Source organism: Ruegeria sp. BF6 (assembly GCF_056538665.1).
The window spans coordinates 1-53,662 of record NZ_JBQFTN010000011.1; the positions used below are offsets into that span (position 1 = coordinate 1).

Genomic DNA, 53,662 nt, shown 5'->3' on the forward strand with positions numbered 1-53,662 from the left:
TCTCATCTCCACTCCTTGGCGGTTACGATGAGCCAGAAACCCTCTCTTATCAAATCGACCTAAACTGTCCCATTGGCGCTGACGTCAGACAATCAGTAGGGTAAAATCCACGTCATGAGCAAATCTTGCTTCAAGTGTCTGCAGGTCCATTCCTTTTCGTGAATATAGGTACTGTTTTTCTATTTCTTCGCCATACACAACTTTAACGTTTTGCATTTTTTCGAGCTCTTGCCGGGCTAAGTGCCGAATGTCGACCCGTCCTGAGGTTAGTCCCGGACCACAGACGAAGACTTGTGACTGTACCTTTTGCGCTTTGTCATTGAGAAGGGTTGGTTGGATCAACATGCCTCACCGTAGCTGAATTTCTGCGCCGGGCTCAAGTTTAGATTGTTTTCGGACTAACTACGAAGCCGCCCAATTGCCGCAACTCTAAAAGTGAACGCAGATTGCAACTGCCAAGGGGCAAGCAAAAAACGAGGGAAAGGTTAGCGCTGTTTAAGTAGGTTTGAAAAGCCGGTTTATTTGAGCGAAAGATCAAATTAGTTAGAGCGTGCTGCAACTGCAACGTGTATCCACTTGGTGGTCCCTTCTGTGTTCTTAACTCAGTTGTTAAGGCTCACGAGTCTCTGCTCAGCTTACGATGAAGGACTGTCGGTTTTGGATCCAAGGGAAATTCCTGCTGCCAAAAAGGAAGAACTTTGGGTGGCGGATCACCAGTTAGGTTTTGGTGGAGCCTAGGGGAAACGCCGCCGAACGCCTAATGCACTGATAGTAAACACTATTGTAGTGTGTTGGTTTGCAGTGCGTCTCACCTTAGTGTCACACTTTGATGTGCGCAACCTACACCGTTTACTTGTGCTAGTCTGAATCGCAGAAGCTCTTTATCAGTTATTGCTGCGGCGTTGTTTGGTTTGGGCTTATCTTAGGTCGATGGTCTCACCAGCAGTAATAAGAGACTTTTCGGTCCAACTTGTGTTGCCCTGTTTCTTGTAAATCACCTTCCCATAGCCTGAGTCGTGAGCACCGCTACTGCAAATGGGGTACGCCTTCGACTGTCCGGAGTTTAGTGAAATTGGGAATTGACTGTTGCACACCATATCCTTCACATCAAATGTGTAATCAAAGGAAGTCGAGTTCTTGAAATTAACTGAAATTGTGTCAGCGATCGTGGGAGTGCAAAGCACGAGTAGGAATGCTGAAAGAGTAGTAGCTTTCTTCATTGAGACCTCCTGAAAAGAGTTGAATCATTTTGGGGTGGCACTAATTATCCGCACCGTTTCCAATGCTGAGCAGCAATTGACCATCCATCAGTCGCTATTTTCCCTTCCATTATCGCGTAGCACTTGCCGCAAGATGGTGTGTGACGACCGACTCCGGTTAGGCCATGGCTGGTAGAAGTTGTTTTGTACTGCGGTACTTTCTTGCAGTCTTTGTAGAATCCGACCTTCCAGCAGGTCTTTTTCCAAGCTTTCAAAGTATAGTTACCGCTGCACCTGATCGAACCTGCATGAATAGGAGTCGATGTCACTAATAAGAGTCCCACAATTGTGGTCAAATATAATATCCAGCGCATTTCAAAATGCCCCGCTATTATTGAAACAAAAAATGAGTGGCAGCTTAATACCACAAAATCGGTAAATTTGAAACACCAATAGTATTTATATGCAATCAAACATCGCCCACTCCCAGCAAGGCCGTCGAACACCTTAGTGGTCGCTTTGTGTAGCCTGCTTGCTCGTCCGAAACCTATTTTTCAGAGGATATTATTGCTCGGTGTGTGAAGCGGTCTAACAGCGGCAGTAACATCTACATTGCCCAACAGGTCTAACAATTCGCGGGTGAACCTATTTGTATTGCCTTCTGCTATTGCAAGCAGTTCACTGAACGCCAGTGAAAGTGTGCGGTGTCCCAGAGGCGTTAAAACCCACCCTTGCTGGGTATTGCATTCTGCTATCCCCATGCTGTCATAGTCCACTAGATGCTTGCGTATGGCTGCTCTCGTGTAGCCTGTGTGATACTCTAGTTTTTGGATCGGCCACGGTCGCTCATCGGTCAGGAAGGCGTTCGCCAGCATCCGGTCTAGCTCGTTTAGGTTGATAGCCCGAGATGCTCTTTGCAGTCGATAAATGCGTTCAACGCCGCGCAGTACATCTTCCGATAGAAGGTCTCTCAATTGTAGTCCCCAGTATATAGAACAAGTTGGTGTCAGCAGTGCTGTTCTGTACCCGGTGCAGTCTCTTCGATTTAATTGTTAGACTGCTTATGCTGGTGTGTCTTTAGCCGCAAAATTCAACCGGATACAAGGATAAAAAGTAATATAAAACAAATAGATAAACTGTTCTTGTTAGGTGTATATACCAAGTATACTAGTCTTCATTCTGATACTGGCTAACCATCCAGTGCACTATGCATACATGTGTATAGTATTACTATTGGTGTGATGTTTTGTGTATATACGCATACTATACTCCATAAGGTATCTACTACTGATGAATACTTAGTGCACATACACCTAGTATGTATTCTATGTAGAGCTATTAGTATATTATAGGTATATACATACCGGGGTGCTCTATCATGTCTATACTATGATCATGCTGCTATGATGATCATCTACTAGTATATGTAATCAATATACTAAGCATGGTATGGTCTTGATCTGGTTATTAATCCAACTGGGGCAAACGGATGAAGCATTCAGAAATGTGCATCCGGCCTTGATCTGGTAATAATCCAACGGGGCAAACGGATCAAATATACAAAAGCATGCATGTATCCATTTCTTCCCTCATAAGAGGAAGGGGTAAGCAAATTATCGGACTGAACCCGATCAAATTGCCGAGTTGCAAAGAAGATAGATGGCCCGGCACGAGCGCGCATCTGTTCAAGTTCAGATTGGTTTCTGTCCAGCCCGCCAACAATTGGGGTAGAAACGGTCAGCTTTGGTCCGCATTGAGTATCCGGTACACCGATGCGCGGCTGATGCCGAGGTTTTGAGCGATCTTGGTAGCGCCGATACCTTCACCTGCCTGTGCAAGCACCTCGTCCGACTTTGCCAATGCAGTCGGCTTGCGCCCTTTGTACTTTCCGGCAGCTTTGGCCTTGGCAATTCCTTCACGCTGGCGTTCCAGCATAATCTCACGCTCAAACTCGGCCACGCTTCCCAGCAGGTTCAACATCAGCTTGCCTTGGGCAGTGGAAGTGTCGAGATTTAATCCCAAGATCGTTAGGTGCGCCCCAACGGCGTCAAGCTGGCTGCGGATTTCCATCAGGTGGGCCATTGAGCGCGCCAGACGGTCAAGTTTGGTTACTACTAGGTGATCACTCTCTCGGATGAAGTTAAGCGCCTCTGTGAGCTTCTCACGCGCTTTCACATCCACTGAGGATACCTGTTCGGTGAATACCTTCTCGCACCCGGCCTTTTCTAGTTCCCGTAGTTGAGCATCAAGTCCAGCCGTTTGATCCAAAGTGGAAGTCCTAGCATAGCCAACAAGCATGATCTGTCCCGTCTCTCAAAGTTTTAGATATTGAGATACATATTGTCTCAAAAGTCAAAGTCAATATATGTGAGACGCAATTTGCGTGTGAGCCAGTTGTGTCGCTGGGGCAGGGCCTATTGAGGCAAACCCCACCATTTCAAGTCATTTGCAAGCGGGGGGTATGGGGGAGTTGAGTGGCAACGACTGTATAGATACCGGCACGAAAAAATGTGTCGGAAAATTCTGTTCGATGTGGTTCAGTCGAGATCAAGGGATTGAACAAAGGGGGAACAAATGGTACGTTGCTGCGACTAAACTGCCGTCGCTCCAACAAAAAGCTGGCCTGCCTTGTCCCATGTCTTATGATCGCCCAGAAGTTGAAGAATTTTTTATGGTGGACCAATTGGTAGACACGCAAGGAACTCTATTTGCCGACCGTTTTCTAGGTAAATATGCCGGAGCCATAATGTCAGACCCGACAACAGCTCTCGTGGAACTAGTGGCGAATTCTTGGGATGCTTACGCGACAGAAGTGAACATAGACTGGCCGGAAGTAAAAAGCGACACCGGTTTTTCCATTCGTGACAACGGTTCTGGCATGACAAAAGAAGAGTTCTCGACCCGCTGGAGAACTCTCGATTACGACCGCACCTCCCATCAAGGTAGCATTGCTAAACCGCCAGAAGACCTAACCGGCGCACGCCCAAGGCGGGTGTATGGCAACAATGGGCGGGGTAGGCATGCCGCTTTTCACTTTTCTTCGCCTTACAGAGTGACAACCACAAAAGACGGTGTGCGTTGCGTGTTCGATGTTTCGCAGGGTTTGCAGAACCCAATTGAAATTGATCTGGTCGACGAGACAGCCGGGGATTTTGAGAGCGGGACCATAATCGAAGGGTTGAGTATTAGGGGCAGCAGCCTGTCTCCCGACGATGTTCGTTCTGTCCTTAGCACGCGCTTTTTGTTGGACCCCCAATTCAAGGTCAACGTGGATGGTTTATCTGTTACTTTTCAAGATATTCCAGAAGGGCAAATTCGCGAGGTTCCGGTTCAAGTAGCAGATTACGGCGTTGCAAACATTAGAGTAATCAACTCCGCAAAAGCTGACCGAACTACCAAGCAACACGGGATCGCATGGTGGGTTAATCGTCGGCTGGTCGGCGATGCCGACTGGAACTCCTTCTCGGACAAACTGATCGACGGTCGAACCGAGGAAGCAAAAAGGTTTTCCTTCGTGGTAGAAGCCGATTTTCTTGAGACCACTGACATTCTCCCAGATTGGTCAGGTTTCAGGGAAGAAAATGAACGGTGGACTACAACTAAAGCCGTAGTGCACGAACAGATAAGGAACGAACTTGCTGATCTTCTAAGCGCCAAGCGACAGCGCACCAAGTCTGATATCACAGTTAGGCACGCAGAGAAGGTGCATTCGCTTCCACAGCTAAGCCAAGAACGATGGCACGGTATGTTGGACCAGTTGATAGAGCGTTGCCCAACGCTTGGTGAACAGCAGCTAGAACAGGTGATGGACATTCTAGCCAACCTTGAGATGGCACAGTCGCAATACAGTTTGCTCGAAAAGCTACATCAACTCTCGCCAAACGACCTTGATGAATGGAACGGGCTACTTGAAGAGTGGACCCTCAAGTCGGCTATGGAGGCGTTGGACATAGTATCGCATCGGCTCAAGCTCATAGAAGAGATCAGAGCGAAGACTAGCTCGACAGATACGAAAGAAGTACAAGAGCTACAGCCACTTTTTGGAAAAGCACTTTGGATTTTTGGTCCTCAGTTTGAGAGTGTTGAGTTCACTTCAAACAAAGGCATGACCCGAGTTATACGTGAACTCTTCGGTGGTAAGGAGCAGGGGTCTCTAAAGCGACCAGACTTTGCTGTGTTACCTGACAGCACCGTCGGGTTCTATGAACTGCCCAGCTATGATGGAGACCACAATCAAAGCGGGTGCGACACACTCATTATTGTCGAGCTAAAACGGCCCGGTGTTCCATTAGGAATAGACGAAAAGAACCAAGTTTGGGGTTACATTAGGGAACTGCGTGAAAAAGGATATGTAACCCGAGACACTAGGGTGACCGGCTTCCTTTTGGGTGACGAGATTGAACCCCAAGAAGGCGACCCGATGACACATGGGGATCGAACAGTAATTAAGCCGATACTTTACAACACGTTCATCGGTCAGGCGGAAAAGCGGATGATGAACCTCCATGAACGCCTTAGCGACGCACCTTTCATGAAGCGTATCACGGACGTATCGCCTGATGTACAGGAGACTATGGACCTAGTTCAGTCGGACCAACAAGGCTCTGGGGACGCTCATACAACTAGCTAGATCAATAGCTATGAGAAGCCCTTGATGCCTATAACCGACAAGCCTCTATGCTCCACTTTGCAAATGGCTTCGCGCAATACCGACAAAGGTACGTTCCCGTCGCCATAGCGCCCTGCCATACCCGGCAAAGCATGACCCAAGAGAATGTCATTGATGTCGGGTTGCACACCGACATGGCGGCAGGCGTCTTTGAAGTTGTGACGGAATGAATGGAAAGAAGTCTTTCCCGTCTTGGCTCCTATGGCGTCGATGTAGCGGCTAAAGTCTTTGCTTGCCTGATCCGAGTAGTAGCCCGTCGCACCTAGCTTTAGTTCAGGGAATACCCGCTCGTGACCTGCCTGCCGTTGTGCTTGCGTGAAACGTAAGAAGCCAAGGCGGACTAGCTCAGGATGAATGGGAACTAGCCTGTTCTTGCCGAATTTGACACGCTGGTCTTCGTCGCCCTCGTGGACCCGCACAAAGGGAATACCGTCTTCTTGGTCGATGTCGTTTACGCGCAACTGGCACAATTCATTTAGTCGCGCGCCTGTCCATAGGCCCAGTAGTGGAAGCCAATACCAACTGGTATCGCTCAGGTCTGTATCTCCCGGCTCACTGCGGAACCGCTTAGACTTGCATCCGGTGTACAGCGGGCTGTTGAAGATGGCTTGCAATTGCTCTTTGCTAAACGGGTCATGTTGGTTTCTGGCGTTGTTGTTGTCAGCTATCTTCATCGGTCCAAAGATGTCTGCAACTTCTTCGTCCAGCTGTTTATCTGCCCACTTCCATATACCCTGTAACCTTCCCAATGCTTTGTTGACTGTACTTACTGATAGCGTCGGCAAGCTGTGGTCTTTGGCCGCTTGTATGGCGTCACTAGGCGTTAGGCCAATCGTTTGCGGTAGTTTGTTTCTGTTGGTGGGAAGCTCAAGCAGGACATTCTTGAAGTCGCGTGCGTCAGCTTTTTTGTAGTCGAGAATTGGCCGGTCGCCTTGCAATTCTGTGAAAAGGTCTGTCCAAGCCTGATAGTCGTTCAGCAGCTTGGCCGACCATTGACCCGTCTGTTCCGCCTCAGCTTTTCTCTCGGCAAACAGGATGGACAGGAGCGGGTTAGAAAGCGCCTGTGGGGGCATCTTTGAAATTGCGGCTGGGGCAATGCTGAAACTGGCTTGAGTGCCTTCTGGGGCTCTCACAACCGCGCTGGGCTTCGTGCTGAAATCGTAGCTCTCGAACGTCTTATCGTGTTCCAGCAGAGCCTTATAAAAACTGGCTTGCGCTTTTCGGATTTCATCGAGGATTGTCCATTTGGTCTCAACTGGTTGGGTTTGTGCCACATCAGCAGCATCGCAGAATTTTTGGTATTCCCGCGTGGCGTATTCCTTACCCATCAACTGCCAGTAGTCTTCATTGTCCATCTCGTAGTATTGGAGGGTATCAATCATGCGCTCCTTCTCAGGATCGGTGAATGGGCCGAGTTCATCCCTACGCGCCTTTGCCCTTTTCAATACTCTCTTGAAATGTCCGTGCACCTTCGTGCGTAGTTCGCCGTAGTTCATGCCCGATTGTTCTATGTGCTTTGTAATTGTGTCGCCGCACACTGCAAGACGCCGTGCCAGAGTACCAGCCTCTTTAGGGCATCTTGTGCGCAAAGACACTCGAAGGGTCCTACGTGTGGTGCTTGGCCTAGTGTGGGGTTTTGGTCTTGTGTCGGGTAGGGGCCAACGGAAGTAATAAATGCCATGTCTGGACAGTGAGAGATACGCATGCAGCTTCATTTTGTGTCACACCTGTGTGTCACACCGCTCTAATGCTTGCTATCTAGTTGTATTGTTAGGTTTTGGTGGAGCCTAGGGGAGTCGAACCCCTGACCTCTTGCATGCCATGCAAGCGCTCTCCCAACTGAGCTAAGGCCCCTTCCAGGTACTGCCGAAGCAGTGGACGGACGTTTATGAGACGGTGGCTGGGAGTGCAAGTCCAAAAATGGATTTTGCCAAAAACTTTCCGTTCCGCGTCCGGGGGTGGGCATGAGGCGGCGAGAGGCCGCCCCTGACCGGTCTTAGTTTTCGTCTTCCGACGACATGTCGGTGATATCGTCCAGCGAGACGTCATCATTGTCGTCGTCATCATCGTCCAGCAGATCATCATCCAGATCAACATCGACATTGTCGTCATCATCCAGAACAAGATCTTCTTCCGAGGCGTCTTTGCGCGCTTTGGCCGAGGCTGCATCTTCCGCATCCGCAGCGATCATCCGGCTTTTGCCGGTCTCAAGCTCCACGATCTCGCCGGTGTAGGGGCTGATGATCGGGTTCTTGTTCAGGTCGTAAAACCGCTTGCCGGTTGTTGGGCAAACGCGCTTTACGCCCCATTCTTCCTTGGGCATGTCAAATCCCCTTGATATCAGGTGAGTCGTATCAACGATTCAGGTCACGTGCCACATGCAGCGGGCACTGTCAAAGCCTTTGAGCAGGAGAAACAGGCATATGGGAGATCACGCACTGCCCGGGACACCTCCGGTGCCGCTGACGTTGCGGAAATCGGCGCGGGCACGACGGATCAGCCTGCGGATTTCCCAACTGGATGGGCGGGTTACGCTAACCTATCCGCAGGGCGTGCCCGAGACCGAAGCGCTGAGCTTCGCCCGCACCAAGGAAGAGTGGATACGTCAGCATTTGCAGGATCGCCCTGACCCGGCCGTTGTTCAATTCGGCAAGACCATCCCTATCGAGGGCGTAGAGCGGCGAATCGTGCCGGCAAAGGGCCGTCGTGTTCTGTTGCAAGGTGATGAGATCGCCGTGCCCGCAGGGGCCGAGGCCCGGCGTTTGGCGCGGTTTCTCAAGGAACTGGCGCGGGATCGCCTGACAGGGGCCTGTGATGACTACGCCGCAATGCTGGGCCGTTCTTATTCCACCCTGACCATCCGCGACACCCGTTCGCGGTGGGGGTCGTGCAGCTCAGACGGAGGGCTGATGTTCTCCTGGAGGCTGATCCTCGCTCCGCCCGAGATCCTGCACTACGTCGCAGCGCATGAGGTGGCGCATCTGGTCGAGATGAATCACTCTCCGGCGTTCTGGGCACAGGTCGAACGGGTTTTCGGTGACTACAGTGACCAGAGGCGCTGGTTGCGCGACAACGGGGCCCAGTTGCACCGATACAGATTTGATGCCGCCGTGAGTTGACCTCGCGCCCGTTTGTGATCACAAATTGGGAATGTTGACCACACGCCCCTCCGACTCTCAAGGCGCGACACATGACCGGGTGTATCGCACGTTGCGCTCTCGAATCATGCATGGCGAGATGGCGCCGGGGCAGGCGCTGACCCTGCGCGGGATCGGCAAGGAATTCGGTGTCTCGATGACCCCCGCGCGTGAGGCGGTGCGGCGCTTGGCGGCTGAAGGGGCGTTGTTTCTGTCAACCTCGGGCCGTGTTTCCACGCCCGAGTTGACCAATGACCGGATCGAGGAACTGGCCGCCCTGCGCGCATTGCTTGAGGTTGAGCTGGCCAGCCGCGCCCTGCCTCGGGCGCATATGGCGCTAATCGACCGGTTGCAAAGCATCAACATGAACGTGGCTGAGATGGTGACCAAGCGTGACGCCGTTGGGTATATCCGCACCAATCTGGAGTTTCACCGCACGCTCTATCTGCGGGCACAGGCCCCGGCGATGCTGGCGATTGCTGAAACCGTGTGGTTGCAGCTTGGTCCCACCATGCGCACTCTGTACGGCAGGTTGCGGCGGACCGATCCGCCGCATAACCACAAGCTGATCATCGCGGCGTTGCAGGCCGGAGACGAGCCCGGGTTGCGACTGGCGGTCCGGACGGATGTGACACAGGGTCTGCGGTTGCTGGTCACCTAAGCGGCTTGTTGCCGAAGGCCTGAAATCGCTCCTGAGATGCTTCGTCGTTGTGGCTTGAAGATTGGGTCTGGGTTAATCTGGCCCAAATCACAACAAGAGCAGATTTCAGTCATGATCAATCGACGGACATTTTCACTGGGTCTCGGGTCGGCCCTGCTGAGCGCCTGTTCCACCGGTGCCCCGACCAACACACCCGCGTCGCGGATGCGACCGGTGCCAAATTCTGGATGGGATGCTTGGGTCGCGAGCTTCAAAGGCCGAGCGGCGGCGCAGGGGATATCGCAATCCACCCTCAACAGTGCCTTTCGGGGGGCAGGTTATTTGCCCGAGGTGATCGAACGCGACCGCAATCAGGTTGAATTCAAGCGGTCGCTCGAGGACTACCTGGCGATTGCAGCCTCGGACGAGCGGATCGCCACCGGAAAGCAGATGCTGGTGCGGCACGCCGGAACCCTGTCGCAGATCGAAGCAAAATACGGCGTCGACAAAGAGGTTGTCGTTGCTGTTTGGGGGTTGGAGAGCCGATATGGCGCGCGGCGCGGGGATGTGCCGGTGATTTCGGCAGTGTCCACGCTGGCCTATGACGGGCGGCGTGGTGCGTTCTTTGAAAAGCAATTGGTGGCGGCCCTGAAGATCATTCAGGAAGGCGACACAAACCCTACCAACATGACCGGCAGTTGGGCCGGGGCGATGGGGCATACGCAGTTTATCCCAACGTCCTACCTAGCCTATGCGGTGGATTTCACCGGTGACGGGCGGAGGGATATCTGGTCCGAGGATCCGACGGACTCACTGGCCTCTACCGCCGCCTATCTGGCGCGCGCCGGTTGGGTTCGCGGACAGCCTTGGGGTGGTGAGGCCGGTACGGTTTCGGGTGCGCCTGTTGCGGTGCTGCAGCCGCAAAAACCGGGGCCGCGCATCGCGGTGTTCCGCAATTTTCAGGTGATCAAACGCTATAACAACTCAGACAGCTATGCGATCGGTGTTGGCCATCTGTCTGACAGGATTGCGGGTGGTGCACCGTTTCAGGCCTCGTTCGGGCCGGACGCGACCGGGCTGACGCTGGAGAACCGCAAGGAACTTCAACGCCGTTTGACGTCGGCTGGGTATGACACGCAGGGCGCCGACGGGGTGATTGGCAAGAATACCGAAGCCGCGATCAGCGCGTACCAGCGGGCCAATGGATTGGCCGCTACCGGCAAACCCTCTGTCGAGTTGCTGCGGCGGTTGGGCGGTTAGGCCGCCAACCCTTTCGAGCCGATATCCAGGAACTTCTGACGGCGATCCTTGATCAGGGCCGCCGCATCCTTGCCGTCCAGTTCTTGCAGCATGGCGGCAATTGCGGCGCGAACTGATTCAACAGTCGCCTCGCGGTCCCGGTGGGCACCGCCCTTGGGCTCGGTGATGATCCGGTCGCAGACGCCCAGCTTTTGCAGGTCCTGCGCGGTCAGGCGCAGCGCCTCGGCGGCTTCGCGCATCTTCTCGGCATCCTTCCACAGGATCGAGGCGCAGCCTTCGGGCGAGATCACCGAATAAACCGAATGTTCCAGCATCGCGACGCGGTTCGCCGTGGCAAAAGCCACAGCCCCGCCAGAGCCACCTTCGCCGATGATCACCGACACCAGCGGTACACCGATCTTCAGGCACATCTCGGTCGAGCGAGCAATCGCTTCGGATTGTCCACGTTCCTCGGCGCCCTTGCCAGGGTAGGCACCCGCCGTATCAATCAGAGTGATCACGGGCAGGCCAAACCGACCGGCCATCTCCATCAGGCGCACAGCCTTGCGGTATCCTTCGGGGCGCGCCATTCCAAAGTTGCGTTCGATCCGCGATTTGGTGTCCGAACCCTTTTCGTGGCCAATCACCATCACCGGCTGATCGTTGAACCGCGCCAGACCGCCGATTACCGCCAGATCGTCAGCAAAGTTCCGGTCGCCGGCCAGTGGAGTGAATTCGGTGAACAGGGCATCGACATAATCATTGCAGTGCGGGCGCTCCGGGTGACGCGCCACCTGGCATTTCCGCCAAGGGGTCAGATCATCATAAAGCTCTTCCAGCAGCTTGGCCGCCTTGGCGTCCAGCGCAGCGGCCTCTTCGGCCACGTCCATCTCTTCGTTGGCGCGGGCCAGCGCGCGTAACTCCTCGGCTTTGCCTTCGATCTCGGCCAGGGGTTTTTCGAAATCCAGATACTGGGTCATGACGCCTCTCAACGCGGAATTTCCCCGCTATATGACCTGTGGTTGCGCGGGATGCAACTCAGCAAGATTTGTGGAAGCAGGATATGCGACCACGGATGGGCAAAGAGAAGGAAGGACACAAATGCCAACCAGCTATGAAAACCGCATTTTGCGCGTGCTGGCCTACATCCACGACCACCCCGCCGGGGACCTGTCGCTGGATGAGCTGGCCGATGTAGCGGCGATGTCCCGGTTTCACTGGCACAGAGTGTTCCGCGCTCTGACCGGTGAGACCTGCGCGCAGGCGGTGCGTCGTATCCGTCTGCACCGTGCGGCGGTTGGGCTGGTTCGGTCTGACAGGCCGGTGACGCAGATCGCAGCAGACGTGGGCTATCCCAATCTGAACTCCTTTGCGCGGGCCTTTTCCGAAGCCTACGGCAGCAGCCCCGCCGCATTTCGCAAGGCCGGGCAGTTCTTGCCCGTCCATCCACATTTCAGAACCGGAGAATATCCAATGTATCCTGTCACCACCCGAACCGAACCCGCCCGCCGCGTTGTCGGCCTGCCGCACAAAGGCGCCTATGCCGAGATCGGCAAGAGCTTTGCGGCCTTCGGTGCCTTGTGCGAATCCCGCCAGTTGTGGCCGCAGGTCGGGCCGGTGATCGGCATCTATCTCGATAGCCCTGACGCTGTGTCCGTTGACGATCTGCGCAGTTATGCCGGAGCCGAATTCCGCGGTGATGATACGCCCGAAGGCATGGAGGCTGTGCAAATCCCTGGCGGCAAGACGGCTGTTCTGACGTTCAAGGGTCCTTATTCCGGGCTTGGGGCCGCCTATCACAGTCTGTTCGGCAACTGGCTGCCAGAATCGGGCGAGGAACCTGCGGACCAACCTTGTTATGAAATCTATCTGAACGACCCGCGCGATACAGCGCCCGAAGAACTGCTGACGGAAATCTGCCTGCCGTTGAAGTGATTCAGTTCGGCCACAGGACCGGGAAAAGCGATGCGACCAGCAGCGCAGCCATGGTCCAGTTGAATACTACCAAGCGGCGCGGGTTCGTTAGGATCCGCGCCATTTGCTGTCCCAGAACGGTCCATGTGCTGACCGAAGGCAGGTTTACCGCTCCAAAGATCAGCGCCACGATCACGATAGCCTGCAGCGTATGATCCGGGGTGTAGGCGGTAGTCGCCGTCAGAGCCATGGCCCAGGCCTTGGGATTGACCCATTGAAAGGCGGCGGCCTGTAGGAAGGTCATAGGATCGCCTTTCGTGACCCCGGCCTTGGTCGGTGCTACATGCGCAATTTTCCATGCTAGGTACAGCAGGTAGACCACTGAGACGAGCTTCAAGATCGTGTAGCTGACCGGGTACCGGTCAAACACCTGTACCAGCCCGGCGCCGACCAGCAGGACCATAAGGGTGAACCCCAACCCGATTCCCAACATGTGGGGAATAGTGCGGCGAAAGCCGAAATTAGCACCAGACGCCATAAGCATCAGGTTGTTCGGTCCCGGCGTGATCGACGAGACGAAAGCAAAGGCGATCAGGGCCAGAAGAACTTCATAGGACATCGCGCACATAATCACTGATCAGCGGGCAAATGAAATTGCGTTATAGTGTGTGACTACTGTAGTTTTGCAACCAATGACGAAATTTGATCACATAAACCAACAAATATTGCGCGAATTGTCCCGCGATGGTCGCGTTAGCAACCTTGAACTGGCGGATCGCGTTGGCCTGTCGCCCTCGGCCTGTCTGCGCCGGGTGCAGGAGCTTGAGCGCGCGGGCGTGATCTCGGGCTATCGCGCGGTGTTGAACCCGGCGGCGCTGGGCTTGGGATTTGTGGCCTATATTGGTGTTGGTCTGGGAGAGCATACCAAGGCCGCGCAGGAAGGGTTCGAACGTGCCCTCCAACGCGCGCCGGAGGTGGTGGAATGCCATAACATCACGGGCACCATCGAATACCTGCTGCGCGTGGAATGCGCCGATCTTGCGACGTACAAGACCTTTCACACCGAGGTATTGGGAACCCTGCCACATGTCACGTCGATCACATCCTATGTGGTGATGGGATCCCCAAAAGACATGCGCGCCTGACCGGGGCAAACGTGATCTTTAACCGCCTTGCAGGGCAATTTCTAACCACCTAGTGTCATCCCAACGGAGCCCATAATGGGGAAACTCTGCAAAAGCGGCGCAAACTCAGGGAGGTCAAAATGAAACCACTAAGGATTGGCGTTATTGCCGTTGTGTCAGCGATGATAGCGGGTGCCGCGATTGGCGCGCCGCTTAAACTCAAACCAGCCAGCCCGCAGCCTTCGGGACTGAAAACTGGACTTGCGACTGACTATGCTTGGCTGGGAAGTCCACCTCGCAAGATTGACTCACTCACCGAAGCCAAAGCGTTGTTGAATGAAAAAGGAGCGCCAGGACAGCCGCTTCGGGGTCTTGACTACAGCGACACCAGCAAAGGCGACCCTGTAATGACCCATCCTGAACACTACAACGTTGCTGCGGATATTCGCGGGTTCATCAAGTTTGACGCGCCTGGTCTCTATGAGTTGGAGACGCATTCCAATGATGGTCTCGAAGCTTGGATTGGGGGGCAAAATGTTGGTGGCGCCAGTTTTTCGCAACCTTGTTCCGCCAATGAGCGCGTTGAAGTCGAGGTGCCTGAGGCGGGATGGTACGAACTGAAAATGATCTACTACCAAAAGTACGGAACGGCCTGCCTTATGATGAAATGGGGAAAACAGGGCGATAAGTTAAGCTGGGTTCCAAACAACGTGTTTGGCTACAAATGAAACCTAGGGGCGCTATTCTGCGCCCCCGGTTTCTTTTTGGCCTAGCCATTTGCGGCGATCAGCTCCGCCTGTGCCACAATAACTTCAGCTTGTTTGATCGAAGCGATATCAACCAGACGCCCTTTGTAGACAGTGGCACCTTCGCCATTGGCCTTGGCTTGCTCCATCGCGGCCAGGATCTCGCGTGCTTCGGATACGGCCTCGTCTGACGGGGTGAAGACCTGATTGGCCAGCGCGATCTGTTTCGGGTGGATCGCCCATTTGCCGACCATACCCAGCGTGGCCGAGCGTTTGGCCTGCGCAATGTAACCCTCATCATCCGAGAAATCACCAAATGGCCCGTCCACCGGCAGCACGCCGTGGGTGCGGCAGGCAGCGACGATGGCGGCCTGCGCCCAGTGCCACGGATCGGACCAGTTTTTTTCGCCCTCACGCAGCATATAGTAGTTTTCCTGCGTGCCGCCGATGCCGGTGGTCTGCATTCCCATCGAGGCCGCAAAGTCCGCAGCGCCCAGGCTCATCGCCTGCATACGGGGCGATGAGGCCGCGATCTCTTCGACATGGGCAATACCTGCGGCGGACTCGATGATGACCTCAAAGCTTACCGGTTTGGTGCGGCCCTTGGCGCGCTCGATAGCTGTGACCAGCGCGTCTACAGCATAGACATCCGCTGCGCAGCCGACCTTGGGAATCATGATCTGGTCCAGACGGTCACCTGCCTGTTCCATCAGATCGACCACATCGCGATACCAATAGGGCGTGTCCAGCCCGTTGATCCGCACGGACATGTACTTGTTGCCCCAATCGACCGTGTTCAGCGCCTCGATCACATTGGCGCGCGCGACGTCCTTGTCAGAAGGGGCGACCGAGTCCTCAAGGTCGAGGTTGATCACATCCGCTGCAGACGCCGCCATTTTCGGGAAAAGCTTTGTGTTCGATCCCGGCCCGAACAGTTGACAACGGTTGGGGCGCGCGGGGGCGGCGGGTTGAATGCGAAAGCTCATCTGGACCTCGTGCAAGAAAGGAAATTACGATTTTCTTGCTGTATGAGGTATTAAATTGCGCGAGGCTTCGCAAGCTTCTTTGTGCAGCTGCGGCAATGCAATCGCAGCATCTGCCGTGTGTTGGGGTCTGCGTGGTGATTAAAGATTAATCACTGTGAAAACTTGAGAGATTTTTGCGTGTTAAGTTTAAAACGTGCAAGAAATTCCCTCTCACGCAGCCGAACCCGAATGAAAACGCGAAACACTCGTAAGGCACGTCCCTTAGCCTGCGTCGGAATCAAAGGAGTGACCGCAATGATCGAGACACCGTACCTGCTGTTTTTGGGCGATGCGCCCGACCAATTGGCGGCCAAAGTGGCAGTTGGAATTAAGGACTGGCGTCCCGAAAACGCCGTGGGCCAGTACCGGATGGAGGGCTGCAAGGCCGATCTGGGACTGACAGACATGACCCTGACCGAGGCGAAAGAAGCCGGGGCCAAGACCCTTGTCATCGGTGTGGCCAACCGCGGTGGCGTTATCAGTCAGGAGTGGAAAAAGGTTCTGGTCATGGCGCTGGAGGAAGGCTTCGATCTCGCCTCGGGCCTGCACAACCTGCTGCGCAACGAACCTGATCTGGTCGCCGTTGCCGAAGCGACCGGCCAGAAACTGCACGATGTGCGCGTGCCCGAAGTCGACTATCCGATCGCCAATGGTATCAAACGCAAGGGCAAGCGGTGTCTGGCTGTGGGCACCGACTGCTCGGTTGGCAAGATGTACACGGCGCTGGCAATGGACGCAGAAATGCGTGAGCGCGGCATGAAATGCACCTTCCGCGCCACCGGTCAGACCGGCATTCTCATTACCGGTGACGGTGTGCCGCTGGACGCGGTGATTGCCGATTTCATGGCCGGTTCGGTTGAGTGGCTGACGCCCGACAATGACGACGACCACTGGGACCTGATCGAAGGGCAGGGGTCGCTGTTCCACGTGTCCTATTCGGGTGTCACCATGGCGCTGGTCCATGGCGGTCAGCCCGACGCGCTGATCCTGTGTCACGAACCGACCCGCGAGCATATGCGCGGCCTGCCGACCTATCAACTGCCGACACTGGAGACCCTGCGCGACACCGCGCTGGCACTGGCCAAGGTTGCAAACCCGGATTGTCAGGTCGTTGGCGTTTCGGTCAACACGCAGCACATGTCCGAGGAAGACGCCTCCGCATATCTGGCCAAGATCGAAGCCGATATGGGTCTGCCTGCGACCGATCCGTTCCGTTTCGGCTCGGGCAAGCTGGTGGACGCGCTGGCCGCAATGTGATCTGAACGATGCGCCGGGGCGAGGTTCCTCGCCCCGGCGTACTTTTTTGAAAAGACGAAGGAGCGTTTGCGTGCAGGTAGAGGTCTCTCGTGATGTGTTTCGATTGGCGCAGGTGTTCACCATCTCGCGCGGGTCGCGGACCGAGGCAAAGGTGCTGACCGTCCGGATTTCAGACGGAACCCATCAGGGCTGGGGCGAATGTGTTCCCTATGCGCGCTATGATGAAACGCTCGAGTCGGTTGAGGCTGAAATCGCGGGCCTGCCTGCCGAGTTCACCCGTCAGTCGCTGATGGATTTGTTGCCTGCGGGTGCCGCTCGGAATGCCGTGGATTGTGCGTTGTGGGATCTGGATTGCAAACGCGCGGGCAAGCGGGCTTGGGAATTGGCCGGTCTGCCGGTTCCGGTTCCGGAGATAACTGCATACACATTGTCTCTGGCGACACCCGGAGCGATGCAGGCGCAAGCCGCCGAAAACGCGCATCGTCCGTTGTTGAAGATAAAACTGGGCACCCCGGATGACATGCCTCGGCTGGTGGCTGTGCGTGCCGGTGCGCCAAAGTCAAAGATCATAGTGGATGCAAACGAAGGATGGTCGCCCGAAGTTTATGCCGATCTGGCTCCGCATCTGGTGCGACTTGGTGTCGAACTGGTCGAGCAGCCTCTGCCCGCAGCGGATGACGAGGCCTTGATCGGAATGGAGCGCCCGGTGCCGGTCTGCGCAGACGAATCCTGCCACGACCGTGCAAGCCTGCCTGCGTTGAAGGGCAAGTACGACGTGGTGAACATCAAGCTTGATAAAACCGGCGGCCTGACTGAGGCGCTGGCATTGCGTGAAGCCGCGTTGGCAGAGGGCTATCGTGTGATGGTCGGCTGCATGGTCGGCAGTTCTCTGGCCATGGCACCCGCGACCCTGCTGGCGCAGGGTGCGATGGTAACGGACCTTGACGGCCCGCTTCTGTTAGCCGAAGACCGCGACAACCCACTGATTTTTGATGATGCCGGAGTGCACCCGCCCAAAGCGGAACTCTGGGGCTGAGGAGATAAGACATGACCCGCACCGTTTATGTGAATGGCGAATACCTGCCCGAGACCGAGGCCAAGGTGTCCATCTTTGACCGTGGTTTCCTGTTTGCGGACGCCGTTTACGAAGTGACCAGCGTTCTGGATGGCAAGCTGATCGATTTCGAAGGCCACGCGGTGCGCCTCAAGCGGTCGCTAGACGAGCTGGAGATGGCCGAGCCCTGCACCAAGGAAGAGCTGCTGGAAATTCACCGCAAATTGGTGGAGTTGAACGGCATCGAAGAAGGTCTTGTTTATTTGCAAGTCAGCCGGGGTTCGGATGGCGACCGGGATTTCGTGTTCCCGTCCGCCAATACCAAACCCAGCCTCGTGCTGTTCACCCAGAACAAACCGGGTCTGGCCGACAGCCCCGCGGCCAAGAAAGGCGCCAAGATCATCTCGATCGAGGATATCCGCTGGGGTCGCCGCGACATCAAGACCGTGCAGTTGCTCTACCCGTCGATGGGCAAGATGATGGCCAAAAAAGCGGGTTGCGACGATGCGTGGCTGGTGGAAGACGGCTATGTGACCGAGGGCACCAGCAACAACGCCTATTTCGTCAAGAACGGCAAGATCGTCACCCGCCCGCTGTCCAACGACATTCTGCACGGAATCACCCGCAAGGCGGTGCTGCGCATGGCGGCAGAGGCTCAGATGGAAATCGAAGAGCGTCTGTTCACCATTGATGAGGCGAAAGAGGCGGATGAGGCCTTCACCACTTCGGCCAGCGCATTTGTCATGCCGGTGGTTGAGATTGACGGGGTGACGCTGAGCGAAGGCACACCGGGCCCGATTTCCAAACGCCTGCGCGAGATTTATCTGGACGAAAGCCGCAAGGCCGCAATCTAAAGCAAAGGCCCGCCGAATCGGCGGGCCTTTTTCGTATCTGGCGTCAGCCCTTTTTCGTTACGTTCTCGTCAAAGGCGACCTTGAAAGCTGCCTGCTTCTCAGGGCTGGCCTCGGTCTGGTAGTTGGCCTTCCACTCATCCATGGTCATGCCATAGAAAACCTCGCGGGCTTTGTCCTTGCCCATCTCGATCCCCTTTTCGTTGGCGGCTTCCTGATACCAGCGGGCCAGGCAGTTGCGGCAGAACCCGGCCAGATTCATCATGTCGATGTTCTGAACGTCGGTGCGATCTTCCATCAGGTGCTTTTGCAACCGGCGGAACGCGGCGGCCTGAAGTTCGGTTTCGGTTTTCTTGTCCATGGTCTGGCTCCGGATGACTGTACCGTTGTCTCTGACCTAGCGGTCCGATGGCGATGTTTCAACACGGTGTCTCAGGCCAGTTTCAAAGCCAGCCAGGGAATGATGCAGAAGATCAGGGTCAGGATTTTGTAATTCGCCAGATACCGGAAATACGCCCGCTTCACGTCCGGGCGCTCCATCTGGAACATCCGGCCATGCACACCTGCGATCCAATCCTGCAACAACACGATCATAAGTGTCGTGAACAGCAGGACCGCAATGTTGAGTGCCGCCATCCAGCCAAAGACAGAGGTCAGAAACTCCTGAGTCATGGTCGCCCCCTTTCCCATAATATATGGGGATCAGCGGCTGGTCTCACAATGAGGTGTGATCAAAGGCCGCTGTTTGCCAGAGCATCCTGTAGCACCACGGCCATGCGCTCGGCCCAGATGCGTTGTCCGGCATTATCGGCGATCAGGTCGTTGCGCAGCTCGATCAGGGCGTTCGGACGGCCATGGGCGGTGCAGTGCCGGTCGATCGCATCACCGGGCAAGACGCCAGTATAGGGTTCGTTGACGCCGACGCACAGGTCGTCCTCGGCCTCGAGCCGGTTGATCAGGGGTCGTGAGAACCGTTCGTCCGGCGTGTGCAGAACCCCCACATGCCACGGACGCGGCGCGCGACCGCGCAACTGGCGGGTAAAGGAATGCATTGACACGATCACCGCGTGCGGCAGGCCCGACATACGCTCCAGTGCCTCGTGATAGGGGCGGTAGCACATGTTCAGGCGCCGTTCGCGTTCGGTCGCGTCGGCGTGGCGGTTGCCGGGGATAATCGAACCGTCATAGAGCTTCATCAGCAGGGTTGGGTCATCTTCGCCCCGGTTCGGATCGATCACAAGACGCGAGAAATTGGCGGCGATCACCGGAGCGTTCAGGATCTCGCCCAAGTGCTTGGACACTTCATAGGCGCCGACATCATAGGCAATATGCCGTTCCATATCCTCACGCGGCAGGCCAAGCTCGCCTCCATTGATTTCGGGGGGAACCGTGTTGGTTGCGTGGTCGCATGTGATCAGCCAGCGCGAGGGGCGATCGGCACCGTGGATAAAAAACGGGGAATACGTCATAAGCCTGTCATCTAGTTTGTCGCAGGTTTAGGGCAGTTGCTTTGAAAAGGGAATTGCGCAATAAGCTGACATGTGATGTTTGCGGTAACATGATGCGAAATCCAAGAGAAGACGTTAGGAGACAAAACCAATGCGACGCCTGAGAAATGTGAAAATTGTGGCGACGCTGGGACCGGCGTCAAACGACTATGATATGATCCGCGCCCTGCATGAGGCTGGCGCAGATGTGTTTCGCCTGAACATGAGTCATGGCAGTCATGATGAAATTCGTGAACGCCACCGGATCATTCGGCAGGTCGAAAAGGATCTCGACAGTCCGATCGCAATTCTGGCTGACCTCCAGGGCCCCAAACTGCGTGTCGGAGTTTTTGCTAATGACGCAGAGGAATTGGATGAAGGCGCTGCCTTCCGTCTGGATCTGGATCCCGAACCCGGTGACATCACCCGCGTGTGTCTGCCGCATCCCGAGATTTTTGCCGCGTTGGAGCCAGGCGCGCGCCTTTTGGTCAACGATGGCAAAATTCGCCTGACCGTACAGGAGTGCGGCCAGGATTTTGCAAATTGCACGGTCGAAGTCGGCGGCACGATCTCGAACCGCAAAGGTGTAAACGTTCCTGATGTGGTGCTGCCGCTGGCCGCGCTGTCGGCCAAAGATCGTGACGATCTGGAGTTTGTCTGCCAACTGGGTGTGGATTGGCTGGCTCTCAGCTTTGTGCAGCGCGCCAAGGACGTGTTCGAAGCCCGCGCGCTGGCCGATGGCCGAGCCTCGATCCTGTCCAAGATCGAAAAGCCTGCGGCTGTTGAGGCTTTTGACGATATTCTTGATGCCTCGGACGGGATCATGGTGGCACGCGGTGATCTTGGGGTCGAACTGCCGGTTTCCGCAGTTCCACCAATTCAGAAACGATTGGTGCGGAAATGCCGGAGTGCGGCCAAGCCGGTGATCGTAGCGACCCAGATGCTGGAGAGTATGATCGAAAGCCCGATGCCCACGCGGGCCGAGGTTTCAGATGTGGCGACTGCCATCTACGAGGGCACCGACGCCATCATGCTAAGTGCTGAGTCCGCGGCGGGCTCATACCCGATCGAAGCTGTGCAAACCATGAACAAGGTCGCCATCGAGGTCGAGGCCGACCCGACCTATACGCAGATCATCTCGGCGTCGCGCACAGCCAAAGGCACGACAATTGCCGACGGGATCGTGGCCGCCGCGCGCGAGATTGCCGAAAAGACCGATATCAAGGCCATCTGCTGCTTTACCCAAAGCGGCACAACGGCACTTTTGACCGCGCGGGAGCGTCCCGGTGTGCCGATCATCGCCATGACCCCCGCCACCGGAACCGCGCGGCGCCTGTGCCTGAGTTGGGGTTGCCATTGCGTGATGACGCCCGAGCTTGAGCGTTTCAAGGGGGCCGTTGTCAATGCTGCCCGCGCTGCTCGTGCCGGCGGGTTTGCGACCGAGTCCGATCAGATTGTGGTAACGGCCGGTGTGCCGTTCAACGTGCCCGGAACCACCAATATCCTGCGTATCGCGCCCTGTGACGAACGTCTGATTTACAATACAGATCCCGGTTGAGGTACTTGTCTCAACGTTCAATCCCTCGCGTGGCCGAAATACAACCAGTCAGGAGACAGGGATTTTCACGATCTCCATTACTGTAAATGAGCTGGTCTGGTGAATTCCAGGCAGCTTGTTTATTTTCTCGCCGAGGATATCGCGGAAGTGTGAGATATCTCGAGTGCGGACGGTCAGCAGATAATCAAACGAACCCGCAACCATCAGGCAGCTTTCAATCTCTGGAATGTTGCGGACAGCGTCATTGAATCTGCTGAGAGATTGCTCAGCTGTAGCGGCGAGTGAAACCTGCACCACCGTCAGCAAGGCCAGCCCCATTCGTTCTTTATCGACGATGGCGCAATAGCCCTTGATGTACCCGTTTTTTTCTAAGCGCTTGACCCGCTCGGAACAGGGAGTATTGGTCAGATTGACGCGTGCCGCAAGATCGACAATCGACAACCTTCCGTTGATCTCCAACTCTTGCAGAATACGTTGGTCGATTTTGTCCAAATCTCTATCGATCAGTAAAAATCCCTGAAATCTTAGCGTAAGACGACATTTTTCACTGAATATAGACTAAAATAATCACCAATTCCTAGTGATTTTTCCTAATACTTGTCTGAAGGCAGCTGCGTAAATGTGTTCCAAGTTCGGCTGCCTTGTCGAGGGCACGGGCCTCGACCCAACGAAAAAAAATTGGAGAACCGACATGACAACAAAAATTGTCATAGGACTGGACGGGACAGAGACCGGGGAGCGCGCGATCGCCTTTGCCAAGGATTTGGCAGGGCGCATCGGCTCATGTGAGTTGCTGGTGGTCTACGTGATCGAATGGTCCCCATTCACTTTCCAGACACCTGAAGAAAACGCGCTGCGGCACAAACGGCGCGAGGAAGAGGTCGAACTGGCCACGACACGGATCGTCACCCCTGCGGTAGACGCGCTGAATGCAGAGGGCTTCACAGCGCATGGCATTGTTCGCCATGGCGACGTGGCCGAAACGCTGAACGCGATCACGGTTGAGAACGGCGGCACCCAGATCATCGTCGGGCGCGCCTCGGCGGACGGGTTCAAAAAACGCCTGTTCGGCAGCTCGACCCAGAATCTGGTCATGCATGCCGATGTGCCGGTCACGGTTGTGAACTGAGGGGAGTGGAGAGTATGAATATGCTTCAAAAACTGAGTCTTGGTGCATCAGCAGCTTTGATCGCCAGCCCCGCTTGGGCGCAAGACGCACCGGGCTTGGATGACAAGATCAATCAGGCGTTTGCCGATTTCACCGGACCATTCGTCAGCTTTATCTTCGCCCCGTTTCCGGGCACGGGCTTCCCTTGGATCGTCGGATGGCTGGTGATCGCGGCGACGGTTTTCTCGCTGTATTTTGCCTTTGTGCAGTTCCGCTTCTTCGGGCACGCCATCAGCTTGGTCAAAGGTGACTATTCCGATCCCAACGACGCGGGTGAGGTCAGCCACTTTCAGGCGCTGGCAACAGCGCTATCGGGCACTGTCGGCCTTGGTAACATCGCTGGTGTGGCGGTTGCCGTGGGTATCGGCGGGCCGGGCGCGACGTTCTGGATGATCACGGCGGGCCTGCTGGGCATGGCCTCGAAATTCACCGAATGTACTCTGGGTGTGAAATACCGCAACGAATACGAAGACGGCACCGTATCTGGTGGCCCGATGTATTACATGTCCAAAGGATTCAGCGAACTGGGTCTGCCGGGCGGTAAGATCCTGGCCATTTTGTTCTCGATCTTCTGTATTCTTGGCGCGCTGGGCGGGGGCAATATGTTCCAGGCCAACCAGGCACACCAGCAGATCGCAGGTATCGTGGGCGACTATCCTGGCTGGATCACCGGTCTGGTCTTTGCCGGCATCGTTTTCGCGGTAATCGTGGGCGGCCTGAAATCCATTGCACGCGTGACCGAAAAGGTCGTGCCGTTCATGGGGATCATGTATGTGTTGGCAGCTCTGGTCATCATTATCATGCACGCAGACCAGATCGGTTGGGCCTTTGGCCAGATCTTCGCGGGTGCCTTCACCGGCCTCGGTGTGGCGGGCGGCATGGTTGGCGCCCTGATCCAGGGCTTCCGCCGTGCGGCGTTCTCGAACGAAGCGGGCGTGGGCTCGGCGGCGATTGCGCACTCGGCCGTGCGGACGAGCGAGCCGATCACGGAAGGTTTTGTATCCCTGCTGGAGCCGTTCATCGATACGGTCGTGATCTGTACGATGACCGCGTTGGTGATCATCATCACCCAGCAACTGATCATCGATCCGGATACCGGCAAATATATGCTGAACGAAGCGGGTAATGCGATTGCCACTGTTGACGGCAACTCGGGCGTCAGCCTGACCTCAGCCGCCTTTGCAAGCGCTTTTGGCTGGTTCCCATATGTACTGGCCATCGCAGTGGTACTATTTGCCTTCTCGACCATGATCAGCTGGTCCTATTATGGTCTTAAGGCCTGGACCTATCTGTTCGGCGAGGGCCACACCAAGGAACTGGTGTTTAAGATCATCTTCTGCATCTTCGTCGTCATCGGCGCGGCGGCCAACCTTGGCCCGGTCATTGACTTCTCGGATGCGGCGATCTTTGCGATGGCGGTTGTGAACGTCTTTGCGCTCTACTTCCTGATGAAAGTGGTGCGGGAAGAGCTGGCGAGCTATGCGAGCCGCTTGAAAACCGGTGAAATCCGCAAATTCGAACATTAACCCAATCCACCGGGGCGGCGCCTGTCGCCCCGGTGCCTGACCACCCTGCGAAAACCGCAGTTTCTGGTCCAAACCCCCTTGCCACTATGACTGAATTTGCGTAAACGGCGCTTCTGATCGCGTGACCGGCCGAGATGGCATGCCGAGTCGCGTTTAGTACCGAACCCTGAAAGGAGACGGAAATGCCTAAGATGAAGACCAAGTCGAGCGCCAAGAAGCGCTTTAAGGTGACTGCGACCGGTAAGGTCCTTGCTGGCCAGGCCGGCAAACGGCACGGCATGATCAAGCGGACCAAGAAGTTCATCCGCGACGCCCGTGGCAACACCACCCTGTCCGCCCCCGACGCCAAGATCGTCAAGGGCTACATGCCCTACGACCGCTAAGAGGAGATTAAGAGATGTCCCGCGTTAAAGGTGGAACCGTAACTCACGCCCGTCACAAGAAGGTCATCAAGGCCGCCAAAGGTTACTATGGCCGCCGCAAGAGCACCTTCAAGGTTGCCCGTCAGGCCGTCGACAAGGCCAATCAGTACGCAACCCGCGACCGTAAGAACCGCAAGCGCAACTTCCGCGCGCTGTGGATCCAGCGTATCAACGCTGCTGTCCGTTCGCATGACGAAGCACTGACATATTCCCGCTTCATCAACGGCCTGAACCTGGCCGGTATCGAAGTGGACCGCAAAGTTCTGGCCGATCTGGCCGTGCACGAACCGGAAGCGTTCGGCGCGATCGTCGCCAAAGCTCAGGCCGCTCTGGCTGCCTGATCCTCTTTTAAAGAGACAGTGAATGAAGGCCGTTCCTTTCGGAGCGGCCTTTTTCTGTTTTCGGCCTGTCAGAGCACGCCGTTTCAGCAACAATTGACAGAGCATCTGAAAATGCGACTTCAATTTCGGGTGTCGAACGCAGGTGAACATCGACACCCTGGGCGCAATACTCTGGCTTAGACTGGCCTTGGCCGACGGCAATAGCCGTCATGCTGCGAAGATCAAAGTATGCAAGCCCAGATTCGGTTGCCAGAATTGCCAAAGACTCTGCGATCTGAGCGTTGATTTGCGCGTGTACTTCAAGGTTTATTCCAAGATCCCTAATGGCCTGAAAGGCTTGCCTGCGGGTCACCTGATGCCACTTTTGTATCTGACGGCTGAGCATCGTTTGCAATGCACTGTCGTCATTCAGTGCTACCGTGTTCAGGCCTTTTATGACAATCGGGCGGCCGGCAGAGGCTTCTTGACATGCATCCAGGTAGTGCCCGAGTTTTACCAGTCTGGATTCAACGGCCTCGTCCAGCGCGATGTCGTCGCGGAGGGCCAAAAAATAGCAACTGAGCTCGGCATCTACCTGTCCAAACCCGAAGCAAACGACATCGGGGTTGAGCTGCTCGATCGCCCGCGCTGCCTGCGAAAAAGAAGACCGAGGGTCATTCTTGGCGTTAAACCCTGCAGCAGTTGCACCTTTGATACTCAGCAGGTGGGCGGTATCGAAGCCGCGGATATCGGTTGGCGAAATGCGCCCGTACCTGAATCTTGTTTCTGCCGGTTTTGCTCCGATCAACCGAGTATGGGAGTCGCCGACGCACAATACGCTGCTCATATCAGGCCTTAGTTCGAGGGTTGTCACCTTTGCACATACCGTTGGGACCGGCTTTTTGCTGACTGTAGCACCAAGGCGGTGACGCCGCTATCGCAAAGGCTGCAACAAGTCGGCCTCGTGTGGTGAGCAGGTGACCTTACAGCACCACGCAACGACAAGGTTGATTGAAAACAAAAAAAACCGGCGCATTTAGCGCCGGTTTGCAACCTCAAAAGATCACGCCTTACCCGAACACGCGACCCAGCGCGCCGTCGACCGCGTCGGTGATCTGATCGATGTCGTCCGCCGTTGCGATCAGCGCGGGCGAGAAGCACAGCGTGTTATTGCGGCCGGGGACCGAGCGGTTGGTGACGCCGATGATCACGCCTTGCGCCATACAATCGGCCACAACCGCCTGTGCCAGCTTTTCGTCCACCGGCTCTTTGCTGCTGCGGTCAGCGACCAGTTCGGCGCCCAGGAACAGGCCCTTGCCGCGTACGTCGCCGATGACTTTGTGCTTTTCCATCAGCGCCTGCAGGTTGCCCATCATGCGATCCCCCATGGCCGAGCAATTGCCCAGCAGGTTTTCGTCTTCGATGATACGCATGTTCTCGATCGCTGCCGCAGGACCGGCGGTGCAGCCGCCAAAGGTTGAGATGTCGCGGAAATAGTTCAGCGGGTCGGCCGCGTCGTCCTTGAACATCTCAAAGACTTCCTCGGTGGTAACCATGCAGGCAATCGCCGCATAGCCCGAGGCAACGCCTTTGGCCATCGTCACAAAGTCCGGTTTGACGCCGTATTGCTGGTAGCCGAACCAAGTGCCAGTGCGGCCAACGCCACAGACGACCTCGTCAATATGCAGCAGCACGTCGTATTTCTTGCAGATCTCCTGCACGCGCTGCCAGTAGCCCTCGGGCGCTTCGATCACGCCACCACCTGCGGTCACCGGCTCGAGGCACAGCGCGCCAACGGTGTCTGGACCTTCACGCAGGATGACCTCTTCAATCTGATCCGCTGCCCATTCGCCGAAGTTTTCAACCGGTGCGCCGTCCAGCTCGTGCTTGCGGTACTCCATGCAGTGCGGGACACGCACGAAATCGGGCGCGAAGGGGCCGTATTGCGCGTTGCGCTCGTCCTGACCACCTGCGGACATGGTCGCCAGGGTCGAGCCGTGATAGTCGCGCTCGCGGTACAGGATCTTGGTTTTCTTGCCGCCATATTTCTTGTGCGCGATCTGGCGGATCATCTTGAACGCCTTCTCGTTCGCCTCAGAGCCCGAGTTGGTGTAGTAGACACGGCTCATGCCCGGCATCTTCTCGATCAGCTTTTCGGCGAAGATTGCCCCGGGGATCGAGCCGGCGGAGTTGGCAAAGTAGCACAGCTTCATCAGCTGGTCGTACACCGCCTTGCAGATCGATTCGCGGCCATAGCCCACGTTGACGGTCCATACACCGCCCGAAACGGCATCCAGATGCTCTTTGCCGTTCTGATCCCAGACGCGCATTCCCTTGCCTTCGACAATGATGCGGGGATCATTGGTTTCAAAGGGCTTATGCTGGATCAGGTGGTGCCAGATATGGGCGCGGTCGGCCTCGACCACGCGGGAAAGATCGTTTTCGTTGAACGTGCCGTCCATGACATGTCCTTTCAGAAGTATTGGGTGTGCAGGTTGCGGGAACGATGCCGCCCCGGCTTGGAATTCTTGATGGCCCAGATCACCGCGAATGGCCATCTGTAGATAGGGCCAGATTGCACCATCCCGTATTGCCAGTCCATGGCTTCGGCGTATTTCTACGGGTTTGCCAGGTTCCTTACTTTGTGATCAAGTCGCGCAGGAATTGAACTGGGAGGGTCAGCACATGGCAGGGGACAATATCTACGAGCGTCATTTGGACAAGAACCGCGCGAACTACACGCCCTTGTCGCCGCTGAGTTTCATCGAACGCACCGCGAAGATCTACCCGGATTACCCCTCGGTGGTCTATGGCGAGCGCCGTTTTAGCTGGGCTGAAACCTATGCCCGGTGCCGCCGTCTGGCGGGCGCATTGGCGGCGCGGGGGATCGGCAAGGGCGACACGGTCTCGATCATCGCCGCCAACATTCCCGAGATGTATGAGGCCCATTTCGGCGTGCCCATGGCAGGTGGGGTGTTGAACACGATCAACACGCGGCTGGACGCGCCGATCATCGCCTTCATCCTGAACCACGCCGAAACCAAGGTTCTACTGGTCGATCCCGAGTTTTCGGGCGTGGTGAAAGAGGCACTGAAACAGGTGGATCATGACCTGCTGGTCATCGACATCGAAGACCCCAGTTTTGATGGCGGCGAAAAGCTGGGCAGCCTGACCTATGACGCGCTGCTGGCCGAGGGCGATCCGGAATTCGTGTGGTCCTTACCCGATGACGAATGGGATGCGATTACGCTGAACTATACCTCTGGTACCACAGGCAATCCGAAAGGGGTCGTGTATCACCACCGGGGCGCGACGCTGAACGCACAGTCGGACCTGTTGGACTGGGACATGCCGAAGCATTCGGTCTACCTGTGGACGCTGCCGATGTTTCATTGCAACGGCTGGTGTTTCCCTTGGGCAATGGCAGCCAATGCTGGGGTCTCGGTCTGTTTGCGGGCGGTGCGGGACGAGCCGATCTATGCCGCCTTCCGCGATGAAAAGGTTACTCATTTCTGCGGCGCGCCAATTGTGTTGAACATGCTGGCCAACGCACCGGATCACCTGAAAGATTTCGGTCATGAGATCAAGGTGATGACCGCAGGTGCCCCGCCACCGGCCGCCGTGATCGAAAAGATGGAAAGCATGGGTGTCGAGGTGACCCATGTCTACGGCCTGACCGAAACCTATGGGCCATCTGTGGTGTGCGCTTGGAAGGACGAGTGGAACAGCAAAGGTGCCGAAGAGCGCGCCGCGCTCAAGGTCCGCCAGGGGGTTCCCTATACGGCCCTGTCAGGGCTGATGGTAGCTGACCCGGAGACCTTGGAGCCTGTGCCTGCAGATGGGGAGACGATGGGTGAGATTTTCATGCGGGGCAACGTCGTCATGAAAGGCTACCTGAAAAACGCCGAGGCTTCGGACAAGGCGTTTCGTGGCGGCTGGTTTGCCTCGGGTGATCTGGGGGTCATGCACCCGGACGGTTACATCGCGTTGAAGGATCGGTCCAAGGACATCATCATATCGGGCGGGGAGAATATCTCTTCGGTTGAGGTCGAAGATATCCTCTACAAACACCCCGCCGTGATGGAGGCCGCCGTGGTCGCCCGCCCGGATGAGAAATGGGGTGAAACGCCCTGTGCTTTTGTCGAACTCAAGCCGGATGCGCAGGCGAGCGAGGCGGATATCATTGCCTTCTGCCGTGACAACATGGCCCATTTCAAAGCGCCGAAGACGGTGGTGTTCGGGGCATTGCCGAAGACCTCGACCGGCAAGATACAGAAGTTCAAACTGCGGGATCAGGCGCGGGCGCTGACCTAAGCGCCCATCTTGTCAAAGATTGACAGGTCAAGCTCCAGTATTTCACCCATCCACGCCGCGCGGTCCCGGTGATCTGTCAGATGGTCACCGGTTTCCGGATGGGTGAAGATGGTCAGGCCCTGCCGGTTCAGCATCAGCCATGGAACAACCTGGTCGAACGCGTCCGGCGCAAATCCCAGTTGGCAGCTCCAACGCGGATGCGGGCCGACATTCTTGGTATGCACTCGGCCCATCTCAACCGGGAACAGGCGCGCGGCCTGTTGGCAGATCTGTTTCGCAATGTCCTGCGTATCAGCGTCAAAATAGACATGGGCGTGATAGCCAGTGATCTCCGGCATTGGGGCCTCCTACGTTCGCTTGTATCTGGATACACGATGCAGGTTGTCCTTCCCACCGATGTCAGCACACAGAACCTGTGCGTCAGGTCAGGCGACAGCTTCAGGGGAAGCGGCCGTGAAGGCGGGGTGGTTGGCACAGGCGGCCTTGACCGCCAGAGCGCGCGGTAGGTCGGACAGGTCCACCCTCCAGCGGCGCGCGTTGTACAACTGCGGGATCAGGCACAAATCGGCCATACCGGGCTGAGACCCTGCGCAGTAGGGGGCCTGTTCAAATTCGGCCAAAAGTGCCTCGAAAGCCAACAGGCCCGGGCGGATAAAGTGGCGCATCCAATCGCCCAGCATCCCTTCGGCCCCGCCGCTGAGCGTGGTGGCGTACTGAGCAACCGACAGATTGCAGACCGGATGGATATCCACGGCAATGGACTGCGCCAAAGCCGCTACTTTGGCACGGTGCGCGGGTTCAGCCGGTAGCAACCCAAGACCCCGAGTCTGATCCAGATAGTCGATGATCGCCAGAGATTGCGTCAGCCGAAGCCCGTCAATCTCAAGCACCGGAACCAGTCCCTGCGGATTGCGCGCCAGGTGGGTCTGCGATTTCTGTGCCCCGTCCCTGAGATCGACCGAGACAGCACGATAGGCGATCCCGGCCAGGTTCAGCGCGATGCGCACCCGGTAGCTGGCCGATGACTGCCCATAGTCAAACAGGATCACCTCGGCCATGCTGTCAGTCGTTTTTCAATGCGGCAGCTTTCAGGGCATGCGCCAGCACATCCGCGTTTCCGATATGGTTGGCCAGCACAAGAATGAGCCGTGCGTTCAGTGCTTCGCTTTCCGATTTATCCAGCCCGTCATGGGCGGTCAGCAACTCGGCATAGAAATCGTCGCCATTGTCGAGGTTCGGGGTGAGGATCAGATCGGCCATCTTGCTTACTCCTTACCGGTGGCCCGGCGGATCGCCTGCCGGAATGCGTTTTCTTCGAACGTGTCGCGCCGTGCGGCCACGTGCTGATCCGGACGGATCAGGTAGACCGCGCTGTCCGCGTCGCCCAGATACCGGCGCTTGAGTTCCAGCGTCAGGTCATCCTTGACGGACAAAGCCAGCCGGGTGGCTTCGATACCGTCTTCCTCGATGCGGTCAGGGGCGTCGGCGTCGATGGTCAGCAGAGTGAACTTGCCCGCCAGTTTCGGCAACAGGAAGTCATCGCCCAACGGCGCATCAGGGCAGGCTGCGCCCGGGCGGGTGATGTCCGGCCCGTTCAGGGCATCTGCCGAGCTGAGCGAGGACCCCTCATAGGGGCAGGGTGTGCTCAACCGGCCGGAATTCACCAGCGGCCGGGCAAACTCAAAGTGTTCGCTGAGGTCCAGAACCGCATCCCGAAACTGTCGAGACATGTCGGATTTCGGCGTGATGAAATCGGTCGAGCGCGTGGACATGCGGATATTCTCATCGGCGGCCTGAACCCGCTCGCGGTTGTAGCTGTCCAGCAGAATCTCGGGCGCTTTGCCGTCGATGACCAGCTTCAGTTTCCAGCACAGGTTGTCCGCATCCTGCATTCCGGAGTTTGCGCCGCGGGCCCCAAACGGGCTGACCTGATGCGCACTGTCTCCGGCGAACAACACGCGGCCATGACGGAACCGGTCCATGCGACGGCATTGGAAGGTATAGATCGATACCCATTCCAGATCGAACTTAATATCCTCGCCCAGCATCGCCTTGAGCCGGGGAATGACGTTCTCGGGCTTTTGTTCACGCTCCTTGTCGATATCCCAGCCCAGTTGCAGGTCGATGCGCCAGACATTGTCGGGCTGCTTGTGCAGCAGCGCAGATTGTCCGCGATTGAAGGGGGGATCGAACCAGAACCAGCGCTCGGTCGGGAAATTTGCTTCCATCACCACATCGGCGATCAGGAAGTTGTCTTCGAAAACACGACCTTCGAAATCCAGCCCCAGCATCCGCCGCGTTGGTGAATGCGCCCCGTCACAGGCGATCAGCCACTCGGCCTCGATGTTGTAGGGACCTTCAGGAGTTTCGACCTCTAGCGTGACGTGGGTTTCATGAGTTCCGATGGCCTCGACCTTGTTGCGGCCGCGGATTTCGATGGGGGCACCTTCGGCCTGCAATTCGCGCACCCGGTCAACAAGGGCGTTTTCGAAATAGTACTGCTGCAGGTTGATGAAGGCCGGGTTCGCGTATCCTGTGTCGGGCTGCAGGTTGAACTCGTAAACCTGACGTTCATCGAAATAGACCTTTCCCGCGTTCCACAGCACCCCTTTTTCCATCATCGGACGCCCCGCGCCCAGACGGTCGGCAATATCAATCGTGCGCTGCGAAAAGCAGATGGCGCGGCTGCCGAAACTGACCTTATCATTGTCGTCCAGCACCACGACCTCAACCCCTTGCTGGGCCAGATCAATGGCTGTGGCCAGCCCGATCGGTCCCGCGCCGATCACGATTACCTTGTGCCGGGTAGGTGTGGGTGCATCCTGATCCGGGCTGCGTTCATAGGCATAAAGCGGGACTTCGAAAATCTTGTTCATGGGCTCTCCCCCGATGGTCTGGCGCGGGTTACGCGCAAGATTTCATTCCCCGGCGCTGAGGTGCCGAAGGCTTGAGCCAATGGTTTCATCATAAATTCCGCCGTAAAACGATCTGGATCAAATGCGACGGAATGTCGTCAGTCGGGGTATAGTTCTTACCGTGCGTACGGGGATGATCGAGCGGGCAATACCGTGCCGGTGCAGTCGCCGAATCCGATTGTGTAGCCCTTTCCTTTGGCTGCGCCCGTCAGGGACAGGGTGTCGCCATCTTGGATGAAACTGCGCGTCTCGCCGCTGTCCAGCGTCAGCGGTTCCTTCCCGCCCCAGCTGAGTTCCAGCAGCGAGCCGCGTTCGGATTTCGTCGGCCCTGAGATTGTGCCGGAACCCAGAAGATCGCCGGTATTCATCGGGCAGCCCGAGGTGGTATGATGCGCCAGCTGCTGCGCGGCGGAATAGTACATCTCCTTGTAATTCGTCCGGGAAATCGTGGTGGCCGGTTTGCCCGCGGGCGCCATTGTCACGGAAAGGTCGATATCATACAGCATCGGACCGCAGTCCTTCAGGTGGTCCAACAATTCGTGTTCGCGCGCGGGAGTGTCACAACGGAACGGCTCCAAAGCGGCCTTGGTCACGATCCACGGGCTGATGGATGTCGCGGTAGCCTTGGCCTGAAACGGGCCGAGAGGCTGGTATTCCCACGCCTGAATGTCGCGCGCGGACCAATCGTTCAGCAGCACGTATCCGAAGATGTGGTCATCCGCTTCCTGCACTGTGATCGGCCCCTCTGAGGGGATGCCGACGATGGCGCCCATCTCAAGCTCGATGTCAAAGCGGCGGCTGGGCAGCAAAACGGGTTTCTCTTGGTCCGGTGACTTCAACTGACCCCAGGGGCGGCGGATATCGGTGCCCGAGACGACAACCGAGGATGCCCGGCCGTTATACCCGATGGGAATATGCAGCCAGTTTGGCGGCAGTGCGTTCTCGGGCCCGCGAAACATGGTGCCGACGTTTTGCGCGTGATGGCGACCGGCGTAGAAGTCGGTGTATTCGCTGACGGCGAAAGGCATGTGCAGTTCGGCGTCGTCCTGCGCAACCAGCAAAGGTTCCATCTTGTCCTGTTCCTCCGACCCTTCGGCCAGCAGATAGGTCAGTCGCGCGCGCAATGCGGCCCAGACGGCGGGACCTTGCTCCATCAACGGGTTCCAGAAGGGCAGGTCGAACAGCGGCTCGTCGTCCAGATTGATCACCCCTTCGGCCTCAGCCGCGGTGACGTCCAGAATCATGTCTCCAATCGCCACGCCGCAATGTGGGGCAGCCCCGCCGACCGAAAAGACACCATAAGGCAGGTTGTTCAGCGGAAACGGGTGTTCGGCGGAATTGGCCGAGGCCACCCAGGATTTCGAAAGTGTCATTTGTGTTCCTTGTCGCCTTTGTCGTCGTTGCGAAAGTGGCACCGCGAAAGGGTGTGTCGCATGGTCCTGTTTCCGTCTTTCAGTCGCCGGGATCGACCCCACCGGAAGAACCCTCCTGGCGATGGCCGGGCATTGGATTGTGCTTGTAATGGTCGCGCTTGCCATTCCAGCGTCTGCGCCGCGCCCATATAGACATGCCGATGATGCCTAAGAACACGGCAATGACTAGGTAGCCAGAATCCATCACTTTTTGCCCGGGGTTCCGTCGAACTTTTTCTCAAGTGAGGTCCAGCAGTCAATGTAATCGTCCTGCAAGGGGGCCTCGTTGGCGGCAAAAGGTGTCAGATGCTGCGGGAACCGAGTTTCGAACATGAAGGACATGGTGTTGTCCAGCTTGTCGGGCCCGAGGTTCGCGTTCGACGCCTTTTCGAACGCCTCGCGGTCCGGACCGTGCGGCAGCATCATGTTGTGCAGGCTCATGCCGCCGGGGACAAAGCCCTGCGGTTTCGCGTCATACTGGCCGTAGATGTTGCCCATCAGCTCGGACATGATGTTCTTGTGGTACCACGGCGGGCGGAACGTATCTTCGGCCACCATCCAGCGTTCGCGGAATAAGACAAAGTCGATATTCGCGGTGCCCGGCTGCCCCGAAGGCGCGGTCAACACGGTAAAGATCGACGGATCGGGATGGTCGAACAGGATCGCACCGACCGGGCAATAGGTGCGTAGGTCGTATTTGTAGGGCGCGTAATTACCGTGCCACGCCACCACATCCAGCGGGCTTTGATTGATCTTGGTGGTGTGAAACTGCCCGCACCATTTGACAGTGACGGTCGAGGGCACCTCGCGATCCTCAAACGCGGCCACCGGCGCCTTGAAATCGCGCGGGTTGGCCATGCAATTGGCGCCGATCGGGCCGCGGCCCGGCAGCTCGAATTTCTGACCGTAGTTTTCGCAGACAAAGCCGCGCGCGGGGCCCTCCAGCACCTCAACCCTGTAAACCAACCCACGCGGGATAATTGCGATTTCCTTAGGTTCAAGGTCGATAATCCCCAGCTCGGTTGCAAAGCGCAGGCGACCTTCCTGCGGTACCACCAGCAATTCGGAATCGGCCGAGTAGAAATAGGCGTTCACCATGGATTCGGTGACCAGATAGATGTGGCTGGCCATGCCCACCTGGGTGTGCACATCCCCGGCCGTGGTCATCGTGCGCATGCCGGTCAGCCAGGTCAGCCCCTGACCTGAATGGGGCACCGCATCCCAACGATACTGGCCCAGGCTGATCACGTCCGGATCGACAAAAGGCGCGGAGTTCCAATAGGGCAGATCGAGTTTTTCGTAGCGATGCGAGTGCTTGACCGACGGTCGGATGCGATAACACCACGTCCGTTCAGGCGGGTTGGCGGTGAAAGCCGTACCGCTGAGCTGCTCACCATAGAGACCATAGTTGCAGCGCTGTGGGCTGTTCATCCCCTGCGGCAAGGCTCCGGGCAGAGCCTCGGTTTCAAAGTCATTGCCAAAGCCGGGCATATAACCGGAATGGGTGCCGACCGGCGTACTGGCCTGTGTCATTTCATGTGGATCAGTCGGATGGTTCATCCTGAGTTCCTCCGCTTATTGCTTGAGGGATAGTAGTTGATTTTGTAACTAACAAGCATGACTCAGAACGATTCCCCTAAAAATGATGACTTTTATTTGCAGGATTTCCTGCCCTACCTGCTAAACCGGGCAGCCGAAGAAAGTTCGCTGGAATTTCAGAGGGTCTACAAGGACCGATTCGGGATGCTGCGCAATGAATGGCGGGTCTTGTTCCATCTGGGCAATTACGGAGAAATGACCGCGAAAGAGATCGGCGAACGCGCCCGGCTTCACAAAACCAAGATCAGCCGGGCCGTGCACAGGCTTGAGGAAAGCCGGTATCTGGTGCGCTGCCGCAGCGAAACGGATCGCAGGGTGGAACACCTGACGCTTACGGCTTTGGGCCAATCTGTCTATCGCGAGCTTTGTGGTATCGCCGGGCAGTATGACGCAAAGCTGGCTGCAGAGTTCAATGCGGACGAGGTGGCCCTGTTACGCAAAATGCTACGCCAGTTGGCGCATATGGGTTGAACTCTGGTAATTCCAACCTCAGGCCCCCAGATGACATCCAGAGCGGACACTGGAAAAAAATATGACGACCCTGAACGCCGATGCGGCGAAATCAACTGACCTTATTCAATGGATTGTGACCCGCGGTCTCGAAGGGGCCGCGAAAGAAGAGCTGTTGGACGGCTACTGCAACAAGTTGTTGGAACTGGGCGTACCCCTGATGCGCTTTCATGCGGCGCAGTCGGCGCTGCACCCTGTCTATGGCGGCACCGGGTTCAGCTGGTATGAGGGGCAAGGCGGCGAGTCCGAGACCTTTGAATACACCGAAGAGCCCAGCGAACAGTGGAGGCAAAGTCCTCTCTACGCCATTCTGAGCAATGAGGTGGATGAAATCCGCGAGCGTCTGGTCGATCAGAATGAGGAAAGCCGGTTTCCCCTGCTGAATGATCTGCGCCAGATCGGAGCCACCGATTATTATGCCACCGGAGTCAGCTTTGACGTGCCGACCCAGAGCGTGACAGGAGACACCAAAGAAGCCGTGGACGGAGTTCTGATGTCCTGGACCTCGAACGCTCCGGAAGGATTCCAGGACTGTGACCTGGATCTGATCAACACGGCGTTGCCGCATCTGGGGCTGGCGCTGAAATCCGCGTCGAGCGCCCGGATTTCAAAGGACCTGATGCGGGTCTATCTGGGACGCGATGCGGGGCGCCGCGTGTTGTCGGGCGAAATCCGGCGTGGCTCGTTGCAGCAGATCGATGCAGTGATCTGGAACTTTGACCTTGAAGGCTTCACCAGCCTCTCCGAGGAACTGCCGGGCAACGAGATCATCGACATGCTGAACGATTACCTGGCCGTGGCCGTAGGTGTAGTGCACGATAACCGCGGCAATATCCTGAAATTCATGGGCGACGGCCTGATGGCGATGTTCGACGTCGGTGAAATCGATGAAGACGCGCGTGCGGCGCTGAAGGCCGTACCGATGCTGCAGCAACGGATGGAAGTCTTGAACACCCGTCGCACGGCCGACGGCCTGCCGGTGGCCAGTTTTACCCTTGCCCTGCACGCGGGTGAGATTCTGTATGGCAATATCGGGTCCGAGACCCGGTTGGACTTCACTGTGATTGGCCCGGCCGTAAACCAGACCGCCCGGATCGCCGGAATGCACCGGTCGCTTGGGCAGCGTATTCTGATCTCGGATGACGTGGCACGCGCGGCCCAGCCTTGTGGTCAGGACCTTGTGTCTGTCGGGCGATACATGCTGCGCGGGGTCTCCGAACCGAAGGAGTTGTTCACGGTGTATAATGAGGCGGCGTCGTAGTTGGGTGTTTGTGCGATATTAAGAGCAATAAGGCCATTTGTTCTCTCGTTAAGTGTAATGGCATCTGCCGTATCCGCGCAGACCAATCCTGCGATCAATATCTTCTTTGGCTTCGATCATGTTTTGTATCCGATTGCGATCAAGTGGGCTTGCGGAGGTCCGCAAAGTGAGGATTTGGCCGCTATTGAGGCGCTTATAGCGGCGTTTCCTGAAGATGCAGAACGCGCCGATTTGCAGGGTATCGTTGATAGCATGCTGCAGGCGGTAGAGCGCGAAGCGGACTTGGTTGAAGTGCTTGGTGCCGAATTAACCAGCAAACAGACAGAGCAACTATGCCCTGCCGCGCGGACTCTAAGCCTTGTATGGGTAACGCCTGAGCAACTGGCCAATGGCGGTGAAGACACAATTGCCCCTGAACACATAGTAGCATGGGCAGAGTTTTACCGGGTCGTTGAGCACCTTCAGTGATCGCCATGTCATGCCGTGCGGCACTGCAACTATTGGGTCCAGCGGGCGGGTTGGGCGGCGAAGCTGCGCGAAAAATCACCCTTCGGCTGGAGGTACGACCCGCTGATACAGATGCCACGTGGCATGGCCAAGGATCGGCAGGGTGAAGATCAGGCCCAGAAACGCCGGAACCATCGACAGCAGCATGGTGACCGAGATTACCGCCGCCCAGGTCAGCATGACCACCGGGTTTTCCGAGACGGCCCGGATGGACGTCAACATGGCGGAAACGAAATTGGTTTCCCGGTCGAGCAACATGGGCATGGCAATGACGGTCACCGTGAACAGGACTGCAGACAGAAATGCGCCGACGCAGGTGCCAATAGCAAGGAAAGTCCAGCCCTGCGGCGTAAAGATAACGGTGTTCAGAAAACCGTTAAAGTCCGAGAAGGATGCGTTCTGCAGGGTGATCGCCAGCCAAAGCCGAATCTGGTAAATCCAAACCCAGAAAATGAACAGGGTGACAAAGGCCATCCATCCCATTTCGCGTTTGCGCTGATTGGCCATGACACCAAGGATTTCAGACCAGCCGAAATTCTCTCCCTTCTGCAAACGTCGGGACATCTCATAAAGCCCGGCAGCGGCGAAAGGCGCGACCAGCGGAAAACCCACAATCGCGGGAATGATCATCCAGATTTTGCCAAGCCAGACCAGACTCCAAACAAACAGGATGCCGAACACCGCATAGAACAGGCCGAAAAAGCCGCTCATGAAGGGACGCGCGAGAAAATCTGAAAACCCGGCCTTCAGCGACGCGGTGATGTCACTCGAAGTCACCGTGTTGACTTCGGGCACGGAATGCTGTTGCGGCGTCAGATTGTCCGGTGGTGTGGAATCTTCGGTTTTGGATGCCATGACACACTCCTCCTAAAGCACAGGGCTTCGCCGGTCAGTTTGCCGACGGACCCAGCTGTGAAACAGGCGCATTTCCTCCGCGAACAAGTCTGCATCACGTGAGGCGCAAGGGCAAGGTGGGGGAGAATGGTAGCTGAATTGCGTGTGGCAGACTTACCGGGGCTTTCTAGAAATCAATCTCTACGCCTGGAAGGTTTAGTTCTTTCATCATGTCACGCAGCTCTTGCCGCGCGGCGATGTTCGAGATGTTCAGCTGTTTGACCCCGATATCCTTGAGATCCAGCAGGGTCAGGCCGCGGGGGAACAGTTCGCGGAAGATCACCCGCTCGGAAAAGCCCGACGCGACGCGGAAGCCGATGCGCTGAGACAGCATTTCAATCGCGCGCTGCATCTTTTCCTTGTTGACCATGCGCTGCGTGCCGACACGGTTGCGCACGACGACCCAGTCGATGGGTTTAAGCCCGGCCTGTGCTCGCAACTGCCGGGCGTTCCAGACCATCTCGGAATAGACCGACGGCCCGAGGATTTTCTCACCCTTAGAATCGATACGCGCCAGCAGGTCGAAATCAATGAAACTGTCGTTCAAAGGCGTGATCAGTGTGTCGGCCAGCGAATGCGCCACCTGGCTGAGGCGGGTATGCGAGCCGGGGCAGTCGATCAGGATGAAATCGCTGTCGCTTTCCAACTGGGCCACTGCGGCGGACAGGCGGTGGTCATAGATATTCTCGCCGGGTTTCAGCTTGCTGGCATCGATCTCGGGCAGGTCATGGTGGCGCGGGCTGGGCAGCTGTGTTTCCGAGCCGTTCATGAAATTGCCGCGGTTCTCGAAATAGCGCCCAAGGCTGCGTTGCCGCAGGTCCAGGTCCAGTGTGCTGACCTTGTGACCCAGACGCGCCAATGCGGTTGCCACATGCATCGACACGGTCGATTTGCCTGCGCCGCCCTTCTCGTTCCCCACTACGATAATATGTGCCATGCTTGTATTCCCACGTCCCGCCGTGCTTGCCCACACGTTGTTGTGCGCTACTATATGTTGTGGAAAGCGGGAAGGGAAGAACCCCAATCGGTGATAACAGGCTCTAATTTGGAAAACCAAGGCGTGGGCGCGGGTTAGACTGCGCGCTTGTCAAACAAGCTGCCCTGATTCACAGTTTAGAGCGGTGAATTAGGATAGGGACCGAGCTTGGACCATCTGTTTCTGAACGTTCTGAATGTGGTCCTGCCCGTGCTGATTTGTGCCGGGATCGGCTATAGTCTGGCCCTGATCAAGGCGCCCTTCGACAACAAAGTGATTGGCGGGCTTGTCTCGCGCGTGGGGTATCCGACGCTGATCATCTCGCACCTGTCCACCACCAATATAGCCGTGGATACGTTTCTGGATGTGATGGCTGCTGCCGCGCTGGCGATTGCCGGGTTTGGAGTGTTGGGATTTGCCGCTTTGAAGGCGATGCATCTGCCGGTACGGGCGTTTCTGACACCACTGATGCATGGCAACGTCGGCAATATCGGCTTGCCGATTACCCTGTTGGCATTGGGTGATGCGGGGATGGCCTATACGATGGGCTTCGTGGTTGTCGTGCTGATCAGCATCTTCACTATCGGCATGTGGATACCGGCCGGAGAGTTTTCGCCAAAGAAAATCGCTACGTCGCCGATCATCTATGCGGTGGTGGTCTCTCTGATCCTGATGGTGACAGGGTACACCCTGCCTCAGCCGGTGGCCAAGTCCTTTGATATCCTCGGAGGGCTGTCGATCCCGTTGATGCTGCTGACACTGGGCCACACACTGGCGACTTTGCAGATCAAAAGCATTGGCCGGGCTTTGATACTGACTGTAATGCATCTTGCGATGGCGGTTGTGATCGCCAGCGGTCTGGTCTGGGCGTTCGGCTTCACCGGGGCCGAACGCGGCGCAGTGATCCTGTGTTGCCTGATGCCGTCTTCGGTGGCGACCTATCTGTTCATCGACCAGCACGTGCCTGAATACGGGCCGGATGTGGCCGGTTTTATTCTGGTGTCGACTCTGAGCACGATTGTCGTGCTGCCGGTTGCGTTGTCATTTTGGATCTGACGTGCACCCTATGCGCAGAGGTAAAAATCGCTAAACTGCTGAATAATTGCGTTAAACAACCATAGTTTGAGGGCAATTTGATGCGTGACAAGTCCCCTGAAGACGTGACCCCACAGGCCCGCGCCCGTGTGGTGTTGGCGATGACGGCAATCTGTATGATGGTCGTGGGGTTTAACACCACCGCTGTCGCCACCATACTGCCCAACCTCAAGGCCGAGTTCGATCTGACCCCGTCTGGACTGCAATGGGTAATGGCGATCTATACGGTGGCCAGTGCCACGCTTGTCACCATCGTCAGCCGGTTGGGTGACATCACCGGCAAGATGGGCGTTTTTTTCTTTGGCATGATCGTTTTTGCCATCGGTTCCGCCTCGGTTCTGTTTGCGCAGGATGGGGCGATGCTGCTGTTTGGGCGCGGTGCGCAGGGCGCGGGGGCGGCGGCGCTGTTCGGGACATCGTTGTCACTGCTGACCGCCGCCACACCGGAAGAGCAGCGCGCCAGCGTCACCGGGGCTTGGGGTGCAATCGTTGGTTTGGCGATCGGCGTCGGTCCAATCGTCGGTGGGGCCTTTGGCCACTTTGTAAGTTGGCGGGCGGTTTTTGCGACCGATCTGCTGCTGCTGGCCGTGGCCTTTGCTATTGGGCTGCACGTCAGTAAAAGAAAATACGTACCCGACACGCGCCTTGCAGGGGCAAAATTCGACTATCCGGGTGCAGTTGCCATCCTCTTGTTCCTCGGGCCGCTGTCTTTTGCGCTCAGCAACGGGGAAAGCGGCGGATGGGCGACGCCGCTCACACTGGTTCCGTTGGCCATTGCGGCGGTGGCGACCGTTGTGCTGGTGATCGTCTCACGCCGCGCCGAAGACCCGCTGATCGAACTGCGATACTTCCGCCATCCGCGTTACTTCATGGCTGCGGCGGGGATGTTCTTTACCGGCTTCACGCTGTTCTGCTTCTTTGTCTATTTCAACACTTTCGTGCAGTCACCGGATGCCTTCGGGTATTCGTCAATCGGCGCCGGGCTGGCGATCATGCCGCTAAGCCTCAGCATGTTTGTCATCTCGGTCACCGCGCCGCGATTTCTGGCGCCCTACAGCTTTCAATGGCCGGTTGCGATTGGCCTTGGGGCAATGGGGATTGGGTTCCTGCTGCTGATGACGACCACGAACGCCACGCAATATGCCGAGATCTGGTGGAAACTTTTGATTGTAGGTATCGGCATGGGTATCTGCTTTTCGCTGCTGCCCCGCCTCGGTCTGCGCCTGCTGCCGGAAGAGCATGTGGGGCAGGGATCGGGAGTGATTAATGCTTGTCTCTATTTTGGAGCCACCCTGGGCGCGGTGGTCGGAGGCCTTGCAGAATCGGTAACCAAACGCCGTGGCCTGTCAGAGGTGATCGACGCGCTGCCCGCCGGATCAACCCAGCGCGAGGATCTGGCCCGCGCGCTGACCCACGGCACGCCCAGCCAGATTCAGCAGCAGATTGCGGGGATGGATCCAACGACCGGAACGGCCCTAGCCAAGGCTCTGAGGGACTTGCAGGACAACGCATTCAACAGCGCAATGCTGGTTGCCGCGATTGCAGCGCTTGTCGGAATGGCCTTGGCGCTCATGCTGCTGCGTGGGCCAGTGCCGCCGGTGCACAGCGCGGCAGAATTGACGCGCAAACCGCGCTAGGCGTGTCTGCCTACCCCCCCAAATATACCCCGCCTTTTGGGCGGTAAAACACCTTCTGGTCGTGCAGCTTGCCCAGAAGATCGTGAATGCGCCGCAGGGTGTCTTCGCGATCCGTCTGGCCGTTTTCTGCCCCATCCAACGCAGCTTGCGACAACGAGGCGACCGAGCCGCGCAACGCCGTTTCGATCAGGTCCATATCCTCGACCGACAGCTCGATCATATCATTGTACTGGGGCATATTCTGGGTCTCCGTGGTGTCTGTATATCCGTTGTGCCAATTGTAGCATTTATTGAACCTGGGCAAAATGGCACCGGTTTTGGGGCGGTGCCAACGAGGCTTGTCCATGTGCGACAGAAGTGGATGGATGACAGATTTGTATTTGTTCGAAATTGTCCGCAGTCTCAAAAGACTAATCATTTTGAAAGAAGAGACGGCTAGGGGAGATTATTCCTTTCAATCGCGAGAGACTTGCAGCCAAGGGTTGACGTGAATGACATGCAATTTAGCATCGCGAGATAGGATTGTTTTGAGAGTTAAAATGCGACACGCTTTGTTTTTGCTATTTTCCTTTTTGAGTATGGGCGTGATGCCCGCCGTGGCACAGCATCACTCGAACCACAGCTATGATGGCCTCAAAATTGGAACAGTCCGTGTGTTCGAGCGATCTCCCGGAGGCAACTTAGAATCTCGCTTTATCGGAAAGCGCAGCGGTCTGTATGTATTTGAGATCCATTCTGGGAGTGGGAGCAGCAAGGCGTACGACCGTACGATTTTCCGCAACTCCAAAGGGCAAACCGTTCGGATGGAAAGGTCCGATGGGGCGACGATACAATACGAGCCACATAACTGCTGGTTGGTCGTCGGCGAGTGTAAATACGTAGTATTTGATCGGAATGGGATTCCGGGGACGTACCGCGCAATTGGTAAGGCAACGAAAGGTGGGTTTACTCAGAAAACAGATTTCTTGAACGGATCAAAATACGACAGGTTTTCTAATACCCGGATTAAGTTTGATGACGATGGGCGAGAGACTTCGCGCCAAATTCAGCAGAACGGAAAGCGTACTCGAATTAAATTGAAGCAGGTTGTGTTGCCCTGAGAATCTTCTAGCCACTTCGGGATTAAGCAATATCAGCTAGCAAAAAAGGCCGCCCCAAAGGACGGCCTTTCGCATTTCAAACGAGTCAGGCTTAGAAGCCCAGACCTTCGTATTTCTTCTTGAACTTCGACACGCGGCCACCGGCGTCCATCAGGCGCGACGAGCCACCAGTCCACGCGGGGTGCGAGGAGGGGTCGATTTCCAGAGCCAGTTGGTCGCCTTCGGCGCCCCAGGTGGATTTCATCTGTACCACGGTGCCATCGGTCATTTTGACGTTGATGACGTGATAATCGGGATGGATGTCTTTTTTCATCTTTCCGCTCCTTACGCCTCGGCGCCAGCCTTGGGCTTGTAGTTAGTGACTTCTGCGATACGCGCGGACTTACCACGGCGCGAGCGCAGATAGTACAGTTTGGCGCGACGGACGCGGCCACGGCGGACAACGGTGATGCTGTCAATGTTGGTCGAATGCAGCGGGAACACACGCTCCACGCCTTCGCCAAACGAAATCTTGCGAACGGTGAACGAACCGGCGATGCCGCTGCCACCTTTGCGCGCGATGCAGACACCTTCATAGTTCTGCACACGGGTACGCGACCCTTCGGTCACTTTAAAGCCGACACGGATGGTGTCTCCGGCTTTGAAATCGGGGATGTCTTTCCCCAGGGCGGCAATCTGTTCCGCCTCAAGCTGTGCGATCAGGTCCATCGCAGGTTCTCCTATCTGCTCGTGGTTGGTCCACGAAGTTTGGGCACGGCCTGAGAGCTCTTGGTCTTCATCGGGTCCTGCGCACAGCCCGCCAGAGGTCAGATCGAATGTTCCTTTGGTCTGGTCCGCCCTGACACGCCTTGGCTGAAGAAAGCTAAGCGTTGCGCCATGGTGCAAACCAAAACACCGGAGTCGCGCAGTTGCGGCACCGGATTGCGCTGCTTTACGAGGTTTGCAAACAGGGATCAAGCCAAAATCGCCATATTTTCAAAGCTAGACGGTGGGTTTTCGCCATCCGAAAAATACACCGTTGCCTTGTGAGACCAATCAGGCATTCTGGAGGGAATTATATGAGCAGTTTTTAAAAACAGGAACACATCATGCGCATAGCGTTGATGCTGGCCGTCATGGCCATGGCGACTCTGTCCTGCGGTCGCAGCACTCCTCCGCCCCAACAGGTCGAGGCCAAGGCTTTTCTGGATACCACATCGCCTTCGGTCATATACCCGGCCTTCGGCGATGCCGACCCGCACGATTGGGATGGGCGACATCCCGGCCATTACCCGGTGCATGGGCTGGATGTGTCGCGCTGGCAGGGTGCGATCGACTGGCACCGGGCCAGGGCATCGGGCGTCAGTTTCGTGTTCATCAAAGCGACTGAGGGCGGCGACGTGGCCGACCCCATGTTTGACGACCACCGGCGGGGCGCACAGTCGGCGGGGGTGCCGTGGGGCGCCTACCACTACTACTATTTCTGCCGTCCGGCGCACGAGCAGGCTCGGTGGTTCATCCGGAACGTGCCCAGGGGCGCTGACCTGCCGCATGTGCTGGACATGGAGTGGACTCCACATTCCAGAACCTGCAGGCTGCGCCCCGAAGGCGCCACGGTTCGCGCCGAAGCCGAACGTTTCCTCGATATTCTCGAACGCCACTACGGGCGGCGGCCTATCGTCTACACAACGGTGGATTTTTACGACGACACCGATATTGGCCGCTTGCCAGGAACCGAATTCTGGCTGCGGTCCGTTGCCGGGCATCCACACAAAGTCTACCCCAGAGCCTCTTGGCGGTTCTGGCAGTATACCGGAACAGGTTTGGTGCCAGGTGTTCAGGGCAAGGTGGATATCAACACGTTCAACGGCCACCCCGAGACATGGGCGCGTTGGAAGGCGGGTGGTTAGTCGCGGGACTTTCGATAAGCTTCCCACAGATCAGGGCGTCGTTCCTGGGTGATCTTTTCGGACATCTCGTGCCGCCACTCGGCAATGCGCCCATGGTGGCCGGACATCAGGATATCGGGGATCGGCCGACCCTTCCACTCGGCGGGGCGGGTGTATTGCGGATGTTCCAGGAGGCCCGAGGAAAAGCTCTCTTCCTCGGCTGAGGCCTGATTGCCCAGCACGCCGGGGATCAGACGCACCGTCGCGTCGATCAGCGCCTGCGCCGCGATCTCGCCGCCGGTCATGACGAAATCACCCAAGGAGACTTCTTGCACGCCGTAATGTTCCAGCACGCGTTCGTCGACACCTTCGAAACGACCGCACAACAATGTCATGCCGTCACAGCGCGCCAGGTTCTGCATCATGCGCTGGTCCATCCGGCGACCGCGGGGGCTCAGATAGACCAACGGCCAGTTGCCGCGAATATCCGCCATCGTGTGTTCGATCGCTTCCCCCAGCACATCGGCACGCAGCACCATGCCCGCGCCACCGCCTGCGGGCGTGTCATCCACATTGCGGTGCTTGCCGACACCGAATTGGCGGAGGTCGACGGTTTCCAATTGCCAAAGACCTTCCTGCAGGGCCTTGCCAGTGAGGCTTTCCCCCAGCACCCCGGGAAAGGCCGAGGGGAACAACGTGATGACTTTGGCCTTCCACACGCCATGCAGGTCCGGCGTAGGGGTCAGCAGCTCGCGCGGTTTCAGTGTCGGGCGGATCGCTTTGCGGCCGTGGGATTTACTGGGCTTGTCTGTCATGTCGTGTCGATCAGCGCGCCTTTGGCGCGTTCAATTGTCGCTTTCTTCTGTTCGATCAGAGCAGCCTCGTCCAGACGCGAGCGGTTCAGATCCAGCAGTTCTGCCAGAGCATCTTCCGGCAGGCGACTGTTGACCTTTGTGGGCGGCACCAGCAGCTTGGCCTTGTCGCTGGGCAGGTTCAGATACTCGGCAAACGGAGTGCCGGGGCCATAACGCCGCAGCTGCAGTTCTTCAAGCCATTCGTCAACAACAGTAACCGACGGTAGCCGGTCCCGGATCTGATCTACCGTGTCCTGCAAGGGCGGCAGATGATCCAGATTCGATCGAAAAGTTTCAAAGTCGTGGACCTGGCGAATGCGTTCCAGATCATGTGCCCAAAGGCTGCGCAACCAGCCGCCTCGTTGGCGTAAGGACAGATAGATCGTGATCTCGAGCTCTTGCCCGGAAAAGCGATGGCGGATTTCATCCACCAGACAAGCTGCAAGCTCTGGTGCGGCTGCGTAACCGTTTTCGGTATTGCGGCTGGGGCGTCGACCGGCGAAGTTCTCCTCGCTGAGGATCAGCCCGCGTTTGTCGCCGAAATCCAACGTCTCCAGAAACTCTCGCAATAGGATTCCGTACTCGGACAAGGTGCCGACGGTGCCGTAAATCGAGTGATTGGTTGCCGCCCGCGACAGACCGGACTTGCGGGTGCGATAGGGTAGCACCAGTGCAAAATGCGGCCAGATCAATTCGCGATTGCCATAGAGAAAAGACTGTGCTGCCGTGGTTCCGGTTTTGTGCAGACCCAGATGCAGCAGGACGCGGCGCATTAGATCAGCCCTTCGGGCGGATCGGCGATGATGCGCCCCTTGTCCAGATCGACGGTTGGAACCGCCTCCAGGGTGAAAGGCAGCAGAACGGTGGCCTTCAGGCCTGGCCCGTGCAGTTCCAACAGGTCGGCCGCACCGTGGTTCTGCACCGATTTGACCCGACCCAGCAGCGTGCCGCCAGTATCGTAAACCTCAAGGCCGATCAGATCAGTGTGGTAGAACTCGTCATCCGGAAGAGAAGGCAGTTGATCACGCCGGGCAAACAGACGCAGGCCTTTCAGGGCGTCGGCCTCTTCCTTGGTTTCAACTCCGCCAAGATTTGCTGCAAATCCGTTCTTGATCGTGCGGGTCAGAACCAGCGGAAAGCGCTTCACGCCGGTTTCATCCGTCAGGGGCGAGTAAGCCTCGATATCTTCCGGGATTGCGCAATAGCTTTTCAGGCGCACTTCGCCGCGCACACCATAAGAGCCCGCAATGCTGCCCACGCAGATCAGATCACTCATTTGGCTTGTCCACTGTCACACAAAGCCCATCCAGCCAGTTCCCCCGCGTGGCGCAGGCCTCGCGTTGGTTACTGCGTTCAAAGAACACGCCCACAATAAATGCGATCAACAACAGGATGGGAAGCCGTATCAATCCGAACATCTGCCTATCGCACCTCGATGGGTAGGGTGTCGTAACGGGATTCCCAGCCTACAGTTTCCAGCTCCGGCGTGTCTGACATCTCTTCCGGCCAGCCGACGCAGAAATAGCCGATCAGGCGCCAGCCATCCGGAACGTTCAGGTCACGGGTCATCTTAACGGGGTCCAGAATGGATACCCAGCCCAGGCCCAGCCCTTGGGTGCGCAGGGCCAACCAGAACAGCGTGATAGCAGAAACGACGGAATAGCGCCGCGCCTCTGGCATCGTACCTGCACCAAGACCTTGCCCCTTGCCGGTGGTGTCGTCGCAAAACACGGCCAATTGCACGGGGGCTTCCTGCATCCCCGACAGCTTCAGACTACTGTAGATTTGTGCTTTCTCGCCGGAATACCCGGCCAGGGATTCGGCATTTGCAGCTTGGAAATTCTTCAGCGCCGCTGCCCGCGCGACCGCGCTTTCGACGCGGATAACACGCCAGGGCTCACTTAGCCCCACCGAAGGGGCCAGGCGAAATGCGTCGAGGCAGCGCGTCAGCACTGCCTCGTCCACGGGATCGGTGCGGAACCGACGCACATCACGCCGGAGCCGCATCAGCAGATCGAACTGCGTGCGAAAATCGTCGCTGAAAGTTTGATCCTGCACGCGCTCGCCCGCTTATTCTTCTGCGGTTGCTTCTTCAGCCGGTGCAGCGGCAGCTTCAGCGGCCTTTGCAGCTTTTTCTTCCGCGCGTTCCTGAGCTTTCTTGCCCGGGGTGCCCTTGTTGGGGTTGTTGCGCTCGGCTTTTTTACGGCTGCCGGCAGCTTCCAGCATACGTGCGATACGGTCGGTGGGCTGGGCGCCCTGGTCCAGCCAGTATTGAATGCGTTCCATGTCCATCTTCACGCGCTCTTCGCTGTCTTTCGGCAGCAGCGGGTTGTAGGTGCCCAGTTTCTCGATGAAACGGCCGTCGCGGGGCATGCGGCTGTCAGCAGCCACGATGCGGTAGAAGGGACGTTTTTTCGAGCCGCCGCGGGCGAGACGAATTTTCATTGCCATGGTGGTATCTCCTTTGGATGGCGTTTACCGGGAATTGCCCGGTTAGTTCTGGTGTTTCTTATGGTGTCGGATGACTTCCTGAATGATGAAATTCAGGAAAGCCTTGGCAAAGTCAGGGTCCAGATTGGCCTGTTTCGCCAGGTCTTCTAACCGTGCGATCTGCGCAGCCTCGCGCGAGGGATCGGACGGGGGAAGGTCGTGTTCGGCCTTGAGCTTGCCAACGGCCTGCGTGTGCTTGAACCGCTCGCCCAACGTGTAGACAAGGATCGCGTCCAGTCGATCGATGCTTTCGCGGTGCTCCTTCAACAGCGCGGCGGCCCGCGTCACGGGGTTGGTCATTGGCCGGTCCTCTCAGCGGTCAAAGCGGTATGGGTCATGCGTAAGCCTCCATGCCGCCATTCACCAGATCGGCGGGGGCGGGGTGACGCCAGATTTCAGTGGTGCCGAATTTGGGGTGTTCATAGTGATAATCGAGCTTGGCGCCCAACCGCTCGGCAACGGCTTTGCTTGCGCGGTTTTTCGGGTCGATCAGCGAGATTGCGGTTTCCCAACCCAGCACGTCATAGGCGTGCGCGCGTGCGGCTAACGCGGCCTCGGTCGCGTAACCTTTGCCAGTGGCAAAATTCATCAGCGTCCAGCCAACCTCGGGCTCGGGCCAGCCGTCGGGGAACCACAGTCCGACACGGCCGACATAAATGCCGGTATCTTTTTCCTCGACGCCCCAAAAGCCAAAACCCCGAATGGCCCAATGGCCAAGCAGCATTGCGATGGATCGCCATGTTTCATCCCGACGCAGCGGGCCGCCAACATATTTAGCGGCGTCCGAGGCGAAAAACTCTGCCTCAGCGTCAAGATCAGCCACAGACGGTGCACGCATGATCAGACGCTCGGTCTCAAGCCGGGGGATATGAGGTTCAAGGGCTGACATGATTACTTCTTCTTACCAAAGCCGCTGAGCCCCGGGGGTAGTCCCATACCGCCACCCATACCGGGCAGGCCACCGGGCATCTTGCCACCCATGGCCTTGGCTGCCTGTTCCAGCGCCTTGGGGTCCATGCCCGCGGCCATTTCTTCAGGGCTGGGGCCGCCTTTGCCGAACATGCCCTTCATGGCCTGTTTCAGCATTTTGCCTTTACCCATCTTACCCATCTTTTTCATCATGTCCGACATCTGCCGGTGCATCTTGAGCAGCTTGTTGAGGTCGCTGACCTCCATTCCAGAACCGGCTGCGATGCGTTTCTTACGGCTCGCCTGCAGCAGTTGCGGGTTGGCGCGTTCGCGTTTGGTCATGGACTGGATCATGGCGATCTGCTGGCGCAGGATCTTGTCGTCCAGACCTGCCTGATCCATCTGCTTGGTCATCTTGTTCATGCCCGGCATCATGCCCATCATGCCCTGCATGCCGCCCATCTGGATCATCTGTTCCAGCTGCATCTTGAGGTCGTTCATGTTGAACTGACCTTTGACCATGCGCTTCATCATGCGCTCGGTCTGTTCCATCTCCATCGTTTCCTGGGCTTTTTCGACCAGGGCGACGATGTCACCCATGCCCAGAATACGACCGGCGATCCGGTCCGGCTCGAAGGTTTCAAGCGCGTCCATCTTCTCGCCCAGACCGACAAAGCGGATCGGTTTGCCGGTGACTGCGCGCATCGACAGGGCCGCACCGCCGCGCCCGTCACCGTCCATCCGGGTCAAAACCACACCCGAGATGCCAACTTTGGCGTCGAACTCTTCGGCAACCTCCACGGCGACCTGACCAGTCAGGCCGTCGACGACCAGCAGCGTCTCGCGCGGATCAACCGCGTTACGGACCTGCTCGACTTCGTCCATCAGAACTTCGTCAATATGCAGACGGCCCGCGGTGTCGAGCATGTAGACGTCGTAGCCGCCCAGCGTCGCCTGTTGTTTGGCACGCTTAGCGATGTCGACCGGCTTCTGGCCGGGAACGATCGGCAGAGTATCAACGCCGACCTGCGTGCCCAGTACCGCCAACTGATCCATCGCCGCCGGGCGATAGACGTCGAGCGAGGCCATCAGGACCTTCTTACCTTCTTTCTCTTTCAGGCGCTTTGCCAGCTTACCGGTTGTGGTCGTCTTACCCGAGCCCTGCAGACCGACCATCAGGATCGGGGCAGGTGGATTGTCGATCTTCAGCTTGCCGGGGTCTTCTTCGCCACGCAGGGTATCAACCAGCGCGTCGTGCACGATCTTGACGACCTGCTGACCGGGAGTGATCGACTTGGTAACGGCCTGACCGGTCGCCTGTTCCTGAACCTTCTTGACGAATTCACGGGCAACCGGCAGCGAAACGTCAGCCTCAAGTAGTGCAACGCGAACTTCGCGCAGGGCGGTTTTGACGTCTTCCTCGGACAGGGCGCCCTGCTTAGTCAGCCGGTCAAAGACGCCGGAAAGGCGTTCGGATAGATTTTCAAACATGCCTTCGGCCTCCTATGCCGGTTTTCTGATGGCGTGCCCTAGATAGGATGCGCCGGTTAAATGCACAAACGCCCCCACGGGCGAAACTCGCTGGTGGGGGGCGATCCCTGAACGGCTCAAGGGACCGGAAGATCATACGCTTCCGGATGTTTGGAGGGGATTTAGGCGGATTGGCTGTCGGAGTCAACCTCGCGCGCCGGAAGCCATGCATTGACCGCATCGACCATCCGCTGCGTGCCGCGCCCGCTGACATAGACTTCGACAATCGGGTGGCGTCCGGCGCTCATGCCCTTTTCCAGGATCAAAACGGGACGATGCATCTTGGACGTGGTCCTGTCGCGAGTCGAGGTGGTGGTTTCCACCTCGGCATGGGACAGGTTCGACAGCTCATGTTCTACAGTGTCATATCCAAAGATTGATTGGCGACGGATCAAAACGCTATTGCTGTTGCGGTTCATTATGACCTGAACGCGGCGCACAAAGACGCAGAACGCACCAAAGCCCAACCCACCACCAAACAGAGCAAAGACAATGCCGAAAAACACGCCCTCACCCCCTTCGTTGGCCATGAAGAAGCCTGCGCCGACAAAGCATAGGATAAAGGTGACCAACATGATGCCGATCAGCCAGGGAGTGTTGGACAAGATCAATTGGTTTGGGGTGTTGCGCGTCACTTTCATGACGGCACGCTAACACTGAATTCTGGCGCTGTCGTGGCTTGAATTCATCCTCGTGTTGCGCGATGAGCGCGCTAAACAGGAGGTTCCCATGGACGCATCATCTGCTTTTCAGGATACTTTGCCGCTCAGCTCTGACGCGCTGTTGGCGCGATTAGATGAATGGGGATTGGCTTATCTGCTGCATACTCATGTCCCGTTGCGCACAGTCGAAGACTCCAAGGCAGTAGAAGATCAGTTCATGGTGCCGGGCGAAAACGCTCTGCGGTTGAAGAACCTGTACCTGCGGGACAAGAAAAAGCGGAACTATCTCGTGACGCTGGAGCAAAGCCGCGAGATTGACCTCAAGTCGCTGGGGGCGGAACTGGGCGTGGGCAACCTGTCCTTCGGTTCGGCGGACCGATTGCTGCAGAACCTCGGTATCCGGCCCGGTGCGGTCAGTCCGCTGGCGATGATCAACGGGGTGAAGAACGATGTGCGGTTCTTCATGGACAGCGCGGCGCGGCAGGTGGATGTCATCTACATGCATCCGCTGGTCAATGACCGCACCGTTGCGATGGCACGGGCCGATCTGATCGCGTTTTTTGACCGGGTTGGCTGTGAGGTGACTTGGCTGTCCTGATCAGTCCTGCAGCGCTTCTTTAAGTGCGGCGGTAACGTGCGCGGCAGAAGGATTGATGAACAGATGCCCGTCTGCCATAAACACCGGGTCGTCCAGATGGTCGGGGAAGGCCAAAGGAAGCTCGGTGCAAGCCAGTAGGATAGCGGTTCCCGGCGCAGCGTGGTCGTTGCAGAAAGCCAGCAACCGAGCGCGGGCGGTCTCAGAGGCACCGCCATAAAATTCACTGTCGATCATGGCTTGCATCTCGGCAATTTCAGGTTCGGGCAGGCGTTCAATGGCGGTGATACCCTCTTTGGCGAGGCGGTCAGCGTAGTCAGTCGCCTGCATGGTCACAGCCGTTCCCAGAACCAACGCCTTGGAGGCACCGGATGAGGCAGTGGCCTCGGCCGTTGCATCGAATATGCTGAGAATTGGCATCGAAACGCCTTGCCGGATCGCGTGAAAACGTGTGTGGGGTGTGTTTGACGCAATGATTCCAAAGTCGCAGCCTGCACGTTCCAGCGTCAAAAGGGCCTCGCGGAAGACTGCGTCGAAACCAGCCCAACTGTTTTCGTCTCCGGCCACCCCGCGCAGAGCCCGGGTTTTGGCCTGTGTGACAGATTCAATTGTCATGGGTGGAATGGGAAGTGGGGAGCCGTGACCCCGTTCGGCGAAATGCTTGCCTGCACCTTCGGCAATTGCCCGGTAATAGTCTACGGTCGAAGCCCAGCCCACACCGCCCAGAATACCGATTTTCTTCATGTTAAGCGCCCAGCCTGACAAATCCCCTTCGGGCGCAGACTGGACGTTTGAGAGTGTAAAAGCCAGAGGGTTTATGCCGCCAACTCGGTCACGGCTTTATGGGCGTTGGCCAGTGTGGTCTCGGCGTCGAGGGCCATCTGGTCGGCGGCAACAACATCAACATCATGAATGCCGATAAAGCCCAGCACGTGTTTGGCGTAGTTGGTGGCAAAATCTATCTCGGACCCGACGGCGGTACCACCCGAGGCAATGGCCAAAACCGCGCGTTTGCCTTCCAGCAGGCCTTCAGGGCCGTTTTCCGTGTAGGAAAAGGTCAACCCAACGCGCGCAACCAGATCGATCCAGGCTTTGAACGCAGCCGGTACAGAGAAATTGTAGATCGGCAGGCCGACGACAATTGTATCTGCCTCTCGCAATTCGTTAACCAGCGTGTCCGACAGCACCAGTTGGTCGC

Annotated in this window: 60 protein-coding genes and 1 tRNA gene (1 of these 61 cut by a window edge); 24 read left to right on the forward strand and 37 right to left on the reverse strand. The window is 57.1% G+C overall.

The genetic code is table 11. From position 1 onward, the window contains the following. Nucleotides 1-1,753: 1,753 nt before the first annotated feature. Together ACR0IM_RS18185 and ACR0IM_RS18190 are read right to left on the reverse strand one after the other, a co-directional pair. Entirely contained in the window at nucleotides 1,754-2,173 is a 420-nt protein-coding gene (locus ACR0IM_RS18185; protein ID WP_480682769.1) for a hypothetical protein, read from the reverse strand. Between the two features lie 763 nt (nucleotides 2,174-2,936). Further along, nucleotides 2,937-3,497, reverse strand: coding sequence for a recombinase family protein (locus tag ACR0IM_RS18190; protein ID WP_480682770.1), 561 nt, complete (start codon nucleotides 3,495-3,497; stop codon nucleotides 2,937-2,939). 163 nt (nucleotides 3,498-3,660) lie between these two features. Here ACR0IM_RS18190 and ACR0IM_RS18195 point away from each other — a divergent pair, with 163 nt between their 5' ends. Continuing rightward, nucleotides 3,661-5,829: an ATP-binding protein gene (locus ACR0IM_RS18195; RefSeq protein WP_480682771.1), complete on the forward strand. Its 2,169-nt coding sequence runs from the start codon at nucleotides 3,661-3,663 to the stop codon at nucleotides 5,827-5,829. Between the two features lie 8 nt (nucleotides 5,830-5,837). On the opposite strand, the gene ACR0IM_RS18200 is transcribed toward ACR0IM_RS18195, so the two are convergent. From ACR0IM_RS18200 to ACR0IM_RS18210, 3 genes are all read right to left on the reverse strand, one after another. Beyond that, a complete protein-coding gene (locus tag ACR0IM_RS18200; RefSeq protein ID WP_480682772.1) occupies nucleotides 5,838-7,364 on the reverse strand; it encodes a site-specific integrase in 1,527 nt (508 codons plus the stop codon). Nucleotides 7,365-7,646: 282 nt separating this feature from the next. Then, nucleotides 7,647-7,722 (reverse strand) — tRNA-Ala (locus tag ACR0IM_RS18205). A gap of 142 nt (nucleotides 7,723-7,864) precedes the next feature. Beyond that, the gene (locus ACR0IM_RS18210; RefSeq protein WP_480597177.1) at nucleotides 7,865-8,191 is read right to left on the reverse strand and encodes a TIGR02300 family protein; all 327 of its coding nucleotides are present in this window, start codon (nucleotides 8,189-8,191) and stop codon (nucleotides 7,865-7,867) included. 100 nt (nucleotides 8,192-8,291) lie between these two features. Here ACR0IM_RS18210 and ACR0IM_RS18215 point away from each other — a divergent pair, with 100 nt between their 5' ends. The 3 genes from ACR0IM_RS18215 to ACR0IM_RS18225 all read left to right on the forward strand — a co-directional run bounded on the left by ACR0IM_RS18215 (nucleotide 8,292) and on the right by ACR0IM_RS18225 (nucleotide 10,905). Next, nucleotides 8,292-8,987, forward strand: coding sequence for a M48 family metallopeptidase (locus ACR0IM_RS18215; RefSeq protein ID WP_480597174.1), 696 nt, complete (start codon nucleotides 8,292-8,294; stop codon nucleotides 8,985-8,987). 31 nt (nucleotides 8,988-9,018) lie between these two features. Then, nucleotides 9,019-9,666: a GntR family transcriptional regulator gene (locus ACR0IM_RS18220; protein WP_480597171.1), complete on the forward strand. Its 648-nt coding sequence runs from the start codon at nucleotides 9,019-9,021 to the stop codon at nucleotides 9,664-9,666. Between the two features lie 111 nt (nucleotides 9,667-9,777). Beyond that, the gene (locus ACR0IM_RS18225; protein WP_480597167.1) at nucleotides 9,778-10,905 is read left to right on the forward strand and encodes a lytic murein transglycosylase; all 1,128 of its coding nucleotides are present in this window, start codon (nucleotides 9,778-9,780) and stop codon (nucleotides 10,903-10,905) included. Here ACR0IM_RS18225 and ACR0IM_RS18230 read toward each other — a convergent pair. Beyond that, nucleotides 10,902-11,864, reverse strand: coding sequence for an acetyl-CoA carboxylase carboxyltransferase subunit alpha (locus ACR0IM_RS18230; RefSeq protein ID WP_480597164.1), 963 nt, complete (start codon nucleotides 11,862-11,864; stop codon nucleotides 10,902-10,904). The two genes, ACR0IM_RS18225 and ACR0IM_RS18230, sit on opposite strands and share 4 nt — an antisense overlap. A gap of 121 nt (nucleotides 11,865-11,985) precedes the next feature. On the opposite strand from ACR0IM_RS18230, the gene ACR0IM_RS18235 reads away from it, so the two are divergent. Continuing rightward, the gene (locus ACR0IM_RS18235) at nucleotides 11,986-12,819 is read left to right on the forward strand and encodes an AraC family transcriptional regulator (RefSeq protein WP_480682773.1); all 834 of its coding nucleotides are present in this window, start codon (nucleotides 11,986-11,988) and stop codon (nucleotides 12,817-12,819) included. Nucleotide 12,820: 1 nt separating this feature from the next. On the opposite strand, the gene ACR0IM_RS18240 is transcribed toward ACR0IM_RS18235, so the two are convergent. Further along, nucleotides 12,821-13,417, reverse strand: coding sequence for a LysE family translocator (locus ACR0IM_RS18240; protein ID WP_480682774.1), 597 nt, complete (start codon nucleotides 13,415-13,417; stop codon nucleotides 12,821-12,823). Between the two features lie 73 nt (nucleotides 13,418-13,490). Between ACR0IM_RS18240 and ACR0IM_RS18245 the strand changes: the two genes are divergently transcribed. After that, nucleotides 13,491-13,943, forward strand: a complete 453-nt coding sequence (locus ACR0IM_RS18245; protein WP_480597155.1) for an Lrp/AsnC family transcriptional regulator — start codon at nucleotides 13,491-13,493, stop codon at nucleotides 13,941-13,943. A gap of 119 nt (nucleotides 13,944-14,062) precedes the next feature. Further along, nucleotides 14,063-14,650, forward strand: a complete 588-nt coding sequence (locus ACR0IM_RS18250) for a PA14 domain-containing protein (RefSeq protein ID WP_480642809.1) — start codon at nucleotides 14,063-14,065, stop codon at nucleotides 14,648-14,650. A 41-nt stretch (nucleotides 14,651-14,691) separates the two neighbouring features. Here ACR0IM_RS18250 and ACR0IM_RS18255 read toward each other — a convergent pair whose 3' ends face one another. Then, nucleotides 14,692-15,654: an L-malyl-CoA/beta-methylmalyl-CoA lyase gene (locus tag ACR0IM_RS18255; RefSeq protein WP_480682775.1), complete on the reverse strand. Its 963-nt coding sequence runs from the start codon at nucleotides 15,652-15,654 to the stop codon at nucleotides 14,692-14,694. 294 nt (nucleotides 15,655-15,948) lie between these two features. Between ACR0IM_RS18255 and dgcN the strand changes: the two genes are divergently transcribed. From dgcN to ACR0IM_RS18270, 3 genes are all read left to right on the forward strand, one after another. Beyond that, nucleotides 15,949-16,950 (forward strand): N-acetyltransferase DgcN, encoded by a 1,002-nt coding sequence (gene dgcN / locus ACR0IM_RS18260; RefSeq protein WP_480682776.1) that lies wholly within the window; start codon nucleotides 15,949-15,951, stop codon nucleotides 16,948-16,950. A 70-nt stretch (nucleotides 16,951-17,020) separates the two neighbouring features. Continuing rightward, entirely contained in the window at nucleotides 17,021-17,986 is a 966-nt protein-coding gene (gene dgcA, locus ACR0IM_RS18265; RefSeq protein WP_480682777.1) for an N-acetyl-D-Glu racemase DgcA, read from the forward strand. A gap of 11 nt (nucleotides 17,987-17,997) precedes the next feature. Beyond that, nucleotides 17,998-18,858 carry a D-amino-acid transaminase gene (locus ACR0IM_RS18270; RefSeq protein WP_480594485.1) on the forward strand — a complete coding sequence of 287 codons (861 nt, stop codon included), beginning with the start codon at nucleotides 17,998-18,000 and terminating at the stop codon, nucleotides 18,856-18,858. A 43-nt stretch (nucleotides 18,859-18,901) separates the two neighbouring features. Here ACR0IM_RS18270 and ACR0IM_RS18275 read toward each other — a convergent pair whose 3' ends face one another. The 3 genes from ACR0IM_RS18275 to ACR0IM_RS18285 all read right to left on the reverse strand — a co-directional run bounded on the left by ACR0IM_RS18275 (nucleotide 18,902) and on the right by ACR0IM_RS18285 (nucleotide 20,324). Beyond that, complete coding sequence (locus ACR0IM_RS18275; RefSeq protein ID WP_480594486.1) at nucleotides 18,902-19,216, reverse strand: DUF1244 domain-containing protein; 315 nt, start codon at nucleotides 19,214-19,216, stop codon at nucleotides 18,902-18,904. Between the two features lie 71 nt (nucleotides 19,217-19,287). Then, nucleotides 19,288-19,527, reverse strand: a complete 240-nt coding sequence (locus ACR0IM_RS18280) for a DUF6868 family protein (protein WP_480594487.1) — start codon at nucleotides 19,525-19,527, stop codon at nucleotides 19,288-19,290. Nucleotides 19,528-19,586: 59 nt separating this feature from the next. After that, nucleotides 19,587-20,324, reverse strand: a complete 738-nt coding sequence (locus tag ACR0IM_RS18285) for an N-formylglutamate amidohydrolase (protein WP_480682778.1) — start codon at nucleotides 20,322-20,324, stop codon at nucleotides 19,587-19,589. Between the two features lie 130 nt (nucleotides 20,325-20,454). Here ACR0IM_RS18285 and pyk point away from each other — a divergent pair, with 130 nt between their 5' ends. Continuing rightward, entirely contained in the window at nucleotides 20,455-21,900 is a 1,446-nt protein-coding gene (gene pyk / locus ACR0IM_RS18290; RefSeq protein WP_480682779.1) for a pyruvate kinase, read from the forward strand. Nucleotides 21,901-21,948: 48 nt separating this feature from the next. Here the strand turns inward: pyk and ACR0IM_RS18295 are convergent, their stop codons facing one another. Next, the gene (locus ACR0IM_RS18295; protein ID WP_480642816.1) at nucleotides 21,949-22,392 is read right to left on the reverse strand and encodes an Lrp/AsnC ligand binding domain-containing protein; all 444 of its coding nucleotides are present in this window, start codon (nucleotides 22,390-22,392) and stop codon (nucleotides 21,949-21,951) included. 199 nt (nucleotides 22,393-22,591) lie between these two features. On the opposite strand from ACR0IM_RS18295, the gene ACR0IM_RS18300 reads away from it, so the two are divergent. From ACR0IM_RS18300 to rplT, 4 genes are all read left to right on the forward strand, one after another. Then, nucleotides 22,592-23,029, forward strand: coding sequence for a universal stress protein (locus ACR0IM_RS18300; RefSeq protein WP_480682780.1), 438 nt, complete (start codon nucleotides 22,592-22,594; stop codon nucleotides 23,027-23,029). Nucleotides 23,030-23,043: 14 nt separating this feature from the next. Then, nucleotides 23,044-24,594, forward strand: coding sequence for an alanine/glycine:cation symporter family protein (locus ACR0IM_RS18305; RefSeq protein WP_480682781.1), 1,551 nt, complete (start codon nucleotides 23,044-23,046; stop codon nucleotides 24,592-24,594). Nucleotides 24,595-24,776: 182 nt separating this feature from the next. Further along, nucleotides 24,777-24,977 (forward strand): 50S ribosomal protein L35, encoded by a 201-nt coding sequence (gene rpmI, locus ACR0IM_RS18310; RefSeq protein WP_010443552.1) that lies wholly within the window; start codon nucleotides 24,777-24,779, stop codon nucleotides 24,975-24,977. Nucleotides 24,978-24,991: 14 nt separating this feature from the next. Further along, nucleotides 24,992-25,357 carry a 50S ribosomal protein L20 gene (rplT, locus tag ACR0IM_RS18315; RefSeq protein WP_008756009.1) on the forward strand — a complete coding sequence of 122 codons (366 nt, stop codon included), beginning with the start codon at nucleotides 24,992-24,994 and terminating at the stop codon, nucleotides 25,355-25,357. A gap of 7 nt (nucleotides 25,358-25,364) precedes the next feature. Here rplT and ACR0IM_RS18320 read toward each other — a convergent pair whose 3' ends face one another. Together ACR0IM_RS18320 and ACR0IM_RS18325 are read right to left on the reverse strand one after the other, a co-directional pair. Beyond that, nucleotides 25,365-26,183 carry a hypothetical protein gene (locus ACR0IM_RS18320; RefSeq protein ID WP_480682782.1) on the reverse strand — a complete coding sequence of 273 codons (819 nt, stop codon included), beginning with the start codon at nucleotides 26,181-26,183 and terminating at the stop codon, nucleotides 25,365-25,367. 223 nt (nucleotides 26,184-26,406) lie between these two features. Next, nucleotides 26,407-27,798: an aminotransferase family protein gene (locus ACR0IM_RS18325; RefSeq protein ID WP_480682783.1), complete on the reverse strand. Its 1,392-nt coding sequence runs from the start codon at nucleotides 27,796-27,798 to the stop codon at nucleotides 26,407-26,409. Between the two features lie 223 nt (nucleotides 27,799-28,021). Here ACR0IM_RS18325 and ACR0IM_RS18330 point away from each other — a divergent pair, with 223 nt between their 5' ends. Further along, nucleotides 28,022-29,650 (forward strand): acyl-CoA synthetase, encoded by a 1,629-nt coding sequence (locus tag ACR0IM_RS18330; RefSeq protein WP_480682784.1) that lies wholly within the window; start codon nucleotides 28,022-28,024, stop codon nucleotides 29,648-29,650. On the opposite strand, the gene ACR0IM_RS18335 is transcribed toward ACR0IM_RS18330, so the two are convergent. The 6 genes from ACR0IM_RS18335 to hmgA form a co-directional block, all read right to left on the reverse strand. Next, nucleotides 29,647-29,988 (reverse strand): DOPA 4,5-dioxygenase family protein, encoded by a 342-nt coding sequence (locus ACR0IM_RS18335; protein WP_480682785.1) that lies wholly within the window; start codon nucleotides 29,986-29,988, stop codon nucleotides 29,647-29,649. The genes ACR0IM_RS18330 and ACR0IM_RS18335 overlap by 4 nt on opposite strands. Nucleotides 29,989-30,075: 87 nt before the next feature. After that, nucleotides 30,076-30,708, reverse strand: coding sequence for a maleylacetoacetate isomerase (gene maiA, locus ACR0IM_RS18340; protein ID WP_480682786.1), 633 nt, complete (start codon nucleotides 30,706-30,708; stop codon nucleotides 30,076-30,078). Nucleotides 30,709-30,712: 4 nt separating this feature from the next. Next, nucleotides 30,713-30,910: a DUF2783 domain-containing protein gene (locus tag ACR0IM_RS18345; protein ID WP_480682787.1), complete on the reverse strand. Its 198-nt coding sequence runs from the start codon at nucleotides 30,908-30,910 to the stop codon at nucleotides 30,713-30,715. 5 nt (nucleotides 30,911-30,915) lie between these two features. Then, nucleotides 30,916-32,526 carry an FAD-dependent oxidoreductase gene (locus ACR0IM_RS18350; RefSeq protein WP_480682788.1) on the reverse strand — a complete coding sequence of 537 codons (1,611 nt, stop codon included), beginning with the start codon at nucleotides 32,524-32,526 and terminating at the stop codon, nucleotides 30,916-30,918. Between the two features lie 155 nt (nucleotides 32,527-32,681). Then, entirely contained in the window at nucleotides 32,682-33,938 is a 1,257-nt protein-coding gene (gene fahA, locus ACR0IM_RS18355) for a fumarylacetoacetase (RefSeq protein ID WP_480682789.1), read from the reverse strand. 243 nt (nucleotides 33,939-34,181) lie between these two features. Beyond that, a complete protein-coding gene (gene hmgA / locus ACR0IM_RS18360) occupies nucleotides 34,182-35,537 on the reverse strand; it encodes a homogentisate 1,2-dioxygenase (RefSeq protein ID WP_480682790.1) in 1,356 nt (451 codons plus the stop codon). Nucleotides 35,538-35,594: 57 nt separating this feature from the next. Here hmgA and ACR0IM_RS18365 point away from each other — a divergent pair, with 57 nt between their 5' ends. From ACR0IM_RS18365 to ACR0IM_RS18375, 3 genes are all read left to right on the forward strand, one after another. Continuing rightward, the gene (locus ACR0IM_RS18365; RefSeq protein ID WP_480594502.1) at nucleotides 35,595-36,047 is read left to right on the forward strand and encodes a MarR family winged helix-turn-helix transcriptional regulator; all 453 of its coding nucleotides are present in this window, start codon (nucleotides 35,595-35,597) and stop codon (nucleotides 36,045-36,047) included. Between the two features lie 61 nt (nucleotides 36,048-36,108). Then, nucleotides 36,109-37,347 carry an adenylate/guanylate cyclase domain-containing protein gene (locus ACR0IM_RS18370; protein WP_480682791.1) on the forward strand — a complete coding sequence of 413 codons (1,239 nt, stop codon included), beginning with the start codon at nucleotides 36,109-36,111 and terminating at the stop codon, nucleotides 37,345-37,347. A gap of 57 nt (nucleotides 37,348-37,404) precedes the next feature. Beyond that, complete coding sequence (locus ACR0IM_RS18375) at nucleotides 37,405-37,815, forward strand: hypothetical protein (protein ID WP_480682792.1); 411 nt, start codon at nucleotides 37,405-37,407, stop codon at nucleotides 37,813-37,815. Nucleotides 37,816-37,890: 75 nt separating this feature from the next. Here the strand turns inward: ACR0IM_RS18375 and ACR0IM_RS18380 are convergent, their stop codons facing one another. Then, nucleotides 37,891-38,709 (reverse strand): DUF2189 domain-containing protein, encoded by an 819-nt coding sequence (locus tag ACR0IM_RS18380; protein ID WP_480682793.1) that lies wholly within the window; start codon nucleotides 38,707-38,709, stop codon nucleotides 37,891-37,893. Nucleotides 38,710-38,875: 166 nt separating this feature from the next. After that, nucleotides 38,876-39,685, reverse strand: coding sequence for a division plane positioning ATPase MipZ (locus ACR0IM_RS18385; RefSeq protein WP_480594506.1), 810 nt, complete (start codon nucleotides 39,683-39,685; stop codon nucleotides 38,876-38,878). Between the two features lie 207 nt (nucleotides 39,686-39,892). On the opposite strand from ACR0IM_RS18385, the gene ACR0IM_RS18390 reads away from it, so the two are divergent. Then, complete coding sequence (locus ACR0IM_RS18390) at nucleotides 39,893-40,780, forward strand: AEC family transporter (protein ID WP_480682794.1); 888 nt, start codon at nucleotides 39,893-39,895, stop codon at nucleotides 40,778-40,780. 80 nt (nucleotides 40,781-40,860) lie between these two features. After that, entirely contained in the window at nucleotides 40,861-42,456 is a 1,596-nt protein-coding gene (locus ACR0IM_RS18395; protein ID WP_480682795.1) for an MFS transporter, read from the forward strand. Nucleotides 42,457-42,466: 10 nt separating this feature from the next. Here the strand turns inward: ACR0IM_RS18395 and ACR0IM_RS18400 are convergent, their stop codons facing one another. Next, nucleotides 42,467-42,694 carry a hypothetical protein gene (locus ACR0IM_RS18400; protein WP_480594509.1) on the reverse strand — a complete coding sequence of 76 codons (228 nt, stop codon included), beginning with the start codon at nucleotides 42,692-42,694 and terminating at the stop codon, nucleotides 42,467-42,469. 301 nt (nucleotides 42,695-42,995) lie between these two features. On the opposite strand from ACR0IM_RS18400, the gene ACR0IM_RS18405 reads away from it, so the two are divergent. Then, complete coding sequence (locus ACR0IM_RS18405; RefSeq protein WP_480682796.1) at nucleotides 42,996-43,556, forward strand: hypothetical protein; 561 nt, start codon at nucleotides 42,996-42,998, stop codon at nucleotides 43,554-43,556. Nucleotides 43,557-43,647: 91 nt separating this feature from the next. Here the strand turns inward: ACR0IM_RS18405 and rpmE are convergent, their stop codons facing one another. Both rpmE and rplS read right to left on the reverse strand, forming a co-directional pair. Beyond that, nucleotides 43,648-43,869 carry a 50S ribosomal protein L31 gene (gene rpmE / locus ACR0IM_RS18410; protein WP_170428949.1) on the reverse strand — a complete coding sequence of 74 codons (222 nt, stop codon included), beginning with the start codon at nucleotides 43,867-43,869 and terminating at the stop codon, nucleotides 43,648-43,650. Between the two features lie 11 nt (nucleotides 43,870-43,880). Further along, complete coding sequence (gene rplS, locus ACR0IM_RS18415; RefSeq protein WP_170328369.1) at nucleotides 43,881-44,264, reverse strand: 50S ribosomal protein L19; 384 nt, start codon at nucleotides 44,262-44,264, stop codon at nucleotides 43,881-43,883. 380 nt (nucleotides 44,265-44,644) lie between these two features. Here rplS and ACR0IM_RS18420 point away from each other — a divergent pair, with 380 nt between their 5' ends. Continuing rightward, nucleotides 44,645-45,445 carry a glycoside hydrolase family 25 protein gene (locus ACR0IM_RS18420; protein ID WP_480682797.1) on the forward strand — a complete coding sequence of 267 codons (801 nt, stop codon included), beginning with the start codon at nucleotides 44,645-44,647 and terminating at the stop codon, nucleotides 45,443-45,445. On the opposite strand, the gene trmD is transcribed toward ACR0IM_RS18420, so the two are convergent. The 10 genes from trmD to ACR0IM_RS18470 form a co-directional block, all read right to left on the reverse strand. Continuing rightward, entirely contained in the window at nucleotides 45,442-46,239 is a 798-nt protein-coding gene (gene trmD / locus ACR0IM_RS18425) for a tRNA (guanosine(37)-N1)-methyltransferase TrmD (protein ID WP_480682798.1), read from the reverse strand. The genes ACR0IM_RS18420 and trmD overlap by 4 nt on opposite strands. Next, nucleotides 46,236-47,051, reverse strand: coding sequence for a hypothetical protein (locus ACR0IM_RS18430; protein WP_480594513.1), 816 nt, complete (start codon nucleotides 47,049-47,051; stop codon nucleotides 46,236-46,238). The genes trmD and ACR0IM_RS18430 overlap by 4 nt, the downstream gene beginning before the upstream one ends. Then, entirely contained in the window at nucleotides 47,051-47,554 is a 504-nt protein-coding gene (gene rimM, locus ACR0IM_RS18435) for a ribosome maturation factor RimM (protein WP_480642844.1), read from the reverse strand. The genes ACR0IM_RS18430 and rimM overlap by 1 nt, the downstream gene beginning before the upstream one ends. Then, nucleotides 47,547-47,696 carry a hypothetical protein gene (locus ACR0IM_RS18440; RefSeq protein WP_480642845.1) on the reverse strand — a complete coding sequence of 50 codons (150 nt, stop codon included), beginning with the start codon at nucleotides 47,694-47,696 and terminating at the stop codon, nucleotides 47,547-47,549. The genes rimM and ACR0IM_RS18440 overlap by 8 nt, the downstream gene beginning before the upstream one ends. Nucleotides 47,697-47,700: 4 nt before the next feature. Then, the gene (gene bluB, locus ACR0IM_RS18445; protein WP_480642847.1) at nucleotides 47,701-48,336 is read right to left on the reverse strand and encodes a 5,6-dimethylbenzimidazole synthase; all 636 of its coding nucleotides are present in this window, start codon (nucleotides 48,334-48,336) and stop codon (nucleotides 47,701-47,703) included. A 12-nt stretch (nucleotides 48,337-48,348) separates the two neighbouring features. Further along, nucleotides 48,349-48,729, reverse strand: a complete 381-nt coding sequence (gene rpsP / locus ACR0IM_RS18450; protein WP_480682799.1) for a 30S ribosomal protein S16 — start codon at nucleotides 48,727-48,729, stop codon at nucleotides 48,349-48,351. Between the two features lie 42 nt (nucleotides 48,730-48,771). Beyond that, nucleotides 48,772-49,068: a chorismate mutase gene (locus ACR0IM_RS18455; protein ID WP_480594517.1), complete on the reverse strand. Its 297-nt coding sequence runs from the start codon at nucleotides 49,066-49,068 to the stop codon at nucleotides 48,772-48,774. A 34-nt stretch (nucleotides 49,069-49,102) separates the two neighbouring features. Next, a complete protein-coding gene (locus tag ACR0IM_RS18460; protein ID WP_480682800.1) occupies nucleotides 49,103-49,657 on the reverse strand; it encodes a GNAT family N-acetyltransferase in 555 nt (184 codons plus the stop codon). A 2-nt stretch (nucleotides 49,658-49,659) separates the two neighbouring features. After that, nucleotides 49,660-51,168, reverse strand: coding sequence for a signal recognition particle protein (gene ffh / locus ACR0IM_RS18465; protein ID WP_480682801.1), 1,509 nt, complete (start codon nucleotides 51,166-51,168; stop codon nucleotides 49,660-49,662). 161 nt (nucleotides 51,169-51,329) lie between these two features. Beyond that, on the reverse strand, nucleotides 51,330-51,848 hold the full coding sequence (locus tag ACR0IM_RS18470; protein ID WP_480682802.1) for a hypothetical protein: 519 nt from the start codon (nucleotides 51,846-51,848) through the stop codon (nucleotides 51,330-51,332). An 88-nt stretch (nucleotides 51,849-51,936) separates the two neighbouring features. Between ACR0IM_RS18470 and ACR0IM_RS18475 the strand changes: the two genes are divergently transcribed. After that, nucleotides 51,937-52,467 (forward strand): prolyl-tRNA synthetase associated domain-containing protein, encoded by a 531-nt coding sequence (locus ACR0IM_RS18475; RefSeq protein WP_480594521.1) that lies wholly within the window; start codon nucleotides 51,937-51,939, stop codon nucleotides 52,465-52,467. On the opposite strand, the gene ACR0IM_RS18480 is transcribed toward ACR0IM_RS18475, so the two are convergent. Continuing rightward, nucleotides 52,468-53,208 carry an aspartate/glutamate racemase family protein gene (locus tag ACR0IM_RS18480; RefSeq protein WP_480594522.1) on the reverse strand — a complete coding sequence of 247 codons (741 nt, stop codon included), beginning with the start codon at nucleotides 53,206-53,208 and terminating at the stop codon, nucleotides 52,468-52,470. A gap of 71 nt (nucleotides 53,209-53,279) precedes the next feature. After that, a protein-coding gene (locus ACR0IM_RS18485) for an FMN-dependent NADH-azoreductase (RefSeq protein WP_480682803.1) crosses the window boundary here: on the reverse strand, nucleotides 53,280-53,662 show its 3' portion. Its footprint extends 199 nt past the window's final position; the window shows 383 of its 582 coding nt (coding positions 200-582); its start codon lies beyond the right edge, outside the window; its stop codon occupies nucleotides 53,280-53,282.

What these genes read in the sequence shown, in the direction of transcription:
- ACR0IM_RS18190 (WP_480682770.1), bottom strand. Translation starts at nt 3,497, where the DNA reads ATGCTTGTTGGCTATGCTAGGACTTCCACTTTGGATCAAACGGCTGGA.
- ACR0IM_RS18195 (WP_480682771.1), top strand. Translation starts at nt 3,661, where the DNA reads ATGGGGGAGTTGAGTGGCAACGACTGTATAGATACCGGCACGAAAAAA.
- ACR0IM_RS18200 (WP_480682772.1), bottom strand. Translation starts at nt 7,364, where the DNA reads ATGAACTACGGCGAACTACGCACGAAGGTGCACGGACATTTCAAGAGA.
- ACR0IM_RS18210 (WP_480597177.1), bottom strand. Translation starts at nt 8,191, where the DNA reads ATGCCCAAGGAAGAATGGGGCGTAAAGCGCGTTTGCCCAACAACCGGC.
- ACR0IM_RS18215 (WP_480597174.1), top strand. Translation starts at nt 8,292, where the DNA reads ATGGGAGATCACGCACTGCCCGGGACACCTCCGGTGCCGCTGACGTTG.
- ACR0IM_RS18220 (WP_480597171.1), top strand. Translation starts at nt 9,019, where the DNA reads ATGTTGACCACACGCCCCTCCGACTCTCAAGGCGCGACACATGACCGG.
- ACR0IM_RS18225 (WP_480597167.1), top strand. Translation starts at nt 9,778, where the DNA reads ATGATCAATCGACGGACATTTTCACTGGGTCTCGGGTCGGCCCTGCTG.
- ACR0IM_RS18230 (WP_480597164.1), bottom strand. Translation starts at nt 11,864, where the DNA reads ATGACCCAGTATCTGGATTTCGAAAAACCCCTGGCCGAGATCGAAGGC.
- ACR0IM_RS18235 (WP_480682773.1), top strand. Translation starts at nt 11,986, where the DNA reads ATGCCAACCAGCTATGAAAACCGCATTTTGCGCGTGCTGGCCTACATC.
- ACR0IM_RS18240 (WP_480682774.1), bottom strand. Translation starts at nt 13,417, where the DNA reads ATGTCCTATGAAGTTCTTCTGGCCCTGATCGCCTTTGCTTTCGTCTCG.
- ACR0IM_RS18245 (WP_480597155.1), top strand. Translation starts at nt 13,491, where the DNA reads ATGACGAAATTTGATCACATAAACCAACAAATATTGCGCGAATTGTCC.
- ACR0IM_RS18250 (WP_480642809.1), top strand. Translation starts at nt 14,063, where the DNA reads ATGAAACCACTAAGGATTGGCGTTATTGCCGTTGTGTCAGCGATGATA.
- ACR0IM_RS18255 (WP_480682775.1), bottom strand. Translation starts at nt 15,654, where the DNA reads ATGAGCTTTCGCATTCAACCCGCCGCCCCCGCGCGCCCCAACCGTTGT.
- dgcN (WP_480682776.1), top strand. Translation starts at nt 15,949, where the DNA reads ATGATCGAGACACCGTACCTGCTGTTTTTGGGCGATGCGCCCGACCAA.
- ACR0IM_RS18270 (WP_480594485.1), top strand. Translation starts at nt 17,998, where the DNA reads ATGACCCGCACCGTTTATGTGAATGGCGAATACCTGCCCGAGACCGAG.
- ACR0IM_RS18275 (WP_480594486.1), bottom strand. Translation starts at nt 19,216, where the DNA reads ATGGACAAGAAAACCGAAACCGAACTTCAGGCCGCCGCGTTCCGCCGG.
- ACR0IM_RS18280 (WP_480594487.1), bottom strand. Translation starts at nt 19,527, where the DNA reads ATGACTCAGGAGTTTCTGACCTCTGTCTTTGGCTGGATGGCGGCACTC.
- ACR0IM_RS18285 (WP_480682778.1), bottom strand. Translation starts at nt 20,324, where the DNA reads ATGACGTATTCCCCGTTTTTTATCCACGGTGCCGATCGCCCCTCGCGC.
- pyk (WP_480682779.1), top strand. Translation starts at nt 20,455, where the DNA reads ATGCGACGCCTGAGAAATGTGAAAATTGTGGCGACGCTGGGACCGGCG.
- ACR0IM_RS18300 (WP_480682780.1), top strand. Translation starts at nt 22,592, where the DNA reads ATGACAACAAAAATTGTCATAGGACTGGACGGGACAGAGACCGGGGAG.
- ACR0IM_RS18305 (WP_480682781.1), top strand. Translation starts at nt 23,044, where the DNA reads ATGAATATGCTTCAAAAACTGAGTCTTGGTGCATCAGCAGCTTTGATC.
- rpmI (WP_010443552.1), top strand. Translation starts at nt 24,777, where the DNA reads ATGCCTAAGATGAAGACCAAGTCGAGCGCCAAGAAGCGCTTTAAGGTG.
- rplT (WP_008756009.1), top strand. Translation starts at nt 24,992, where the DNA reads ATGTCCCGCGTTAAAGGTGGAACCGTAACTCACGCCCGTCACAAGAAG.
- ACR0IM_RS18320 (WP_480682782.1), bottom strand. Translation starts at nt 26,183, where the DNA reads ATGAGCAGCGTATTGTGCGTCGGCGACTCCCATACTCGGTTGATCGGA.
- ACR0IM_RS18325 (WP_480682783.1), bottom strand. Translation starts at nt 27,798, where the DNA reads ATGGACGGCACGTTCAACGAAAACGATCTTTCCCGCGTGGTCGAGGCC.
- ACR0IM_RS18330 (WP_480682784.1), top strand. Translation starts at nt 28,022, where the DNA reads ATGGCAGGGGACAATATCTACGAGCGTCATTTGGACAAGAACCGCGCG.
- ACR0IM_RS18335 (WP_480682785.1), bottom strand. Translation starts at nt 29,988, where the DNA reads ATGCCGGAGATCACTGGCTATCACGCCCATGTCTATTTTGACGCTGAT.
- maiA (WP_480682786.1), bottom strand. Translation starts at nt 30,708, where the DNA reads ATGGCCGAGGTGATCCTGTTTGACTATGGGCAGTCATCGGCCAGCTAC.
- ACR0IM_RS18345 (WP_480682787.1), bottom strand. Translation starts at nt 30,910, where the DNA reads ATGGCCGATCTGATCCTCACCCCGAACCTCGACAATGGCGACGATTTC.
- ACR0IM_RS18350 (WP_480682788.1), bottom strand. Translation starts at nt 32,526, where the DNA reads ATGAACAAGATTTTCGAAGTCCCGCTTTATGCCTATGAACGCAGCCCG.
- fahA (WP_480682789.1), bottom strand. Translation starts at nt 33,938, where the DNA reads ATGACACTTTCGAAATCCTGGGTGGCCTCGGCCAATTCCGCCGAACAC.
- hmgA (WP_480682790.1), bottom strand. Translation starts at nt 35,537, where the DNA reads ATGAACCATCCGACTGATCCACATGAAATGACACAGGCCAGTACGCCG.
- ACR0IM_RS18365 (WP_480594502.1), top strand. Translation starts at nt 35,595, where the DNA reads ATGACTCAGAACGATTCCCCTAAAAATGATGACTTTTATTTGCAGGAT.
- ACR0IM_RS18370 (WP_480682791.1), top strand. Translation starts at nt 36,109, where the DNA reads ATGACGACCCTGAACGCCGATGCGGCGAAATCAACTGACCTTATTCAA.
- ACR0IM_RS18375 (WP_480682792.1), top strand. Translation starts at nt 37,405, where the DNA reads ATGGCATCTGCCGTATCCGCGCAGACCAATCCTGCGATCAATATCTTC.
- ACR0IM_RS18380 (WP_480682793.1), bottom strand. Translation starts at nt 38,709, where the DNA reads ATGGCATCCAAAACCGAAGATTCCACACCACCGGACAATCTGACGCCG.
- ACR0IM_RS18385 (WP_480594506.1), bottom strand. Translation starts at nt 39,685, where the DNA reads ATGGCACATATTATCGTAGTGGGGAACGAGAAGGGCGGCGCAGGCAAA.
- ACR0IM_RS18395 (WP_480682795.1), top strand. Translation starts at nt 40,861, where the DNA reads ATGCGTGACAAGTCCCCTGAAGACGTGACCCCACAGGCCCGCGCCCGT.
- ACR0IM_RS18400 (WP_480594509.1), bottom strand. Translation starts at nt 42,694, where the DNA reads ATGCCCCAGTACAATGATATGATCGAGCTGTCGGTCGAGGATATGGAC.
- ACR0IM_RS18405 (WP_480682796.1), top strand. Translation starts at nt 42,996, where the DNA reads ATGCGACACGCTTTGTTTTTGCTATTTTCCTTTTTGAGTATGGGCGTG.
- rpmE (WP_170428949.1), bottom strand. Translation starts at nt 43,869, where the DNA reads ATGAAAAAAGACATCCATCCCGATTATCACGTCATCAACGTCAAAATG.
- rplS (WP_170328369.1), bottom strand. Translation starts at nt 44,264, where the DNA reads ATGGACCTGATCGCACAGCTTGAGGCGGAACAGATTGCCGCCCTGGGG.
- ACR0IM_RS18420 (WP_480682797.1), top strand. Translation starts at nt 44,645, where the DNA reads ATGCGCATAGCGTTGATGCTGGCCGTCATGGCCATGGCGACTCTGTCC.
- trmD (WP_480682798.1), bottom strand. Translation starts at nt 46,239, where the DNA reads ATGACAGACAAGCCCAGTAAATCCCACGGCCGCAAAGCGATCCGCCCG.
- ACR0IM_RS18430 (WP_480594513.1), bottom strand. Translation starts at nt 47,051, where the DNA reads ATGCGCCGCGTCCTGCTGCATCTGGGTCTGCACAAAACCGGAACCACG.
- rimM (WP_480642844.1), bottom strand. Translation starts at nt 47,554, where the DNA reads ATGAGTGATCTGATCTGCGTGGGCAGCATTGCGGGCTCTTATGGTGTG.
- ACR0IM_RS18440 (WP_480642845.1), bottom strand. Translation starts at nt 47,696, where the DNA reads ATGTTCGGATTGATACGGCTTCCCATCCTGTTGTTGATCGCATTTATT.
- rpsP (WP_480682799.1), bottom strand. Translation starts at nt 48,729, where the DNA reads ATGGCAATGAAAATTCGTCTCGCCCGCGGCGGCTCGAAAAAACGTCCC.
- ACR0IM_RS18455 (WP_480594517.1), bottom strand. Translation starts at nt 49,068, where the DNA reads ATGACCAACCCCGTGACGCGGGCCGCCGCGCTGTTGAAGGAGCACCGC.
- ACR0IM_RS18460 (WP_480682800.1), bottom strand. Translation starts at nt 49,657, where the DNA reads ATGTCAGCCCTTGAACCTCATATCCCCCGGCTTGAGACCGAGCGTCTG.
- ffh (WP_480682801.1), bottom strand. Translation starts at nt 51,168, where the DNA reads ATGTTTGAAAATCTATCCGAACGCCTTTCCGGCGTCTTTGACCGGCTG.
- ACR0IM_RS18470 (WP_480682802.1), bottom strand. Translation starts at nt 51,848, where the DNA reads ATGAAAGTGACGCGCAACACCCCAAACCAATTGATCTTGTCCAACACT.
- ACR0IM_RS18475 (WP_480594521.1), top strand. Translation starts at nt 51,937, where the DNA reads ATGGACGCATCATCTGCTTTTCAGGATACTTTGCCGCTCAGCTCTGAC.
- ACR0IM_RS18480 (WP_480594522.1), bottom strand. Translation starts at nt 53,208, where the DNA reads ATGAAGAAAATCGGTATTCTGGGCGGTGTGGGCTGGGCTTCGACCGTA.